58 protein-coding genes and 2 tRNA genes (1 of these 60 running past the window's edge) are annotated in these 55,511 nt (G+C 71.7%); 39 read left to right on the top strand and 21 right to left on the bottom strand.

Translation table 11 applies throughout. From position 1 onward, the window contains the following. Positions 1–351, bottom strand: a 351-nt coding sequence (locus AB0F10_RS12770; RefSeq protein ID WP_360623147.1) for an HAD family hydrolase, incomplete at its 3' end; no start/stop codon positions are given. A gap of 130 nt (positions 352–481) precedes the next feature. On the opposite strand from AB0F10_RS12770, the gene AB0F10_RS12775 reads away from it, so the two are divergent. Both AB0F10_RS12775 and AB0F10_RS12780 read left to right on the top strand, forming a co-directional pair. Then, positions 482–1,411 carry a DMT family transporter gene (locus AB0F10_RS12775; protein ID WP_360623149.1) on the top strand — a complete coding sequence of 310 codons (930 nt, stop codon included), beginning with the start codon at positions 482–484 and terminating at the stop codon, positions 1,409–1,411. 54 nt (positions 1,412–1,465) lie between these two features. Further along, positions 1,466–2,077 (top strand): hypothetical protein, encoded by a 612-nt coding sequence (locus AB0F10_RS12780; protein ID WP_360623151.1) that lies wholly within the window; start codon positions 1,466–1,468, stop codon positions 2,075–2,077. Here the strand turns inward: AB0F10_RS12780 and AB0F10_RS12785 are convergent. Next, complete coding sequence (locus AB0F10_RS12785; RefSeq protein WP_360623153.1) at positions 2,074–2,565, bottom strand: DUF4190 domain-containing protein; 492 nt, start codon at positions 2,563–2,565, stop codon at positions 2,074–2,076. The genes AB0F10_RS12780 and AB0F10_RS12785 overlap by 4 nt on opposite strands. 177 nt (positions 2,566–2,742) lie before the next feature. Between AB0F10_RS12785 and AB0F10_RS12790 the strand changes: the two genes are divergently transcribed. Beyond that, complete coding sequence (locus tag AB0F10_RS12790; protein WP_360623155.1) at positions 2,743–3,690, top strand: SDR family NAD(P)-dependent oxidoreductase; 948 nt, start codon at positions 2,743–2,745, stop codon at positions 3,688–3,690. 48 nt (positions 3,691–3,738) lie between these two features. Here AB0F10_RS12790 and AB0F10_RS12795 read toward each other — a convergent pair whose 3' ends face one another. The 4 genes from AB0F10_RS12795 to trxA form a co-directional block, all read right to left on the bottom strand. Then, positions 3,739–4,236, bottom strand: a complete 498-nt coding sequence (locus tag AB0F10_RS12795; RefSeq protein WP_360623157.1) for a DUF4190 domain-containing protein — start codon at positions 4,234–4,236, stop codon at positions 3,739–3,741. Between the two features lie 111 nt (positions 4,237–4,347). After that, positions 4,348–4,755 carry a CoA-binding protein gene (locus AB0F10_RS12800; RefSeq protein WP_360623159.1) on the bottom strand — a complete coding sequence of 136 codons (408 nt, stop codon included), beginning with the start codon at positions 4,753–4,755 and terminating at the stop codon, positions 4,348–4,350. 216 nt (positions 4,756–4,971) lie between these two features. Then, positions 4,972–6,957, bottom strand: a complete 1,986-nt coding sequence (locus AB0F10_RS12805) for an intein-containing Rv2578c family radical SAM protein (protein ID WP_360623161.1) — start codon at positions 6,955–6,957, stop codon at positions 4,972–4,974. A 116-nt stretch (positions 6,958–7,073) separates the two neighbouring features. After that, complete coding sequence (gene trxA, locus AB0F10_RS12810; RefSeq protein ID WP_360623163.1) at positions 7,074–7,430, bottom strand: thioredoxin; 357 nt, start codon at positions 7,428–7,430, stop codon at positions 7,074–7,076. A gap of 466 nt (positions 7,431–7,896) precedes the next feature. Between trxA and AB0F10_RS12815 the strand changes: the two genes are divergently transcribed. The 7 genes from AB0F10_RS12815 to AB0F10_RS12845 all read left to right on the top strand — a co-directional run bounded on the left by AB0F10_RS12815 (position 7,897) and on the right by AB0F10_RS12845 (position 13,024). After that, entirely contained in the window at positions 7,897–8,538 is a 642-nt protein-coding gene (locus AB0F10_RS12815; protein WP_360623165.1) for an RNA methyltransferase, read from the top strand. A gap of 120 nt (positions 8,539–8,658) precedes the next feature. After that, positions 8,659–9,327 carry a DUF6758 family protein gene (locus AB0F10_RS12820; RefSeq protein WP_360623167.1) on the top strand — a complete coding sequence of 223 codons (669 nt, stop codon included), beginning with the start codon at positions 8,659–8,661 and terminating at the stop codon, positions 9,325–9,327. Between the two features lie 130 nt (positions 9,328–9,457). Continuing rightward, positions 9,458–9,616: a hypothetical protein gene (locus tag AB0F10_RS12825; protein ID WP_023562582.1), complete on the top strand. Its 159-nt coding sequence runs from the start codon at positions 9,458–9,460 to the stop codon at positions 9,614–9,616. A gap of 9 nt (positions 9,617–9,625) precedes the next feature. After that, a complete protein-coding gene (locus tag AB0F10_RS12830) occupies positions 9,626–10,537 on the top strand; it encodes a PH domain-containing protein (RefSeq protein ID WP_360623169.1) in 912 nt (303 codons plus the stop codon). Positions 10,538–10,580: 43 nt separating this feature from the next. After that, positions 10,581–11,432, top strand: coding sequence for a PHP domain-containing protein (locus AB0F10_RS12835; protein ID WP_360623171.1), 852 nt, complete (start codon positions 10,581–10,583; stop codon positions 11,430–11,432). Positions 11,433–11,483: 51 nt separating this feature from the next. Continuing rightward, positions 11,484–12,101, top strand: coding sequence for a MarC family protein (locus tag AB0F10_RS12840; RefSeq protein WP_360623173.1), 618 nt, complete (start codon positions 11,484–11,486; stop codon positions 12,099–12,101). Between the two features lie 89 nt (positions 12,102–12,190). Continuing rightward, on the top strand, positions 12,191–13,024 hold the full coding sequence (locus AB0F10_RS12845; RefSeq protein ID WP_360623266.1) for a PD-(D/E)XK nuclease family protein: 834 nt from the start codon (positions 12,191–12,193) through the stop codon (positions 13,022–13,024). Here the strand turns inward: AB0F10_RS12845 and AB0F10_RS12850 are convergent. Beyond that, the gene (locus tag AB0F10_RS12850) at positions 13,016–13,858 is read right to left on the bottom strand and encodes an oxygenase MpaB family protein (protein WP_360623268.1); all 843 of its coding nucleotides are present in this window, start codon (positions 13,856–13,858) and stop codon (positions 13,016–13,018) included. The genes AB0F10_RS12845 and AB0F10_RS12850 overlap by 9 nt on opposite strands. A gap of 139 nt (positions 13,859–13,997) precedes the next feature. Next, positions 13,998–14,432, bottom strand: a complete 435-nt coding sequence (locus AB0F10_RS12855; RefSeq protein WP_360623175.1) for a Fur family transcriptional regulator — start codon at positions 14,430–14,432, stop codon at positions 13,998–14,000. Positions 14,433–14,636: 204 nt separating this feature from the next. On the opposite strand from AB0F10_RS12855, the gene AB0F10_RS12860 reads away from it, so the two are divergent. Continuing rightward, a complete protein-coding gene (locus tag AB0F10_RS12860) occupies positions 14,637–15,104 on the top strand; it encodes a DUF2231 domain-containing protein (protein WP_360623177.1) in 468 nt (155 codons plus the stop codon). A 379-nt stretch (positions 15,105–15,483) separates the two neighbouring features. Here AB0F10_RS12860 and AB0F10_RS12865 read toward each other — a convergent pair whose 3' ends face one another. Continuing rightward, positions 15,484–15,816 (bottom strand): translation initiation factor 2, encoded by a 333-nt coding sequence (locus tag AB0F10_RS12865; RefSeq protein WP_360623179.1) that lies wholly within the window; start codon positions 15,814–15,816, stop codon positions 15,484–15,486. 57 nt (positions 15,817–15,873) lie between these two features. On the opposite strand from AB0F10_RS12865, the gene AB0F10_RS12870 reads away from it, so the two are divergent. After that, positions 15,874–16,056 carry a hypothetical protein gene (locus AB0F10_RS12870; protein ID WP_360623181.1) on the top strand — a complete coding sequence of 61 codons (183 nt, stop codon included), beginning with the start codon at positions 15,874–15,876 and terminating at the stop codon, positions 16,054–16,056. Between the two features lie 184 nt (positions 16,057–16,240). Here AB0F10_RS12870 and AB0F10_RS12875 read toward each other — a convergent pair whose 3' ends face one another. The 3 genes from AB0F10_RS12875 to AB0F10_RS12885 form a co-directional block, all read right to left on the bottom strand. Further along, on the bottom strand, positions 16,241–16,855 hold the full coding sequence (locus AB0F10_RS12875; protein ID WP_360623183.1) for a hypothetical protein: 615 nt from the start codon (positions 16,853–16,855) through the stop codon (positions 16,241–16,243). Positions 16,856–16,981: 126 nt separating this feature from the next. After that, a complete protein-coding gene (locus tag AB0F10_RS12880; protein ID WP_360623185.1) occupies positions 16,982–17,347 on the bottom strand; it encodes an FmdB family zinc ribbon protein in 366 nt (121 codons plus the stop codon). A gap of 68 nt (positions 17,348–17,415) precedes the next feature. Continuing rightward, positions 17,416–18,021 (bottom strand): 5-formyltetrahydrofolate cyclo-ligase, encoded by a 606-nt coding sequence (locus AB0F10_RS12885; protein WP_360623187.1) that lies wholly within the window; start codon positions 18,019–18,021, stop codon positions 17,416–17,418. Positions 18,022–18,102: 81 nt separating this feature from the next. Here AB0F10_RS12885 and AB0F10_RS12890 point away from each other — a divergent pair, with 81 nt between their 5' ends. The 11 genes from AB0F10_RS12890 to AB0F10_RS12940 all read left to right on the top strand — a co-directional run bounded on the left by AB0F10_RS12890 (position 18,103) and on the right by AB0F10_RS12940 (position 28,463). After that, positions 18,103–20,223, top strand: coding sequence for a diguanylate cyclase (locus AB0F10_RS12890; RefSeq protein WP_360623189.1), 2,121 nt, complete (start codon positions 18,103–18,105; stop codon positions 20,221–20,223). 51 nt (positions 20,224–20,274) lie between these two features. After that, the gene (locus tag AB0F10_RS12895) at positions 20,275–21,192 is read left to right on the top strand and encodes a UTP--glucose-1-phosphate uridylyltransferase (protein WP_360623191.1); all 918 of its coding nucleotides are present in this window, start codon (positions 20,275–20,277) and stop codon (positions 21,190–21,192) included. Beyond that, on the top strand, positions 21,189–22,499 hold the full coding sequence (glp, locus tag AB0F10_RS12900) for a gephyrin-like molybdotransferase Glp (protein WP_360623193.1): 1,311 nt from the start codon (positions 21,189–21,191) through the stop codon (positions 22,497–22,499). The genes AB0F10_RS12895 and glp overlap by 4 nt, the downstream gene beginning before the upstream one ends. Then, positions 22,499–23,140: a GNAT family protein gene (locus tag AB0F10_RS12905; protein ID WP_360623195.1), complete on the top strand. Its 642-nt coding sequence runs from the start codon at positions 22,499–22,501 to the stop codon at positions 23,138–23,140. Before glp ends, AB0F10_RS12905 begins: the two co-directional genes overlap by 1 nt. Positions 23,141–23,320: 180 nt before the next feature. Then, complete coding sequence (locus tag AB0F10_RS12910; protein ID WP_360623197.1) at positions 23,321–24,103, top strand: hypothetical protein; 783 nt, start codon at positions 23,321–23,323, stop codon at positions 24,101–24,103. A gap of 72 nt (positions 24,104–24,175) precedes the next feature. Beyond that, a tRNA-Ala gene (locus tag AB0F10_RS12915) sits at positions 24,176–24,249 on the top strand. 746 nt (positions 24,250–24,995) lie between these two features. Beyond that, complete coding sequence (locus AB0F10_RS12920) at positions 24,996–25,370, top strand: hypothetical protein (protein ID WP_360623199.1); 375 nt, start codon at positions 24,996–24,998, stop codon at positions 25,368–25,370. A 74-nt stretch (positions 25,371–25,444) separates the two neighbouring features. After that, positions 25,445–25,834, top strand: coding sequence for a VOC family protein (locus AB0F10_RS12925; protein WP_360623201.1), 390 nt, complete (start codon positions 25,445–25,447; stop codon positions 25,832–25,834). Between the two features lie 79 nt (positions 25,835–25,913). Then, complete coding sequence (locus AB0F10_RS12930; RefSeq protein WP_360623203.1) at positions 25,914–26,675, top strand: metallophosphoesterase; 762 nt, start codon at positions 25,914–25,916, stop codon at positions 26,673–26,675. A 76-nt stretch (positions 26,676–26,751) separates the two neighbouring features. Beyond that, positions 26,752–27,117, top strand: a complete 366-nt coding sequence (locus AB0F10_RS12935) for a VOC family protein (protein ID WP_360623205.1) — start codon at positions 26,752–26,754, stop codon at positions 27,115–27,117. 122 nt (positions 27,118–27,239) lie between these two features. Beyond that, positions 27,240–28,463, top strand: coding sequence for a GAF domain-containing sensor histidine kinase (locus tag AB0F10_RS12940; protein ID WP_360623207.1), 1,224 nt, complete (start codon positions 27,240–27,242; stop codon positions 28,461–28,463). 47 nt (positions 28,464–28,510) lie between these two features. On the opposite strand, the gene AB0F10_RS12945 is transcribed toward AB0F10_RS12940, so the two are convergent. The 4 genes from AB0F10_RS12945 to AB0F10_RS12960 form a co-directional block, all read right to left on the bottom strand. Then, complete coding sequence (locus AB0F10_RS12945; protein WP_360623209.1) at positions 28,511–31,213, bottom strand: glycosyltransferase; 2,703 nt, start codon at positions 31,211–31,213, stop codon at positions 28,511–28,513. Beyond that, positions 31,210–32,007, bottom strand: a complete 798-nt coding sequence (locus AB0F10_RS12950) for a hypothetical protein (protein ID WP_360623211.1) — start codon at positions 32,005–32,007, stop codon at positions 31,210–31,212. Before AB0F10_RS12950 ends, AB0F10_RS12945 begins: the two co-directional genes overlap by 4 nt. Then, positions 32,004–32,426 (bottom strand): hypothetical protein, encoded by a 423-nt coding sequence (locus AB0F10_RS12955; protein ID WP_360623213.1) that lies wholly within the window; start codon positions 32,424–32,426, stop codon positions 32,004–32,006. The genes AB0F10_RS12950 and AB0F10_RS12955 overlap by 4 nt, the downstream gene beginning before the upstream one ends. 144 nt (positions 32,427–32,570) lie before the next feature. Then, positions 32,571–34,160, bottom strand: coding sequence for a glycosyltransferase family 39 protein (locus tag AB0F10_RS12960; RefSeq protein WP_360623215.1), 1,590 nt, complete (start codon positions 34,158–34,160; stop codon positions 32,571–32,573). 73 nt (positions 34,161–34,233) lie between these two features. On the opposite strand from AB0F10_RS12960, the gene rsmI reads away from it, so the two are divergent. Further along, entirely contained in the window at positions 34,234–35,082 is an 849-nt protein-coding gene (gene rsmI, locus AB0F10_RS12965) for a 16S rRNA (cytidine(1402)-2'-O)-methyltransferase (RefSeq protein ID WP_360623217.1), read from the top strand. Here rsmI and AB0F10_RS12970 read toward each other — a convergent pair. After that, complete coding sequence (locus AB0F10_RS12970; protein ID WP_360623219.1) at positions 35,076–36,410, bottom strand: hypothetical protein; 1,335 nt, start codon at positions 36,408–36,410, stop codon at positions 35,076–35,078. The two genes, rsmI and AB0F10_RS12970, sit on opposite strands and share 7 nt — an antisense overlap. A gap of 121 nt (positions 36,411–36,531) precedes the next feature. Between AB0F10_RS12970 and metG the strand changes: the two genes are divergently transcribed. Further along, complete coding sequence (metG, locus tag AB0F10_RS12975; RefSeq protein ID WP_360623221.1) at positions 36,532–38,328, top strand: methionine--tRNA ligase; 1,797 nt, start codon at positions 36,532–36,534, stop codon at positions 38,326–38,328. A 43-nt stretch (positions 38,329–38,371) separates the two neighbouring features. Here the strand turns inward: metG and AB0F10_RS12980 are convergent, their stop codons facing one another. After that, positions 38,372–39,406, bottom strand: coding sequence for a hypothetical protein (locus AB0F10_RS12980; protein WP_360623223.1), 1,035 nt, complete (start codon positions 39,404–39,406; stop codon positions 38,372–38,374). Positions 39,407–39,507: 101 nt separating this feature from the next. Between AB0F10_RS12980 and AB0F10_RS12985 the strand changes: the two genes are divergently transcribed. Next, positions 39,508–40,401, top strand: a complete 894-nt coding sequence (locus AB0F10_RS12985) for a TatD family hydrolase (RefSeq protein ID WP_360623225.1) — start codon at positions 39,508–39,510, stop codon at positions 40,399–40,401. A 6-nt stretch (positions 40,402–40,407) separates the two neighbouring features. Here AB0F10_RS12985 and AB0F10_RS12990 read toward each other — a convergent pair whose 3' ends face one another. Further along, positions 40,408–40,830, bottom strand: a complete 423-nt coding sequence (locus AB0F10_RS12990; RefSeq protein ID WP_360623227.1) for a hypothetical protein — start codon at positions 40,828–40,830, stop codon at positions 40,408–40,410. A gap of 82 nt (positions 40,831–40,912) precedes the next feature. On the opposite strand from AB0F10_RS12990, the gene rsmA reads away from it, so the two are divergent. The 5 genes from rsmA (at position 40,913) to AB0F10_RS13015 (ending at position 45,721) form a co-directional block, all read left to right on the top strand. Next, entirely contained in the window at positions 40,913–41,905 is a 993-nt protein-coding gene (rsmA, locus tag AB0F10_RS12995) for a 16S rRNA (adenine(1518)-N(6)/adenine(1519)-N(6))-dimethyltransferase RsmA (RefSeq protein WP_360623229.1), read from the top strand. 49 nt (positions 41,906–41,954) lie between these two features. Beyond that, entirely contained in the window at positions 41,955–42,902 is a 948-nt protein-coding gene (locus AB0F10_RS13000; protein ID WP_360623231.1) for a 4-(cytidine 5'-diphospho)-2-C-methyl-D-erythritol kinase, read from the top strand. A 7-nt stretch (positions 42,903–42,909) separates the two neighbouring features. After that, positions 42,910–44,718, top strand: coding sequence for an ABC-F family ATP-binding cassette domain-containing protein (locus tag AB0F10_RS13005; RefSeq protein ID WP_360623233.1), 1,809 nt, complete (start codon positions 42,910–42,912; stop codon positions 44,716–44,718). Between the two features lie 77 nt (positions 44,719–44,795). Continuing rightward, positions 44,796–45,263, top strand: a complete 468-nt coding sequence (locus AB0F10_RS13010; protein ID WP_360623235.1) for a DUF4383 domain-containing protein — start codon at positions 44,796–44,798, stop codon at positions 45,261–45,263. Next, positions 45,263–45,721, top strand: coding sequence for a DUF4383 domain-containing protein (locus AB0F10_RS13015; protein ID WP_360623237.1), 459 nt, complete (start codon positions 45,263–45,265; stop codon positions 45,719–45,721). The genes AB0F10_RS13010 and AB0F10_RS13015 overlap by 1 nt, the downstream gene beginning before the upstream one ends. A gap of 24 nt (positions 45,722–45,745) precedes the next feature. Here the strand turns inward: AB0F10_RS13015 and AB0F10_RS13020 are convergent, their stop codons facing one another. Beyond that, entirely contained in the window at positions 45,746–46,345 is a 600-nt protein-coding gene (locus AB0F10_RS13020) for a TetR/AcrR family transcriptional regulator (protein WP_360623239.1), read from the bottom strand. A 196-nt stretch (positions 46,346–46,541) separates the two neighbouring features. Continuing rightward, positions 46,542–47,504: an acyl-CoA desaturase gene (locus AB0F10_RS13025; protein ID WP_360623241.1), complete on the bottom strand. Its 963-nt coding sequence runs from the start codon at positions 47,502–47,504 to the stop codon at positions 46,542–46,544. Positions 47,505–47,905: 401 nt separating this feature from the next. Here AB0F10_RS13025 and AB0F10_RS13030 point away from each other — a divergent pair. The 8 genes from AB0F10_RS13030 to cysD all read left to right on the top strand — a co-directional run. Beyond that, a tRNA-Gln gene (locus AB0F10_RS13030) sits at positions 47,906–47,976 on the top strand. Positions 47,977–48,047: 71 nt separating this feature from the next. After that, positions 48,048–49,508 carry a bifunctional UDP-N-acetylglucosamine diphosphorylase/glucosamine-1-phosphate N-acetyltransferase GlmU gene (glmU, locus tag AB0F10_RS13035; RefSeq protein ID WP_360623243.1) on the top strand — a complete coding sequence of 487 codons (1,461 nt, stop codon included), beginning with the start codon at positions 48,048–48,050 and terminating at the stop codon, positions 49,506–49,508. Between the two features lie 186 nt (positions 49,509–49,694). Continuing rightward, positions 49,695–50,675 carry a ribose-phosphate diphosphokinase gene (locus AB0F10_RS13040; RefSeq protein ID WP_360623245.1) on the top strand — a complete coding sequence of 327 codons (981 nt, stop codon included), beginning with the start codon at positions 49,695–49,697 and terminating at the stop codon, positions 50,673–50,675. Positions 50,676–50,988: 313 nt separating this feature from the next. After that, positions 50,989–51,621 (top strand): 50S ribosomal protein L25/general stress protein Ctc, encoded by a 633-nt coding sequence (locus tag AB0F10_RS13045; protein WP_360623247.1) that lies wholly within the window; start codon positions 50,989–50,991, stop codon positions 51,619–51,621. Between the two features lie 93 nt (positions 51,622–51,714). Beyond that, positions 51,715–52,305, top strand: a complete 591-nt coding sequence (pth, locus tag AB0F10_RS13050) for an aminoacyl-tRNA hydrolase (protein WP_360623248.1) — start codon at positions 51,715–51,717, stop codon at positions 52,303–52,305. A 132-nt stretch (positions 52,306–52,437) separates the two neighbouring features. Further along, positions 52,438–54,225 carry a sugar transferase gene (locus AB0F10_RS13055; protein WP_360623250.1) on the top strand — a complete coding sequence of 596 codons (1,788 nt, stop codon included), beginning with the start codon at positions 52,438–52,440 and terminating at the stop codon, positions 54,223–54,225. A gap of 20 nt (positions 54,226–54,245) precedes the next feature. Beyond that, positions 54,246–55,139 (top strand): 3'(2'),5'-bisphosphate nucleotidase CysQ, encoded by an 894-nt coding sequence (locus AB0F10_RS13060; RefSeq protein ID WP_360623252.1) that lies wholly within the window; start codon positions 54,246–54,248, stop codon positions 55,137–55,139. 47 nt (positions 55,140–55,186) lie between these two features. Then, on the top strand, positions 55,187–55,511 hold the beginning of the coding sequence (gene cysD, locus AB0F10_RS13065; RefSeq protein WP_360623254.1) for a sulfate adenylyltransferase subunit CysD. The gene runs 587 nt beyond the window's last position; only the first 325 of its 912 coding nucleotides appear in the window; its start codon is at positions 55,187–55,189; the stop codon falls past the right edge of the window.

Consider the following 55,511-nt stretch of genomic DNA (forward strand, 5'->3'; position numbering starts at 1 on the left):
GCTGATCAGCGCGGTACGCAGGCCACGGCGCTTGATCGCCCGCAGGACGCTCTCCGCGTCGGAGCGCAGCGTGGTGTCGGCCTTCAGGGCGTCGACGCGGGCGGGCACCGCGGCCTGCAGTTGCGCGGTCTGCGGGCTGCCGCCGGCCTGCTCGGTGACCCACCGTAGGGTGGCCTCGGCGGAGCCGAGGTGACCACGTGCCCGCACCTGGAAGGTGCGGTTCAGGACGCTGAGCACCGCGTCCGGGTCGCAGCCGAGTGCTCTGGCGATGTCGGCGTGCTGTGGCCCCCTCCGGATGGAGCGGGTCAGCGTTCCGAAAAAGTCGAACACGACCGCTTGGTACGCGGACATCGAAGACCACTCTCCAGAGGGATTGATGAAAATGCATCGGCGGCGAGCGTAACGACTGCCTCACTTTCCGTTCAACAAAACGTGACGACCTGTTATGCGAAACAGCAAGAAGCGACGGCGGGGGATGAATATGCGTTCAACGCCCGCACCGCTCACCGCGGCGGCGCTGACGGTGGCGGTGCTCGCGGTGTCGTCGTCGGCGCCGCTGATCGCGTTCGCGGCCGCGCCGGCCCTGGCCGTGGCGTTCTGGCGTAACGGGCTGGCCTTCGCGGCGCTCACGCCGATCACCGCCGGCCCTCGCCGATCCGAGCTCGTGACGCTGCGCAGCCGCACCGGCCTGTTCGCGGTGTTGGCGGGGGTGGCGCTGGCGCTGCACTTCGCCACCTGGATGCCGAGCGTGCAACTGGGATCGGTGGCGACGGCGACCGCGCTGGTGGCGACCCAGCCGGTCTGGCAGGGGCTGATCGCGGCCGCTCAGGGCCGCCGGCCGTCGACCGCCGGCTGGGTGGGAATCGGGCTGGCGGTGGCCGGGGCGGCGTGGGCCACCGGCATCGACGTGGGGGTGTCACCGCAGGCCGTGCTGGCCGACCTGCTGGCGCTGGTGGGTGCGATGGCGGCGGCGGTGTACACCGCCTTCGGGGAGCGGGCGCGAACCCGGCTGAGCACGACGACCTACACCTGGACCTGCTACGGGACCTGCGCGGCGCTGCTGCTGGTGGTCTGCCTGGTGGGCGGGGTGCAACTGCACGGGTACGACGAGCAGACCTGGGCGGCGATCCTGGCGCTGGTGATCGGCGCGCAGTTGCTGGGGCACTCGATGTTCAACTACGCGCTGCACCGGACCTCGGCCACGACGGTGAGCGTGCTCATCCTGCTGGAGGTGCCGGGCGCGGCCCTGCTGGCCTGGGCCTGGCTGGGTCAGGTGCCCCGGGCCGCGGCGCTGCCGGGGCTGGGACTGCTGCTCGCCGGGGTGGCCGTGGTGGTGCTCGGCGACGCCCGGGGCCGGCGGCGCTCGGCGATGGCGTCGCTCGCCGACGGCGCGGATCCCGCGGCCTGCTGATGTCGTTGAAACCCTGGCGGACCGTCACCGCGCACGGTAGAGAGGGTGGATGAGATGCGCCGTGATCGATACCTGGTCCGACTGCTGCTGCTCGGGGCGGTGCTGGTGACGAGCGCCTGCGGCGAGCCCGAGGCTCCGGAGCCCGGCCTGGTCGGCGGCTGGACCACGGCGGGATGCGAGTTCTCGCGCGCCCCCGAGACCGTGAACGTCGGCGGCCGGGCCCTGCCGTCGACGCCCGCGCCGCTCGCGGCGGCCATCGCGCGCATCGACGCCGGCGGCCGGGCCGACCACGCCGCCAGCTATGCCGGGCTGGAGGTCGACCAGCAGCGGGTGCGGGCGACCGTCTACCGGGTGCCGTCGGCCGCGTTCGACGACTTCATCCGGTTCAGCGCGCAGGACACCTGCATCGTGGTCCGCGACGCCGGGCACGGCCTGGCCGAGCTGACCGCGCTGCATGACCGGATCGTGGCGGACCTCGCGGCCTGGGAGGCCGAGGGCGTGCCCATCTCCACCGTCGTGGCCCGCCACGACGGCTCAGCGGTGGAGATCGGCACCCCCGACGTGGACCTGGCCCGCATCGAACTACCGCGCCGTTACGGGACCGCCGCCCCGCTGGCCTTCGTCGAGCAGGGCCGGGTGGTCCCGATGGCGGCGCCGGGTGGCTAGGACTGGTAGTCGCTCGCCAGGGCGATGGCCAGCAGGGTGACGCCGATCAGGCTGAGGCCGGCCATCACCCACCCGACGATGATCCCGGCCAGGGCCAGGCCGTCGCCGCCGGCGCCGGAGGCGCGGATCCGGCGCCTGGCCACATGGCCGAGGATCGCGCCGAGCAGGCCGAGCAGCCCGCCGACGCCCCACATGCACAGGCCGGGCACGGCGACGCAGGAGACGACCATCGACGCGATGGCCAGGCCTTCGGTCGGCGGCGGCCCCAGGTACGGCCCGCCCTGGTAGGAGTACGGACTGCCGGGGTTGCCGTAGTCGTAGCCGGTCGGCGGGCCGTAGCCCGGCGGCTGCGCCGGCGTGCCGTATGCCGGCTGACCGTAGGCGTAGGGCTGCTGCTCATAGCCCGGGGGCGGCTGGTAGGCCTGCACCGGCGGGTCCGGCGGCGGCGGGTAGGAACCGTCCGGCCCGGGCGTCGGTGGGTAGGTCATGGCGGCCTCCTCCGGCGCGTCGTCTCGGGCGCAAGGATAGATGCACCTGTCACGGTCCTGCTGTCCCGCGTACGCGGGGTGCCCGGTTATGCGCGGGCCGCGGTCGCCGAGCGCCATTGGCGTGCGCCACGGCCGGGGATGTTTGCCCCGGCACGCGGGAGCGGGCAGGATCGCCGCATGGTCTTCGACGCCCGTTCCGCCACCGGCAGCCGGTCACGGCGGGATGCCACCCGCCCCGCCGCCGGCCGCCGGCCCCGGCCTGCCGCGCCCAGTTCCGAGTCCGAGCAGGGCCTGGCTCCGGATCAGATCGCCGAGGCCGGGCTCGTAACCGACGAGCCCGAGGCCGAGACCGAGGAGGGCCCCGTGACGCTACGGCTGGACGGAAAGGTTGCCCTGGTGACGGGCGCGGGCAGCCCGGACGGCATCGGGTACGCGACCGCACGCCGGCTGCGTGACCTGGGCGCCCGGGTGGCGATCGTGTCGACGACGCGGCGCATCCACGACCGGGCGTCGGAGCTGGGTGTGACCGGCTTTGTGGCCGATCTCACTGACGAGGCCGAGGTCGGCGCGCTCGCCGACGCGATCGTGGACCAGCTCGGGGACGTGCAGGTGCTGGTCAACAACGCGGGTCTGGCCAGCCGCACGAGCCCCGAGGTGCTCCGCCCGGTCGCGCAGCTCACCTATGACGAGTGGCGCGCGGAGATCGACCGCAACCTGAGCACGGCGTTCCTGTGCAGCCGCGCCTTCGTGGGTGGCATGTCCGAGCAGGGCTGGGGCCGCATCGTCAACCTCGCGGCGACGGCCGGCCCGATCAACGCCCTGCCGACCGAGGCCGCGTACGCCGCGGCGAAGTCGGGCGTGGTCGGCCTGACCCGGGCGCTGGCGATGGAACTCGTCGCCGACGGCATCAACGTCAACTGCGTGGCGCCGGGCACGATCTACACGGCCGCCTCGACGGTAACGGAGATCAAGCAGGGCCTGGGAACGCCGATCGGCCGGCCCGGCACCCCCGACGAGGTGGCGGCGGCGATCGCCTTCCTGTGCTCGCCCGCGGCGTCCTACATCACCGGCCAGATGCTGGTGGTCGACGGCGGCAACAGCGTCCGCGAGGCCGAGTTCCGCTGAGCCGGCCAGCCCGATGGACGCGAACGTCCATCGGGCTCCCGATGCCGGTCAGTACGTCGTGTTGCCGCTCGACGCGATCGAGGCGATGACGATGATCGCGCAGAACAACGCGTAGCTGATGGTGATGATGTAGCCAAGCCAGAGGCCGGCGGTTGCCAGACCCGAGCCGGACTCGCCGGTCTGGCGTATCTGCTTCCTGGCGACGTGGCCCATGACGATCGCGGCGGGCGCGAACACGAAGGCGAACACCAGGCTCAGGATGGCCATCGTGTTGGTGGGCGCCGCACCCATGTAGGGCTGCTGCGCATAGGGCTGGCCGTAGCCGGGCTGACCGTACGGCGGCGGCTGGCCGTAGGGCTGGCCGCTGGCGGGAGCGCCGTAGGCCGGCGGCTGGCCGAAGGGCTGTCCGCTCGTGGGAGCGCCGCTGGCCGGGGCCGCATACGGGTCCTGCGAGTACGGCGAAGTGGGGTCATAGCCCGGCTGCTGCCCGAAGGGCTGCTGAGGCTGATACGGGTCTGGCGTGCCCCCGGCGGGCGGATAAGTCATTTCAGGTCCTCCTCGTTCACCCCGGCACGGTACTAGCCGACGGGAAGGATCGGGGCCCCGATGCGCGTGTCTGGTCGTCTCGGCCACATGTGTCGGCCGTTCGACCGCCGATCAGGCGAGCCTGCTGAGGCTTCCGATCGCCCGCTCGACGGCGAGGCAGCGATCCTCGACGTAGTCGATCCCGGCCTCGGTGGCTATCCGGCGAGCCTCGGCGGACACGATGCCGGTCTGCAGCCACACGGCGGGCGCACCGATGTCGACCGCCTGCCGGACGATCTCCACCGCGTCGTCGGCGGGCCGGAAGATGTCGACGAGATCCACGGCCTCGGGCAGATCGGCCAGGGTGGGCACGGCCTTGATCCCGAAGACCTCGTCAACGAACGGGTTGACCGGGATGATCTTCCATCCGTGCCGGAGCATCTGCAGCGGCACGCTGTGCGCCGGCTTGGCCGGGTCCCGCGAGGCTCCGACGACGGCGATGACGTTCGCCTCGGCCAGGATCTGCTGTGCGCTCCTCATGCCGTCGACTCTATCCACGCCGCGACCGCCCGGTCGATGTCGTCGTCGTGGCCCCGGGCCTCGTCAGCGCCGCAATCCCGCCGTGTGCCGCGCCGACCTGCCGGCGCTGATCGGGCACCTCGGCCCGCGGCTCCCGGCGGATCTGTCCCGGTCGGCCGGGTGAGCGGGACAGGCGACCGCCGCCGGGCCGATCCAGGGGCGGTCGGCCCGGCGTCTCTAGAGCAGGGTCAGCTGCCGGGGCTCGGCCCCGCGGCCCGCGGTGCGCTCCGGCGCGCCGCCGGTGGTGCCGGTGCCCGGGTGGTCAGCCGCCGGGGCACCGTCGACACCCATCGCGCGTGCCTCGCCGCCCGGCGGCCGGTGGAGCCGGTGACGCCGGGCCGCCATCCGGACCCGCGCGCCGATCTCGTTCTGGAACGTCTGCGGCAGGTAGGAGCCGCCCCGATACAGCTCCCGGTATTGGGCCGCAAGCTCGGGGTGCTCCCGGGTCAGCCAGGCCGCATACCACTCCCGGGCGCCGGGGCGCAGGTGCAGAGCCAGGGGCGTCACGCTCGTCGCGCCCGCCGCCGCGATGGCCGCCACGGTCTCCTCGATGGACTCGTCGGTGTCGGTCAGGCCCGGGAGGATCGGAGCCATCAGGACGCCGATGGAGAAGCCGGCGTCCGTCAGCCGGCTGATCGCGTCCAGCCGCCGTCGCGGGCTCGGCGTGCCCGGCTCCACCGCACGCCACATCCGCTCGTCGACGAAGCCGATCGACATCGACAGGCTCACCCGCGTCACCGACGCCGCCTGCCTCAGCAGGTCGACGTCCCGCAGGAGCAGCGTGCCCTTGGTCAGGATCGAGAACGGATTGGCGAAGTCGCGCAGCGCCGTCAGGATCTGCGGCATGAGCCGGTAACGGCCCTCCGCGCGCTGGTAGGCGTCGACGTTGGTGCCGATCGCGATCGAGTCACCCCGCCACCTCGGCGCGGCGAGCTCCCGGCGGATGAGCTCGCCCGCGTTGACCTTGACGATCACCTTGGAGTCGAAGTCGTGGCCGGCGTCCAGGTCCAGATAGGTGTGGGTGTTGCGGGCGAAGCAGTTGTGGCTCACCACGCCGTCGGCGACGAAGTCGCCCGTCCCGGTCGCGATGTCGTAGAGCGGGAGGGTCAGGCCGAGGTCCTCGATGTCGGCGACGGTCAGCTGTGCCTCGCCGCGGACGCCGACGCCCGAGGCGTCCAGGGGCGCGTCGCCGACCCCGGTCAGGTGGCGGAAGCGGAGCGCCGCCCACAGGTCGCGGGCGATCTCGACCGAGTGGACCCCGCCCAGCTGGGCGTGCGGTGGCCGGCGGCTCGGCAGGCCCAGATGGGTCAGCGCGTCCGTGATGCGGTCGAGGAAGCCGGGGTCGCGGCTGGTGAAGACGATGGCCAGGCGGTCGGCGTGGCCGGTCGAGCCGAACGCGCCGGCCAGGAAGCCGCGGTGCCAGCCGCCGGTCGGCGCCTCCGGCCAGCGGAGCGCCACGTGCATCGGGATGTCCTCGAGGTAGCCGTCCGCGCGGATCCAGGCGTCGCCCTCGCGGGATCCGGCGGGGGCACCCGCGTCGCCGCGGACCAAACCGCACAGATAGCCCGTGCGGTAGTCGGGTGACTCCTTCGGGGCGTCGGCGAAGCGGCCCACGCCGGACATCCGGTCGCCGACCGCGAGGGCCGGCAGCCCGGGCTCGGCGGGGCTGACGTGCCGCCAGCCGCGGTCGGTGAGGAAGCGGTGCTCGCCGCTCGCCACCAGCCGGGTGCCGTCCGCCAGGGTGACCCGGTAGGCGGGCCTCGACGTGGTCCAGTGGTCGAGCACCGTGGTCGGCACGTAGCGCCGGTGCGGCCCGGCACCCATCGTGCCGAGCACCGCGTCGCCGGTCCGCAGCTGCGAGAGCGGGCGGGTCGAGCCGTCGGCCAGCAGGATCGGGGTGTCGCCGCTCAGGCAGTAGGAACAGGCGTGCGAGCAGCCCCGATAGGGGTTGATCGTCCACTGGAACGGCAGCCGGGACGCGCCGGGCACCCGGTTGATCAGGGACTTGGCGCGGATCTCGTAGAACGTCATGCCCGCGAAGCCCGGCGTTTCGAACGTGCGGACGGTCGCTCCGGGCAGCGCCAGCGGCAGGGGTGGGGCCGCCGGCGCTGCGTTCGGGAGCGAGTCGTCGTCGGTGGCGCCCGACAGGTGTGACCATCGCATGCCGAAGATTCGAACACACGTTCGATCGACTGTCCACCCAGTACCGGAAGACGCACCAAAAGAGAGCGCCGCGGACCTTGATCGGTCCGCGGCGCCGGCGATCCGGGTGTCGGTGGCTACTTCGCGGCGAGCTTCTCGCGCACGTCGTCCATGTCCAGCTTCTCGACCTGGTCGATCAGGGACTCGAGCGCCGACTCGGGGAGGGCGCCGGGCTGCGAGAAGACGATGACGCCGTCGCGCACCGCCATGATCGTCGGGATCGAGCTGATCTGGAACTTGGCGGCCAGCTCCTGCTGGGCCTCGGTGTCGACCTTGCCGAAGGTGATCTCGGTGTGCTTCTCCGAGGACCGCTCGTAGGTGGGCGCGAAGCGGACACAGGGGCCGCACCAGCTGGCCCAGAAGTCGACCAGGACGATGCCGCCCTTGCCGGTCACCTCGTCGAAGTTCTCTGTGGTCAGCGCAACTGTCGCCATGATCTCTCCGTCCAGGGAAGAAGGCCACGGAAAAAGAGGCCTACGTGCGGTGCAAACCCATCGTCCGTCTGGATGATTCCCGGGTCCGGGCCGGGTGACACGTGGCCTGCGGCACCTTTTCCGTTCCGGGGAGTTGACCTTTGGGCAACCCATCGTAACGCAAAGTAGGGAGAGCGCTCTCAATCGTTAAGCGGCGTGTGGCGTCCAATTTGCAACAGGTGTGGCCCGCCTGGGCGGTCTCGCGCTTCCCTGGTTTGGCCCGATAGCGACATGTCGGCATCGAAGGTAATTGGCAACAAAGTTAAATGTGACCTGGGTCACTCTTGAAATCTCTTCACATCGATACGGAGGGTAAGGCAAACTTACCCGCAACAGAGCGTGGGCGGCGGGCGCCGGGGAGGGCCCCGCCGCTCATTGCGTCTCCCCCCAGGTGTGGCTCCGGTACCCCTGGTTAGCCTCCTGGACCATGGTGCTCGAAAACCCTGTCGCGATGGACGAGTCCGAGGTCGGTGTCGGTCCCTGGCCGGGCGAGTGGCCCGAGGGCGAGCACTACGACCCCGAGCTGCTGGCGCGGGGAGACCGGCGCAACGTCGTCGACCGCTACCGCTACTGGCGGCACGAGGCGGTGGTCGCCGATCTCGATCAGCGCCGGCACGGCTTCCACGTCGCCATCGAGAACTGGCAGCACGACTTCAACATCGGCACCGTGGTCCGCAACGCCAACGCGTTCCTGGCCGCCGAGGTGCACATCGTCGGGCGCAGGCGCTGGAACCGGCGCGGCGCGATGGTCACCGACCGGTACCAGCACGTGCGCTACCACCCGACGATCGAGGAGTTCACCGCCTGGGCGCAGGCCGCGGGCCTCTCGATCGTCGGCATCGACAACCTCCCGGGGTCGCGGCCCATGGAGACGGCGACCCTGCCGCGCGACTGTGTCCTGATATTCGGGCAGGAGGGGCCCGGGCTGTCCGAGGCCGCGCGTGCGGCGTGCGGCGCGGTCTTCTCGATCTCCCAGTACGGATCTACGCGGTCGATCAACGCCGGGGTGGCCAGCGGCATAGCCATGCATGCCTGGGTACGCGCCCACGCGGGCCCGCCGCCCGACTGAGCCGCGCGCCTCGCTGGTGATCATTTCGCCTGGTGAGCGGGCTGCGCGAAGCGCCCGGGTTCTGCCGATTCGCTTGACGCCGCCCCTGCGGACCCGCACCGTTAGAGGGTGGGCGTCACGGTGAGTTGTCCCCGTTGTGCTGCGCAGGTCCGGCCGCCGGATCTGATGCACAGCGACTGGCGCTGCGACAACTGTGGCGAGATCTCCCCGTTTCACGTCGCCGAGCACATCGGCCCCGACATCATCGAGAGCGTGCTGCGGCGGTCCGCGCCCACCGTCGAACACATGCCGCTCTGGTGCCCATGGCCGCTGCCGCCGGGCTGGATGGTCACCGGGGTCGGCTGGGCCGGCGACGACCGCGACGGCGTGCGGGCGACCGCGCTGTCGTGCAGCGGCCCGGAGCCGCTCGGTGGCGGCCCGGCCGACCTGGTGCTGATCGCGGAGCGTCCCGGCGTCGGGCTGGGCACCCGCTTCGCGGGCATCGTCGGCATCGATCCCGGTTACCTCGTCGCCGAGGCGATCGGCGGCCCGGACCCGGGTGGACACTCCGGCCCGCACGCCAAGATCCGGGTCGGCGGGCACCCCACTCCACTGTGGTGTGTCAAGTCCCCGGAAGATCGAAGCGCCTATGTGAGTGAGGCGAAAGGAATGTGGCTCTATGCGGTAGCGTGGCCCGCAAGCGCGGGCTACTTCCTCGCCGAGCATGTCGTCCTGCACGACCTGTCCGACGGGTTGCCGTCCGAGCTCGTGTACGGAGCGCCGTCACCCTACCTGCACGGCCGGGCCTGATGTGATTGGTCCGATCTGCGGGGATCAGTGTCGGCTTTACGGCCACATTGTTCACACTGAGCCACGAAACTGATACCGTGAGTATTGCCGCGGCGATGACCGTCACCCGCAACGGAGGAGAAGGCCCGCCATGATCAAGAAGGTTCTCACCTGGCTTGGCATCGCATTCTTGATCTTCTTCATTGCGTTCAACCCCAACTCGGCCGCTGCCGTGTTCGAGTCGCTGGGTAGCACGATCGGCGACATTGCCCGCGGTTTCGGAACGTTCTTCACCAACCTCGTCGCTTAACATCACCTGATGGGTCCTGGCGAGCCGCGGCAACCTGATGATGAGGGTGCGCGCCGCCCTCGGGACGACGACGAGAACTTCGGCTACGACGATCCGGTGTTCCGTGCCGAAGATCCTGAGTATGCGCAGGGTACGGCCACGCCCGGCCCCGGCTACTCAGCCGAGGCGAGCTACTCGCCCGACGCCGGTTATTCGCCCGACGCGGGCTACTCGCCCAGCGCGGGCTACGCCGGTTACGGCACCGACCCGCGCGACGACGACGAATATCGCGATCCGGGCGAGTATGAGGCTCCCGTCTTCACCGAAGAGGAGCTCAAGGGCCTCGGCGGCGACGGATCGGGTGTCCCCGGTGGACCGCGCCGGGTGCTGCCGCTGGAGGACGAGCCGACCACTCTGGTCTCGCGCTACCTCTTCCCGACCGAGCGCTACCGCGGCGAGTGGAAACGTCACTGGGTCAGCCTGTCGACCCCGCTGCTGATCGGCATCGGCGCGACTCTGCTGCTCGGCTACCTCGCGGGCTTCCTCACCCGGCAGAACGTAGACGGCCTGGTCACCGTGGCCGTGCTGGTCTGGCTGGGCGTCATGGGCTGGGTCGCCTGGCGGATCGGCGACTGGTATTTCGACCGCTTCATCCTGACCAACAAGCGGGTCATGGTCGTCAACGGCATCGTCACCCGAAAGGTGGCCATGATGCCCCTGCTGCGGGTCACCGACATGAAATACGAGCAGTCCGCGCTCGGGCGCATGCTGAGCTACGGCACGTTCGTGCTGGAGTCGGCCGGTCAGGACCAGGCGCTGCGCGAGGTCAAGTACCTGCCGAACCCGAACGAGCTGTATCTGCGCGTCGTCGAGGAGATGTATGAACCGCAGGCCGTCGAGGCCCGGCTGGGCAAGGACGGTGACGCGGGCGACGACGCCTGACGTCCGCGGCGTGCCGGGTGCGTTCACCCGGTAGCGTTTTCGAGTGACCAGAATCGACCTGCACTGCCATTCGACCGCGAGTGACGGCACACTGACCCCGGCCGAGCTGGTCCGTGCGGGCTTCGAGGCGGGCCTCGACGTGATGGCCATCACCGACCACGACACCACCGGCGGGTGGGCGCAGGCCGCGGCGGCGCGGCCGCCGGGCCTGACTCTGGTACGCGGCGCCGAGCTCTCCTGCCGCTGGTACGGAGTGGAGCCGACGATCCCGCTGCACATGCTCGCGTACCTGTTCGATCCGGAGGAGCCGAGCCTCGCCGCCGACCTGGCCCGGCTGCGCACCGACCGGGAGCAGCGCGCGGAGCGGATCGTCGAGCTGCTGCGCGCCGACGGCGTCCGCATCTCCTGGCCGGAGGTGCGTGACTACGCGGCCGGCGGCTCGGTGGGGCGGCCGCACATCGCGCAGGCGCTGATCCGGGCCGGGCTCGTCCGCACCACCGACGAGGCGTTCGCCTCGCGCTGGCTGGGCTTCCGTTACTTCGTACCGAAGGCGGATCTTGATGTTTTCGAGGCCGTCCAGGCCATCCGGGCCGCCGGCGGGGTCGCGGTCTTCGCCCATCCGAACGCGACCGTCCGGGGCAGCATCGTCCCCGACAAGCTGATCGTGGAGCTGGCGGCGGCGGGCCTCTTCGGACTCGAGGCCGACCACGAGGACCACAGCGTCGAGCAGCGGGCGCACGTCCGCGGGCTCGCCGACGAGCTGGGCCTGGTCGCCACCGGCTCCTCCGACTTCCACGGCAGCCACAAGACGGTCCAGCTGGGTGCGTTCGGCACCGCGCCCGACGCGTACGCGAGGATCGCCGCCGCCGCGACCGGAGTCCCCGTGCTGGGGTGACGATCGACGCAGTCGATCACGGCGCACCCCGATGCGCCCTAAGTTGATCGCGTGAACCTCAAGCTGTTCGGCGAGGCCTTCGTGACCCTTCTGGTGATCGTCGATCCGCCCGGCATGGTGCCCGTCTTCCTGGCGCTGACCGGGACGCTGCCCGCCAAGGAGCGGACCCGCGCGGGCACCCAGGCGGTGCTGCTGGCGCTCGGCGTCATCGTGGTCTTCGCGGTGGCGGGCCAGACGCTGCTCGACTACCTGCACGTCCAGCTGCCCGCGTTGCAGGGCGCCGGCGGCCTGCTGCTGGTCCTGGTCGCGCTGCAACTGCTGACCGGAAAGACCGACGAGCCGTCGGAGCAGACCGGGACGACAAACGTGGCGCTGGTGCCGCTGGGCACGCCGCTGCTGGCGGGGCCGGGCGCGATCGTGGCGACGATGCTCTTCGTGCAGCGCGCCGACGGGATGGGCGACTACACGGTCATCGGCCTCGCCATCTTCGCGGTCATGTTCACGGTCTGGCTGGTGCTGCGCTTCTCCGGCGGCATCGTCAAGCTGCTGCGCCCGAGCGGCATCGAGGTGCTGACCCGCATCGCCGGCCTGCTGCTGGCCGCCATCGCGGTGCAGCTGATCGCCGACTCGGTGGCGGCCTTCGTGGAGCTTTACACCACGGCGCCCTGATTCTTGTCGGAGGGTGCTGGCAGGATTACGGCGTGCCCAGGACTTCCCCCCGATCGGCCGCGGTGCCCGAGCAGTTGGGTTTCGCCGGCATGCCCGAGCGCCTCTTCGTCTGCACGCCGAGCAAGCTCGGCGCCTATGCCGACTGCCCGCGCCGATACCGCTACACCTACGTGGATCGGCCGTCCCCGCAGAAGGGCCCGCCGTGGGCGCACAACTCGCTCGGCGCGAGCGTGCACACGGCCCTGAAAAACTGGTATTCGGTGCCGGTCGAGCGCCGGGTTCCGGAGTCCCTGCCCACGCTGCTCAAGGCGACCTGGGTGCGCGAGGGCTACCGCGACGTCGATCAGGAGCGGGTGACCTACCGCAAGGCCCTCGGCTGGCTCGAGACCTACGTGGCCGGCCTCGACCCGGAGGACGAGCCGCTGGGCGTCGAGCGGACGGTGGCGACCAAGACGGCGCTGCTGGCCTTCAACGGCCGGGCCGACCGCATCGACTCGCGGGCCGGGGAGCAGGGCCCCGAGGCGGTCATCGTCGACTACAAGACCGGCCGCTCCGGCCTCGACGCGGACGACGCCCGCGGCTCGCAGGCGCTGGCCCTCTACGCCTACGCGGCCCAGCGGGTGTTCCGCCGCCCGTGCCACCGGGTCGAGCTGCACCACCTGCCGACCGGCACGGTCGCCGCGCACGAGCACACCGAGGAGTCGCTGGCCCGGCAGGTGGCCCGGGCTGAGGACACCGCGCGGGACATCATCGCGGCGGAGAAGGCGGTGGCGGGCGGCGGAGATCCCGACGCGGAGTTCCCCACGAACCCCGGCACGCTCTGCGGCTGGTGCGACTTCCGGCGCACCTGCCCGGCCGGGCAGCAGGTGCAGGGCAAGGACCCGTGGACCGCCGTCGAGCACCTCGAGCGCGCGTCAGGCTAGGCCGGCCCGTTCCAGTGCGGCGCGGCGCAGGGGTGCGACGCGGTATCGCTGCGGCACCGTGGCCAGGATCGCGCCCATGAGCAGGCGCAGCCCCCGGACCGAGAGGTCCGCCGACATGTCCGTGGCCGGCCAGCCCAGGCCGCCGTACATCCGGCGGGCCCAGGCGGGCAGCATGGCGACGGCGGTGCCGGCGATGCCGAAATAGGCCCAGCGGGTCGGGCCCAGGGTGAGGCCCAGCCGCAACGCCCGGCCGCCCCAGGCGCTCGGCACCGGCGGCACGGTCAGGAACAGGGCCGTCTCGGCGGCCTCCCGGCTGATGCCCAGCTCGGGGCGCATCCGTTCGTAGTAGGCCGCGATCTCGGCCGCCGTACCCGGGACGGTCGAGGGGTCCAGGCCGACGAGTTCCGCCGAGCGCAACTGCTCCGTGTAGTAGCCGTCGACCTCGTCGTCGGTCAGCCGCAGACCCGCGCGACGAGCCGTCGACAGGAACGACTCCACCTCGGCGACGTGCACCCAGCGCAGCAGGTCGGGCTCGTCGACGCGGAACCTCTCACCCGTACGCGGGTCCGTCGCCGACATCCGGGAGTGCAGCCGCCGGACTCGGCTCGCGGCCGCCTCGACCTCGGCGGTGGTGCCGTAGAGGACGGTGCCGACGTACTCGGAGGTTCTGTTCAGGCGGCCCCAGGGGTCGGCGCGGTAGTCCGAGTTCTGGGCGACCGCGGCCACCGCGCGGGGGTGCAGCGCCTGCAGGTAGAGGGACCGGAGGCCGCCCATGGTCACGATGGGCTCGCTGTGCACCTTCCAGGTGACCGAGTCCGGGCCGAAGAGGCCCAGGTCCCTCGGGCCTCCTGCAACGCGGTCCGGTTGGCCGAGCCCGGCGGGTGTCGACGGTCCGGACGCCTCCGGATCCACGCCGGATGGAGAATCGCTCACCGGTTCAGCGTGCCACGGCGGGCCGCAAAGTTGAACAGGTTCAGGCAGCGCGATCGGCGTTGCGTTCGCGTTGACAGGACGGGCACAGGCCCCAGAACGTCACTTCCGCCTCGTCCACCTCGAAGCCGTGGTCGACGCCCGGGTCCAGGCACGGGCGCTCGCCGACGGCGCAGTCGACGTCCTCGATCGCCCCGCAGCCGCGGCAGACGATGTGATGATGGTTGTCGCCGGCCCGGGCCTCGAAGCGCGCCGGGCTGCCGGCGGGCTCGATCCGCCGGGCCAGGCCGGCCCGGGAGAGCGCGCCGAGCACGTCGTAGACGGCCTGGGTGGACACCGAGTCGAGCCGTTCCCGGACCTGCCGGGTGATCTCCTCGACCTCCAGGTGGCCGCCCTGGGTCAGCACCTCGAGCACGGCCACCCTCGGCCGCGTCACGCGCAGGCCGTTAGCGCGCAGCACCTGCTCACCCGTCGACACCACACCATGACAGCACGCCGATCCGAGCGGCTCAACCTCGGTTCGGACCGCTGCGGCCTGCGCGAAGGCAGGTTCTCGGCAACATGGCCGCGTCCGGTGAACCGGAATGGTCAACTGCGCGTAGGCGGAGGCAGGGGGGATGTTTGCGGCGTCAGATATCTCTAGGCTGGCGGACCCGGTCCCGAACGAATCAAGGAGGTGGCCGTGTTCGATCTGATCAACGGCATGCCCGTACACGCTCTTGTGGTCCACGCGGCGGTGGTATTTGTGCCGCTCCTGGCCCTTGCGGCGATCGTCTACGCGGTCGTGCCGCGGTGGCGATCGAAGATCGGCTGGGCCGCCCTGCTGCTCGCGATCGTCGCGCCGACGGCGGCGTTGGTGGCCAAGCTGTCCGGCGAGAAGCTCTACGACCGCCGGGTGGCGGCCGGCATGAGCGGCCCGCCGCTGGAGGCGCTCGACGAGCACATGGGCTTCGGCACGCGGACCCTCTACTTCTCGCTCGGCCTCGGAGTTGTGACCCTCGTCATGGTGCTGATGGCGGGCCGCCGGCTACCCCGTGCGGCCGAGCTCGGACTGGCAGTGATCGTGGTGGCGCTCGCGGTGGTCTCCGGCTATTACGTGTTCAAGACCGGAGACTCCGGAGCTCAGTCAGTCTGGGGAACGACCTCCTGATGGTCCGCCGTCTCGGCCGCCGTGTGGGGTGGCGGCCGGGGCGGTAGCACCGCGCGCCGACAGGGCGATCAGTGCCTTTGGCGGAAGGCGACGCCCGGCGGCGGCGGGTCTCCGCGTTCGAGAGGCCGCGGCCCGCGAGCGTCAGCACCTCGCGTTCCCGGCCGTCAGCGCGGCGAGGTCACGGCATATCGCTTCGGCGGCCTCCGAACCCCGGCCCCGGCCTGCCGACAGCGGACGTGTCGGCGGCGCGGGGCATCCTGGCCGGGCGCCGCCCGCCTCGGGTCCGCCGGTACCTGGCGCAGGCCGCTTCATCATCACCGCGGGCGGCGTGATGCGACCTTGACGCAGGTCAGCTGCTCGGCATCCGACGGTGAGCCGGTCAGAAGATCACGCGACCGCAGAGCAGGCACATCAGGATCAGGGCGATCGCGCCCGCGACCAGGCCGACGCCGTAGGTCATGGTGCGCGCCGTGCCCTCGGACTCGTCGAGGACGTCCATGTTCTGGCCCGGCATGGATCGTGGCTGCGGGGGCTTCTGCACCATCGGCGGGCGCCACTGCGGCGACGGCGGGGGCGTGCGCGGCGGCCCCTGGTAGGTGGGCGTGCGATCGGGCTCGGGCACCGGGCGTCCGGCCCCGAAGGGCTCCGGCTCGGCACCGGGGCGCTGCCAATATGGGTCGTCGTCGGAACCGGTCGGGGCGCTCACGTTCATCGACGCTACATCTATCCGGTGCCGACAGTGCATCGCGACGCGGCCTACCCTCATAGCGTGGACATCCTGGACGAGCCCGAACGCGATGCCGACGCCGAGCGCACCGTGGACCTCGAGTCCGACGAGCTGCCGCTGCTGCCCGAACAGACCCGCGACGACACCGAGCGGGGCTGGGGCAACGGCGGCGACGACTCGAACGACGATCGCCTCCTTGAGGACCGGCCGCCGCACTGGGGCTGACCCGCCCGCCCCAAGCCCTCGCGGCGCCCGCGCCACGCCTGGTCCGCGTGGCGGGATTGCTGATCCGCGAGGACTGGCCCGCGCGGCGAGGCCCGCCGGTGCGCGGTGAGGTCCCGCCGGTCTGCGCGGCGAGACTTGCCGGTCTGCGTGGCGAGGCCCGCCGGTCTGCGGGGTGGGCGATGTGTCAGCCGTCGGGGCGGATCTGGACTGCGTAGCCGTGGTCGGCGCCGGTTACCGTGCGGCGGGCCTCGGCTGGGGTCAGGGCCAGCAGCAGCCCGCCTGTCGCCGGGTCGTCGATTCCCGACACGTCGAGGACCAGGGCGGCCTTGGCCACGGCCGGCGGGCTGCGGTCGTCGCCGGTCAGCCGGAACACGTCGACGTGGTCGCCCGGCCGCAGCAGCCGCAGTGCGGCCGGTTCCGCGAGACGGATCGGCACGCCCACCGTCCCCGCCGGCACGGCCGGACGGTTTCGGGTCATCGGAGCCCCGGCCGGGACCTGATCGGCTCGGGACGGCGGCTCGGTGGCGCCGTTCGGCTTCTGATCGTCGGTGCCTGCCGGTTTCGGCGATGTCGGCCTGCTGTCCGTGCGGGAGCCCGCCGGGCAGTCCATGCCGGCGCGGTCCGGCGGCCGCGCCGACCGGGCCGGCCCGGCGGCCCGGGGCGTGGCGCAGTTTTGTGTTCCTGACCACATCGCCGCCGCCGCGGTCGCCAGGAGCACCGCGACCACCACCGGCCTCAGCAGCGCCGCCCGGCCCGGGCGGCGCCAGCGGACCGGGTCCAGCCGTGGTTCCCCGCGCATCGTGGCCTCCTGACCGCCCCCGGGTGTGTCACCGGGGCAGAACGGTAGGCGGAAACGGCACATCCCGGCGGCCGTCCTGTGGACAACCCCGGGATGTGGACGAGCTCGGCAGCGAGCGCGGAACTGCTAAGAGGAGGACTTCGCCGCCGACGAGCCCGAGCTGGACGAGCTCGATCCGGAGGAGGACGAGGACGAGGACGCCGGCGTCGAGGACGACGATGAGCTGGACGTGGACGCCGGGGTGGTGGAGGACGACGAGTCCGACTTGCTCTCCGAGGAGGTCGACGCCGCCGGCTTCTCGGCGCTCACGTTTCCGGAGCGGGAGTCGTTGCGGTAGAAGCCCGAGCCCTTGAAGACGACGCCCACGGAGTTGAAGACCTTGCGGAGCCGGCCGCTGCAGTGCGGGCAGTCGGTCAGCGCCGGGTCGGAGAAGGACTGCACGGCCTCGAGCGGGGTACCGCACTCGGTGCAGGCGTATTGGTACGTGGGCACTGGTCCTCCGTGATACTCGCTGGCTTGGCACTCGTGGTCTAGGAGTGCCAATGCTCCGTCATCGGAGTTTATTTCGTCCAGTCCACCGTCTCGCTGAGGCCCTCGGCCGGTGTGATCACGGCGTGCACCCGGCGGTCGTGCGGCTGGGCCGGCACCGAGGCCAGGAATTCGCCGTCGTGCAGCAGGGCGACGGAGTACGCGTTCGCGGCCCGGGCCAGCGCCCGGTCGTAGGAGCCGCCGCCGCGGCCCATGCGCAGGCCCGAGCGGTCGACCGCCAGGGCGGGCACCACCAGCAGCGACGCCCGGGCCACCGCGTCCGGGCCGAGGCGGGGCCCGATCGGCTCGCGCAGGCCCCGTGGGCCCGGTCGCAGGGAGTCCGGCCCCTCGTAGCGGACCCAGTCGAGGTCGTTGTCCGGGAGCAGCACCGGCAGGATCAGCCGTCCCGCCAGCATCTCCGGCAGGTCGGCGCCGCCGGGTTCGGGACCTACCGGGACATAGCCGGCGACGATCGTGGGGGACTGTGCGCGTACGAGATTCTGCAGGGCGGCTTGGACCGCGGCCGCGGCCGACGCGCGGGTTTCCGGGGGGAGTGATCTACGTGCTGCGAGGAGTTGATCGCGCAGCGCAATCTTCGCAGTTCTTGATTTTTCCGCTTCACTGGCGAAATCCGGCATGCAACACCCCCTTTTGAAAACCGGCAAACGGTGCACACTATGTCAGCATCGCTCCAAAGAAGGCCACTTCCAGGAGGACATGTGACTCTGCGTGGCCGACTCACTACCGCTTTTCTGGCGGTCGTGCTCGGTCCGGTTCTGCTCGGGTCCTTCTTTGTCGGGATGACCGTCGCCACGGTGAGCCGGGATCGGACGGTCGAGCGACTCGATCATGCCGCGACGACGGTGCGCACCGCCATCGGTGCCGTGTGCCGGCAGCTGCAGGCCGCCGCCGACGCGGTCGCCGTGCTGCCCGAGGTCAGCCGGCGGCAGGCCGCCGACCAGATGGTCATCCGCGGCCTCGCCACCGAGATCCGGATCGGCGCCGGCGAGCCCGCCGGCCAGCGGGACTGCGCCGCGCCGGTCGCCGCGGGCACGGTCGTCGCGATCGTCGCCCGGGCGCGCCAGGGCGAGGTCGTCGTCTCCGCCGCCGAGCGGCTCGACGCGGGGTTCGTCAACCGGCTTGCCGCGTCCAGCGGCGCCGCCGTCACGCTGCTCACCGGCGACGGGCCGGGCGCGGGGCCGGCGCTGAGCTCCGAGCCGGACCGGGCGAGCAGGCGGATCGCCGCGGCGCTGCCCGACGGCCGGACCGGGCGCGGGCACCGGTCGGTGCGCGGGATCCCGGCCGAGCCCGGCCAGCCGCTGCCGCTCGCGGTCTCGGTGGCGAACTCCGACCCGAAGACGCTCTACGCCTCCCTGATCGTCGGGGTCGCCCTCGTCGCGATCCTCGCGATCGTCGTCGCCCGGCAACTGGCCCGCTCCACCACCCGGCCTCTCGAGGAGCTGGCCTGGGCGGTCGGCAAGGTGGCCGACGGCGAGCTGGGCACCCGGGTGCCGGCCGGGCGGGACGACGAGCTCGGCCGGCTGGCCGGCACGTTCAACCGGATGACCCGCGAGCTGCAGGCCTACGTGCAGGCGCTCACCGCCAGCCGCGACCAGCTCCGCGGCCACCTCGCGATCCTCGGCGAGACCCTCTCCAGCACGCACGACCTGCACCGGATCCTTCAGGTCATCCTGCAGACCGCGCTCTCCGCGACCGGCGCGCGGGCCGGGATCGTGCTGCTGCTCGACCCGGTCGACGGCCGGCTGGTTGCGCGCTGCGGCGAGGGGCTGACCGGGCGCTGGGACGTGCCCGAGGCCGAGCTGCCCGCGCTGCGCCTGACGCCCGGCGCCGGCGTCCTCGGCGCGGTCGCGGCCAGCGGCGAACCCCGGCGTGGCGTCCGCGGACTCGGCGCGAGCGTCCTCGACGAGCCGGCCTGCCGGACCTACGTGGCCGTGCCGATCTGCGCACCCGCGACGGTCGGCGACCCGCTGGTGCCGGGCGACGCCCTGGCCGGCGGGCAGCCGGCCACGCTCGGGGTGCTGGCGCTCTACGACCGGCTCGGCGGCGACGAGTTCGACGACGCGGACCTGCTCACCCTGCGGACCTTCGCCGGGCAGGCGGGGGTGGCCGTGCACAACGTGCGGGTGCACGAGGAGGCGCAGCGGCTCTCCCTGACCGACCCGCTCACCGGACTCTGGAACTACCGCTACCTGCGCGAGTCGTTGCGCCGCGAGGTCGAGCGGGCCAGCCGGTTCGGCCGGATGCTGACCGTGCTCGTGCTCGACCTGGACCACTTCAAGGACGTCAACGACACGTACGGGCATGCGGCCGGCGACACCGTGCTCGGCGAGTTCGCCCGCCGGATCCGGATCGGGTTGCGCGAGGTCGACGTCGCCTTCCGGCAGGGCGGGGAGGAGTTCGTGGTGCTGCTGCCCGAGACCGACGCGTACGGCGGGGTGATAGTCGCCGAGCGGCTCGGCGCCGCCGTGCGCGAGATCCCGGTGCCGATCGATCCACGCAGGCAGGACTCGGTGACCGGGCAGCCCCTCGACCGGGTCGCGATCAGCGTCTCGATCGGCATCGCCGTCTACCCCGAGCACGGCACCACGGCGCAGCAGGTCCTCGATGCCGCCGACGACGCCCTGTACGCGGCGAAGAACGCCGGACGAGACACGTACCGCCTGGCCGAGACCGTGCCGCTGCCAGCGGTGGCGGTGACCGACGCCGAGGTTTCGCCGGCCGTGCCGGAAGGGCAATTTGATCACGTCACTGGTCCAGACGTCGCGGCGCCGGGCGCGTCCGGCGGGCCACAACCGCCGCGACAGGGTCGCGGCCGATAGTCTCGCGGCATGTCCGGGCACGAATGGAGCGAAGGTACGGTGACTTCTCAGATGACGACGAAGGCCCATGCGAGCGGCCGTCGAGCGGTGAAGGCCGTCATTCCGGCAGCAGGGCTCGCCACCCGCTTCCTGCCGGCGACCAAAGCCGTACCCAAGGAACTTCTGCCCGTTGTGGACCGCCCCGTGCTGCAGTACATCGTGGAGGAGGCCGCCGCCGCGGGCATCACGGACGTCCTGCTCGTGACCGGGCGCGGCAAAACCTCGATGGTGGACCACTTCGACCGCCGCCCGGACGTCGAGGCCCGGCTCGAGGAGAAGGGCGACCTCGAGCGGCTGGCCGCCGTCCGGCGCACCAGCGAGCTCGCCGACATCTACACCTGCCGACAGGGCGAGCCGCTCGGGCTCGGGCACGCCGTCGGCGTCGCCGCCTCGCACATCGGCGACAACGCGTTCGCCGTGCTGCTCGGCGACGAGTTCGTCGAGGAGGACAAGCCGCTGCTGCCGGCGATGCTCGACCTGCAGGCCCAGACCGGCGGCATCGTGCTGGCCTTCATGGAGGTCAAGCCCGAGGAGACCTCCCGGTACGGCATCGCCTCGGTCGCGCCCTCGGCCATCGGCGGCGACGACGTCGTCGAGGTGACCGGGCTGGTGGAGAAGCCGTCGCCCGAGGAGTCGCCCAGCAACCTGGCCGTCCTCGGCCGCTACATCCTGCCCGCCAAGATCTTCGACGCGATCCAGGACACCAAGCCGGGCAGCGGCGGGGAGATCCAGCTGACCGACGCGATGGCCGCGCTGCTGGCGGACGGCACGCCGGTGCACGGGATCATCTACCGCGGCCACCGCTACGACACCGGCATGCCGCTGGGCTACCTGCAGGCCGTCGTGCAGCTCGCCGCGAAGCGGGAAGACCTGGGCGCGGAGTTCCGTGCGTGGCTCGGCGAGTTCGTCGCCGGCGGTGCCAAGGGATGACCGCTACGGCCGATGCCGAGGCGGCCGCCAACGAGCTGATGCCTCTCGCCGAATACCTGGGCAGTGTGTTGCGCAGGTTGCGGGCGCTGCCTCCGCTCGACCTCGACCTCACCCAGGCGCACGGCAACGTCCTCGCCGGCGACGTGCTCGCCCCGCACCCGTACCCGGCCTTCGACCAGTCGGCCATCGACGGTTACGCGGCGCGCTGGGAGGACCTTGCCGCCGCCGGGCGGATCGGCTCACACCCGTCGTTCGGCAGATTCGAGGGCGGCCCCCGGCCGGTACGCCTCAACGTCGTCGGCGACCTCGGCGCGGCAAGCTGGCGGCCGGTGCGGCTGACCCCCGGCACCTGCTTCTCCGTGGCGGCCGGCGCGCCGCTGCCGATCGGGGCCGACGTCGTCGTGCCGGTGCACTGGACCGACCAGGGCATGGCGGCGGTGGAGATCCTGCACGCGCCCAAGCGCGGCTCCGGCGTCCGGCGCGCGGGCGACGAGTTGCCCGTCGGCCGGGTGCTGGCGCCCGCCGGCTCCTACGTGACCCCGGCGATGGTGGCCGTCTTCGCCGCCTCGGGCATCGGGCACGTCGTCGTGCGGCCCAGCCCGCGGGTCGTCGTGGTGGCGACCGGCGACGAACTCGTCGACGTCGGCCGCCCCAGCCAGCCCGGGCAGGTCGTCGACGCCAACTCGCACGCGCTCACCGCCGCGGCCGTCGAGGCGGGCGCGCTCGCGTACCGGATCGGGATCTGCGACGACGACCCCGAGGGCCTGCGCGGGCTGCTCGAGGACCAGACGCTGCGGGCTGACCTGATCATCACCACCGGCGGTACCGGCACCGGGCCGGGCGACATGCTGCGCCGGGTCCTGTCCCGCCGCGACCACGGCCGGGGCACCGTCGGCTTCACCGACGTGGCGCTCTGCCCGGGCGCGACACTCGGCTTCGGCACGGTCGGCGGCGAGGAGGTTCCCGTCGTCTGCCTGCCCGGAGAGCCCGGCGCGGCCCTGATCGGCTTCGAGGTGCTCGCCCGTCCCGTCATCCAGCTGCTGGCCGGCTCCGAGCCGGTGTTCCGGCCCAGCGTCAAGGCGCACCTGCTGGAGACCGTCTCCTCGCCCGGCGGGCTGCGCGAGTTCCGCCCCGCGCACGTCGCGGAGCGGCGCGGTGGCGGCTATACCGTGCAGCCACTCGCCGGAGGGCCGTACACTCTGTCCGGCCTCGCCGAAGCCAACGGTCTGCTGGTGCTCGGCGAGCGGGTCACCTCGGCGGCTGCCGGGTCGACCGTCGACGTGTTGCTGCTCGACCGGAGGCGATGATGCTGGGGTCCATGCCCGGATGGCCCGCCGTCCTGGCGGACGGATCCGTGCTGCTCAGGCCGTACCGTCGCGGTGACGCGCAGGAATGGTCCGCGGTGCGGATCGCCAACGAGGCCTGGCTCAGCCCCTGGGAGTCGTCGCCGCCCGGACCCTGGTCCGAGATGAACTCCACGCGCGCCTACCTCTACGTCTACCGCGACATGAAACGCGCCGCCCGGCGCGGCGACAGCATGCCCTTCGCGGTCTGCCTCCGCGAGGACGACGGCAGCGAGCGCCTCGTCGGCCACATCAATCTCGGCAGCATCGTGCGGCGGGCGTTCAGCTCCGCGTACGTGGGCTACTGGGTCGACTCACGAGTGGCCGGGCGCGGGGTGATCCCGACGGCGCTGGCGCTCGCCGTCGACCACGCCTTCGGCGCCGGCGGGCTGCACCGGGTGGAGATCAACATCCGGCCGGAGAACGGGCCCAGCCGGCGGGTCGTCGAGAAGCTGGGCTTCCGCGAAGAGGCCTACCACCCGCGCTACATGCACATCGACGGCGCCTGGCGCGACCACCTGGGATTCGCGATGACCAGCGAAGAAGTAGCGGCCGAGGGTGGGCTGGTCGCCAGGTGGCGGCGGCTGCGCGCCAACGCCGGCTGACCCCGCACCAGCCCGCGAAACGCCCGGCGGTCGATGTGCCGAAATGATCATCAGGACGGTACCGCCCCGGCGCGGCGCGGCGATTTCCGCAGCTCCCGCCCGTAACCTCGGGGAGATTGGGACTTTTGTGCGCCCGGGTCGCCGCCCGGACGCCCTTCGAGGCTGACGGGAGGGGTGAGGGTGCCGACCTCGGTGCTCCTCGCCGTCCTCGCCGCGGCCGGGTTGCTCGCCCTCGCACCCGCGCTCGTGCGCCGGTACGACGCCACCGAGCGCCTGGCGGCGGAGCGGGCGTCGTCGACGGCTCGGGTGCTGCAGCGCCGCCGTCGGCTCCGCACTGTGCCCGGACGCCGACCGGTAAACCCCGGACGCCGGTATGTGGTTACGTCGCGGACCCTAACGGGTGATCCTGCGCCGGTCTCCGTCACCCCCACCCCGCCGCCGCCCTCCCGGCGGTTGCGGCTGGTCCCGGCGCGCCGGCCGGCGCGCCGTCCACCCGTACGCCGCAGGCAGACGCCCGCCGTCGTCCGGCGGCGCCGGGTGTTCGCCGCGCTGCTGCTGCTCAACGTCATCGAGTTGATCGGCGTGCTCGCGGTCGGGCCCGGCTTCTGGATCGGCTTCGCGGTCACCGGCACGCTGCTCGGGGTCTACCTCGTACACCTGCGCAACCGGGCCATCGCGGACAAGCACCGCCGGCGCGTCGAAGCCCGGGAAGCGGCCTGGCTCGCCGCCCGGCAGGCCGAGGTGCGCCGGGAACAGGCCCGCCGGGCGGCGGCCCGCCGGGAGGCACAGCGCCGGCTCGCGGCACAGAAGGAAGCCGTACGGCGCTCGGCGATGGGCCTCAACCGCGACCCCTCGGACCTGCCGGCGGCCGTCAACGGCGGCTCGGTGTCCTACCGGCGGGGCGGCGGGCTGCGCGGACGGGCCTACGAGGCGGGCGGGCGGGGGTCCTCATACCCGGCTTGATGATCTTTGGGAGGGTGATTCGCGGGGCAGCGGGAAGACCTGTTAGCCTTGCTGCGGTCCTACGGGACCGGAGGGGCTGTGGCGCAGTCTGGTAGCGCACCTCGTTCGCATCGAGGGGGTCTGGGGTTCAAATCCCCACAGCTCCACGAGTACCTGAGTGCCTCCTGTCCGCGGAATGCGCGGACCGGGGGCACTCGTCATTTCTCCTCCGGGGGCCGAGCCCCCGGAAACCCCGCGCTGTATCGGTTGCGGTGGTTGTCTTTCTCGCGGTGGCCCTTTGGTTGCGGTGGTGGGCTCGCTTCGCTTCGCTTGCTTGCCACTTCGCATGGCTTGGCCGCTTCGCTTCGCTTGGCCGCTTCGCTTCGCTTGGCCGCTTCGCTTCGCTTGGCCGCTTCGCTTCGCTTGCTTGCCACTTCGCATGGCTTGGCCGCTTCGCTTCGCTTGCTTGCTGGTTTGCTTGGCTTTGCTTCGGTTCGCTTGCTTGGCTTGCTTTGGGTCGGGCGCTGGTCTGGGGTTTGAGGGTGGGTGGACTGGGTCGGGGGAGCGGTTGGCGTTTGCTTGACGTGGATTTCGTCTCGGCATCGCTTGAGGGGTGGTGGTGCGGTTGGTGGCGGATCTGGACGTGTATCTCAGCGGGCCGTTTGTGCGCCGCTGAATGGGGGCGGGTTGGTTGACGCCTGATTCGAGATCGTTTGACCCTTGGACGGCGATGGCTGGGTCGGAGGGGCGGCGAGCGTTGCCGCGGTCGCGGGCTGGGAGGCGAATTCGCGGGGTCGTGGCTGCCTCTGGGTACGCGGATTTGCGTACGGGAGGGGTCGTTCCGTGGTGGACGACCGGGAGGTGGCGGCGCCGGATCCTGGCACGGTACGCAAACGTCGTCAGGGAGGCGCACATGGAACGCAGGCAGAGGCTGCGGGTGGCCACGGTCGCCGGGCTGTTGGTCGGGGCGGCCGGGATCGGCATGCTCTGGGCCGGGGGCGTCGAGTTTCCGGTGGCGATACCGCCGGGCATCGTCATCCTGCTGGTGGGCGCCGCGTTCGTGGCGCTGGCACCGTGGCGGTGGGCTCCGGCCATCGGGATTCTGCTGGGTGCGTTCATCACCGTCGGATTTCTGGTCAGCCCCAACGGTATCGACAACCTCACCGGGCAGTCGGGCGCCGTCGTGGCGGTCGGGCAGGCCGTCCAGCTGGTCGGGGTGATCGGGGCGATGGTCGCCGGCGTTCTCGCCCTTCGCGCCGGATACGCGCCGGCCCGGCTACCCGGGTGACGGTCCGGGCCGATCCTTGTTGGACGCGCGGCCGCAGCGGTGCGGGGGAGCGGGAATGTTGGCAGACTGGGCTGGTGCTGGGACGAAACTCAAGTCACTTCTGGGGCGTGGTGCTCGACGCCCCCGAACCACTCGAGCTGGCGCGCTTCTACGCCGCGCTGATGCGGTGGGAGATCGTCAAGGACGAGCCGGACTTCGTGGGCGTCGCGCCCGGCGGCAATCACGTCGAATATCTGGCGTTCCAGAGGTCGGCGGATTACGAGCGTCCTACCTGGCCGAACGAGGCCGGGCACCAGCAGATGATGATGCACCTGGACATCGAGGTGCCGGATCTGCCGCGGGCGGTCGCGGCGGCGGTCGCGGCGGGCGCGACCGAGGCGAGCTTTCAACCCCAGGACACCGTCCGGGTCATGCTCGACCCGGTCGGTCACCCCTTCTGCCTGTACGTCGACAGCAGCGTGTGACGCGTACGTCCTGTAATTGACGCTGTAGGGGTTACGACCTTTCGGTTGTGCTGGGCGGACAGCGCTGGATCATGGCGGCATGACGTCGTTCATCGCGCAGCTCAGCGACTCGCACATCACCACCGGGCCGCTGGGTGGGGGCCCCGCCGCCGGGCTGCAACTCGCCCTGTCCCGGGTCATGGCCCTCGATCCGTTGCCCGACTGCGTCGTCATCACCGGCGACCTCACCGATCACGGCCGGCCCGACGAGTACGCGGCGCTGCTGGAGATCATCGGGAGCTTTCCGCTGCCCCTGCACCTGACCACCGGCAACCATGACTGCCGGGACGCCCTGCTCGCCGCCGTCGGCGGCGAGGCGCACTACGCGGTCGAGTATCCGGAGTTCACGCTCGTGGCGCTGGATTCGCTGATTCCCGGTTCGCCGGCGGGGCGGCTCGGCTCGGCACAGCTCTCCTGGCTCGACGACGTGCTGCGGCGCAGGCCGGAGGTGCCGGCGCTGATCGGCGTGCACCATCCGCCGATTCCGGTCGGCATCCGCTTTCTCGACGGCATGCGGCTGCTCGACGGCGACGCTCTGCGCGAGGTCGTCTCCGGCCACCCCCACGTCGTGCGGGTCATGGCCGGCCACGTGCACCGCTCCATCACCGCGGGTTTCGCCGGCAGCGTGCTCACCGTCGCGCCCAGTCTCTGGCGGCAGGCGGGCCTGCTGTTCGGCTCGGACGAGCCGCCGGGCTACATCGCCGAGCCCACCGGCTTCCTGCTGCACATGATTGACGGTGATGCATGCGTCACGCACAGTGTCCAGGTCAGTCACACCGCCGCCCTGCTCGGCGCATACTGACCGCCGCTGGGCGCACGAGATCAAGAAATGTCGTACGCCGGAGATACGGTCGACTTGGCTGCGAGAGGGGCTGACCATGATCGACCATGTCGTCCTCGGGGTGCACCACCTCGATGAGAGCAAGCACTTCTATGAGAATGCCCTGCGTCCGCTGGGGGTCAAGGTCGTGGTCGACAAGCAGAAGCTGGTCGGTTTCGGCGGCGACAGCGGCACGCCGTTCTTCTGGCTGGCGCTGCGGGAGCCCTCGCATCGAGTGCATGTCGCCTTCACCGCTCCCGACCGGGCCGCCGTCGACGCCTTCCACGCCGCCGCGCTGCGCTCCGGGGGAGTGGACAACGGGCCGCCCGGCCTGCGCCCGGACTATCACGCAAACTATTACGGAGCGTTCGCCTTCGACGCCGACGGCAACAACGTCGAGGCGGTCTGCCACAGCCCGGCCTGAGGCGGAGCCGACCGAGCCGCCCGGCCCGAGGCCGAGCCGGTCCGGCGGAGCGGAAACTAGCGAAATGCGAGCCTCGCTACTTTTGGGTGGTATTCCTGGAGTGTCTCCAGGAGGTGACAGTCATGCCAGCGCCCCTGCCCAGCAACGAAGCCGACCGGCTCGCCGCGCTCTATGAACTGCACGTGCTCGACACTCCCGCCGAGAAGGATTTCGACGACATCGCCAAGCTCGCCGCGACCGTCTGCGGCGTGCCCATGGCGCTGGTCAGCCTGATCGACGTCGACCGCCAGTGGTTCAAGGCCAAGATCGGCACCGAGCTGACCGAGACCCCGCGCGACCTGTCGTTCGGCGCCCACGCCATCCTCGGCAACGAGCTGCTGGTCGTGCCGGACACCCGCGAGGACGCCCGGTTCGCCGCCCACCCGACGGTCGACCGCGGCGACGGCGTCCGGTTCTACGCGGGGGCACCGCTGATCACCAGCGACGGGTTCGCGGTCGGCGCGCTCTGCGTGTTCGACTCGGTGCCGCGCCGGCTCGACACCGAGCAGTTGCAGGCGCTGCGCGCGCTGGCCCGGCAGGTCACCTCGCAGCTGGAGATGCGCCGCTACGCCACCGCGCTGGCCAACACCACCGCGCGGCTGCAGGAGCTGGAGCGGCGCAAGGACGAGCTCTCCGGGCTGGTCGGCGGCGAGCTGCGCGCGCCGCTGCGGCTGATGCGCTCATACCTGGCCGACCTCGGCAACACCGGCTACCAGGACGCGGATGCCGCCGAGCTCGTCGGCAGGGCCACCGCGGCGCACGTGCGCGGGCTCAGCGACCTGCTCGACCACCTGGCGTCGATGGCCGACGCCGGGCACGGCATGGACAGCCTGCACATGCGGCAGATCGATCTGACCCGGCTGACCCAGCGGGCGGTGGAGGCGGTCCGGCCGATCGCGGCGACGAAACAGATCTGGATCCTCAACCAGGCCGGCGGCCCGTCGCTGCCGATCATCGCGGATCCCGTACGCCTGGAGCAGGTTCTCATGCACCTGCTCTTCGCGGCGGTCAAGTACACACCGCCGGGCGGCCGGGTGCGGGTCGGCACGGAGATGGAGTCCGGCCCGGCGGTACGGCTCGACGACATGGACATCCCGGGCGGGATGCGCCCGGAGCTGTTCCCGCACCTGTATTACGGGGCGCTGTCCGACCCGGGTCTCGTGCCGGGGCCGGACCGCGGCCTGGCGGTCGCGAAGCGGATCCTCGACGCCCACCACGCGACGGTGGCGCTCTCGGACCGCCCGGGCGACGGCACCTCGCTGCACGTGGTCTTCCCGTTCGCCGAACGCGAACTCGTCGGCGTCTGAGGGCCCCACACCCGCCCGGCTGCAGTTCGGGCGGGTGCGGGGCCCCGTTACGCCCCGCGGGTGAACACGGGGCCGGGACCGCCGGCCGGGGGCGAGCCGGTCGACGGGTGTGCCTCGGGGTCGTACTGGTGATCGCTGTCGTACCGCGGAATGTTCTGGGTCGGTACCGGGGGCCGGGCCGTCGCCCGCCCCGCCGCGGGGTGGTCCGGGTCGGCCGCCTGGTCCAGCACCGGCGGCCAGGTGTCGACCGCCGGCGCCACGTTCTGTCCGTCCGGCCAGGTGTGGACCGGGGGCGCCACGTCCCGTCCCCGCGGCCACATGTCGCCCGCGGGTGCGACGTCCTGCCCGGGTGGCCACATGTCGCCCGCCGGTGCGACGTCCCGCCCGGGTGGCCACGTGTCGGCCGCGGGTTCGGCGTGCGCCCAGGTGGAGTCCGCGGGCTCGGAGTCTGGCCACGTCCCGTCCGCGGGTTCGGCGTGCGCCCAGGTGGAGGCCTCGGGTTCGGCGTGCGGCCACGTTTCGGCCGCGGGCGCCACGTCCTGGCCCTGGGGCACGGCTGACGAGGCGTCCCGCGCGCCGGTGAGCCCGGCGCGGTGCAGCTTGTGCCAGCGCAACCGGCCGCCGGTCATGGCGGTCAGGGCGGACTGGATCAACACCAGGTACATCAGCTGCCGGTACGCGAACTGCTGCAGCGGCAGCCGCCACAGCGGGCGCATCGACTCGTTGTCGAAGCGGAACGCCACCGCCGCGGTGAAGAGCTGCAGGGCCAGCATCAGGCCCCACGCGGTCACCGTCGCGCTGAGCTCCCAGAACACCAGCCCGTACACGAGCATGATGTCGACGACGGGGGCGAGCAGCGGCAGCGCCACCCCGAACAGTGCCAGGAACGGCAGGCCGACGCGGCCGAACCGGCCCGAGTCGCCGGAGTCGGTGAGCGCCTTGCGGTGCTTCCACATCGCCTGCATGGTCCCGTAGCTCCACCGGTAGCGCTGGCGGTAAAGCTGCTCGAGGGTCGTCGGGGCCTCGGTCCACGCCTTGGCCCGCTCCTCGTAGACGACCCGCCAACCGGCCCGGCACAGCGCCATGGTCACGTCGGTGTCCTCGGCGAGGGTCTCGTCGCTGACCCCGCCCACCTCGGCCAGCGCCGACCGGCGGAACGCGCCGATCGCGCCGGGCACGGTCGGCATGCAGTTGAGCACCTCGTAGAGGCGGCGGTCGAGGTTGAACCCGATCACGTACTCGATGTGCTGCCAGGCGGCGACCAGCGTCTGCCGGTTGCCGACCTTGACGTTGCCGGCCACGGCGCCCACCGCCGGGCTGGCGAACGGCTGCACCAGCATCCGGATCGAGTCGGGCTCGAAGATGGTGTCGCCGTCGACGGTGACGATGAGGTCGTGCCGGGCCAGCGCGATCCCGGTGTTGAGGGCGTTCGACTTGCCGCCGTTCGGCACCCGGACCACCCGCACGTTGGGCAGGCCGAGGCGCTCCACGATCGCCGCGGTGCCGTCGGTGCTGCCGTCGTCGACGACCATGACCTCGATCGCCGGGTAGTCGCCGCCGGCCAGCGACCGGACCGCGGCCTCGATGCCCTCCTTCTCGTTGTAGGCGGGCACGATCACGGAGACGGGTTCGGTGACCGGCGGGCCCCAGGACCAGTCGGGCCTGCGGCGTTGCCGGGCGTGCCGGGTGGCGAGCAGCAGCAACAACGCCGTACGCCCGATGGTCAGCAGCCCGACCACCAGGAAGAGGCCGGCCAGCCCCCAGACCAGGCCGTCCGCCAGCCGTACCGTCCAGATCAGCCCGGCGCCGCGCAACCGGTTGGCCGGGTCGGCGACGGGGTTCACCGGCAGCAGCGGCAGGGCGACGCTCTGGTCCTTCTCCTGCTCGGCGATGGAGAGGTTCAGGCCCTCGGTGACCGTGGTGAAGCGGTATCCGCGCGCCTTCATCGCGGGGATGAAGACCTTGAGCGCCGCCAGGGTCTGTGCCCGGTCGCCGCCGGCGTCGTGGAACAGGATGACCGCGGAGGCGTCGCCGGCCGGGCTGGCCTGCTTGACGATCTGCGCGACGCCGGGGCGCTGCCAGTCCTCGCTGTCGATGTCGTTGACCACGACCAGGTAGCCGTCCTTGCCGGCCTCCTTGACGATCTTCCAGTTGGTCTCGTCGATGGCCTGCGGCTTCGACGAGTACGGGAAGCGGACCAGGTTGGTGCGCACGTTCGCGGCCCGGGCGATGGCGAACTGGGTCTGCGACAGCTCGAAGTCGCGCCGCCACGGCGCGAGGCGCTGCATGTTGGGGTGGGTGAACGTGTGCAGCCCGAGTTCGTTGCCCTCGGTGGCGATCCGCTTGGCCAGTTCCGGGTGGCGGGCGACCTCGGAGCCGACGACGAAGAACGTGGCGCGCGCGTCGTTCTCCCTGAGGATGTCCAGCACCTTCGGCGTCCACTGCGGGTCGGGGCCGTCGTCGAAGGTGAGCGCGATGGTGCGTGCGGGCAGCCGGCTGGAGCTTTCCTGGCCGCCGGTGGTGTTGATGATCGGGCCGCCGTTGAGGATCGCCGCGGGCACGCCGGCCTGGTCGCCGACCTCGGATTCGAGGTGGTCGCTGGTGAACTCGGAGTTGATGTACGCCTGCACCACCAGCACGCCGACGAAGAGGCTGATCAACAGGAGGCCGAGCAGGACGCGCGGCGGCGGCAGCAGGCGGCGCCGGGAGCGGCTGCGGTTGCGGTTGCGACGCGACGGCGGGCGGGTCACGGGGTGGCCTTGCCGCTGGGGTCGGGCACCGGATCGGGCTGCGGCCGAGGCTGCGGCTTCGAGGTGGTGGCCGGCGCGGGGTCGGCGTCGGCGGGATCGTCGGCCGGGGGCTTCGGCGGCTCCGGGACGCTCACGGGGGTGTCGGCCGAACCCCCGCCTCCGCCCGAGCTTCCGCCTCCGCCCGAGCCGCCGTCGTTGGCCGGGGGCGGCGGCGGTGCCGGCGGGGGCGGTGCCGGGTTGGTGGTGGTCTCGGTCGGGCCGGGATCGACCGGCGGCGAGGTCGTCCCCGATTCGGCGGGCTTGGGGGTGGTCGGCTTGGGGGTCGGCTTCTTGGTCGTCGGCTTGGGCGACGGGCTGCCGGACGGCTTGGGCGACGCGGACGACGACAGTGGGGTGACGGCACTGGCTTCGGTCGTCCGGGAGCTTCCCGCGCCGCGGCGCGGGAAGACCTCGAGGATGGGCTGCGCGTTGGGCCTGGTGGTGGCCGGCACCGGGGTCGGGCTGGGCCGGGCCAGGACAATGTCCTTCTCGTCGCTGCTGTCGTCCGCCAGGCCGGGAATGGGCAGGGGCAGCACGACGCTGGAACTGACCGGCCCGCCGGCCAGGCTGACGCTGATGAGTCCCCCATAGACCATGCAGAGGGCCCCGAAGCCGTATGCGACCCGCCGCAGCAGGCGCCGGCGGCGTCCGGTCGAGTCCACGAACACCGGCGAGGGTGGCGCGACGTCGATCACCTGTGTGTCAGGAATGTCGACGTCGGCGAATGGCGGGTTATTGGGCTCCTGCATTGTCACGCGGCGAGCTTAAGAACATCTACAGAGATCTTGATCGGGGTCACCGGATCTGATGACATACGAAGGTGTGGGCGGAAATGGCCGAAACGGTGGCCACTTGCGTTTGACCTGATGGGAAAGTCGTGTGCGAGTATTTCGCGGACACCCGCTGACCTGCGCACAACATCATGGATCTTAAAGGTTACGCCGTTTTGATCGGCCATTTGCTGTCGAATTGCCGACTCGCCCGGAAGGGCTATGCGAATGGTATTCACGATGTGATAAGTGGCATTAAAACCAATATAGCTTATTGTCCGCTTTGTCGCACGTGGACGCTCGGCGTGCCTGTTCATGGCCTGGTCTTCAGTTGGCAACAAGATTCCCGATATCTGAGTATCCCCAGCCCGTTGTGTCTGCCATCGGCGGTCGTTAAACTTCATCTTGCGCGCTCCTATCGCCCGCTTCCCCCGTGGCAGGCGATCGGGGCGCGCACCTATTCGATAAAGAAACGCCCGCCGCGCGAAGCGGCGGGCGTTTCTATCGTTTCAATGCCCGCCGGCGACGAGTTGCGCCGACGGGCCCGGTCAGATCCAGCGGCTGCCCAGCCACATGCGCGTCGACCAGTCCTCATAGGGGATCAGCTGCCCGACGAAGATCGGATGGAAGTAGGCGAAGCAGAGCGCCACGAGCAGCACGTAGACGCCGACAGCGACCGTGCCGATCAGTTGTCTGTCGGTGCGTGCGGGGCCCGTGACCAGCCCGGTCGACGGCGTCATGATCGCCCCGAGGGCGTAGGTGACGGCCAGGATCAGGAACGGCAGCGCCGGCATCACGTAGAACGCGAACATCGTCCGGCCCTCGGACACCGCGAAGTAGAACCACGGCAGCAGACCCGCCGTCACGCCCGTACCGATGGCGAACGCGCGCCAGTCCCGCCGGGCGATGCCGAACCAGACCAGCGCGCCCAGCGCGGGCAGGAACGACCACCAGAGGATCGGCGTGCCCAGCAGCAGGATCTCCGCGGCGCAGCTGGGCGCCCCGCAGCTGCCGTTGCCGTTCCAGTAGAAGGCGACCGGGCGGCCCAGCAGCAGCCACTGCCAGGGCCACGACTGGTACACGTGCTTGTCGTCGAGGCCGTTGTGGAACTTGAACGCCTCCTGGTGGTAATGCATGAGGTTCAGCAGCGCACCCAGGATCGGCGGCTCGCTGAGACCGTTCGCCTGACGGTAGTGGCGGAAGTAGCCGGTGTTCGTGACGAGCCAGCCGGTCCAGGTCGCGATGTAGAAGATGCACGACAGAGCGAGGGTGAGCACCAGGTAGCCCAGATCGCCGAGGATGCCCTTGAGGATCGGATGGCGCCGGCCCGCCGAGCGCCGGGCCTGCACCCGCCACACCACGACCAGCACGGCGAAGAACGGTGCGAAGAACGCGGCGCTCCATTTCACCCCGCAGGCGAGCCCGAACAGCACGCCCGCCGTGACCAGCCACCAGGGGAAGATCCAGGGGAGCCGGGGATCGGCGGCCGGGTCGTGGCCGCCCTCCAGCGCCCGCAGCCAGCGCCTGCGGTAGTGGTCGCGGTCCAGCACCATGGCCGCGAACGTCGCCAGGACGAACAGGCCCAGGAAGATGTCGAGCAGCGACGTGCGGGACAGCACCAGCTGGAAGCCGTCGAGCGCCATCAGCAGGCCCGCGATCCCGGCCAGCACGATCGAGTGGAACATCCGGTACGCGACCCGGATCAGGATCAGGATCATCAGCGTGCCGGCGATCGCACCCGAGATCCGCCAGCCGAGCTCGTTGTTGCCGAACACCGCCTCGCCGAGCGCGATCAGCCACTTCCCGAGCGGCGGATGCACCACGTACGCCGGCCCGTTGGTCTTCTCGTCCCACTCGACGCCGTGCTGGAGCATGTCCCAGGCGTCGGTCGGGTAGTAGACCTCGTCGAAGATGTAGCCCTTCGGGCTGTCGAGGTGCCACAGCCGCAGGATCGCCGCGACGGCCACGATCAGCGCCGTGATCAGCCACGAGTAGGGGTTCCACCAGCGGTCCAGCGTCGCCAGCCGGCGGCGGACGGCATCGGGCACGCCGCGTCGGCCGTCGGCCGCCGCGTCGTGGAGCCGGTCGTCCGCGGGGGCGGGTTCGGTGGTGTCAGTCTCAGCCGTCGCCGAAGTCACCCCGCGATCGTAGGCTGCGACGGAAGAGCACGGCGCCCGGTGCCCGCGCGTCCTCGTGTGATGGACTTCTTCGGTGGCGGAGACGGGTACGGGTCGGGTGGTACTGGTCGGCGCGCCGCTGGGCAACGTGGGTGACGCCTCCAGCCGGCTGCGGGAGGTGCTGGCGACAGCGGACGTGGTCGCGGCCGAGGACACCCGGCGCCTGCTGCGCCTCGCCCGGGACCTCGACGTCACCGTCGCCGGCCGCATCGTGTCGTACTTCGAGGGCAACGAGGAGCGCCGGACCCCCGACCTGGTCGAGGCGCTGCGCGGCGGCGCGGTCGTCGCCGTCGTCACCGACGGCGGCATGCCGAGCGTCTCGGATCCGGGATACCGCCTGGTCCGAGCCGCGCTGGACGCGGGCTTCCCGGTCACGGCCGCGCCGGGCCCCAGCGCCGTGACCACCGCGCTGGCGCTGTCCGGCCTGCCGAGCGACCGGTTCTGCTTCGAGGGCTTCCTGCCCCGCACCGGCTCGGGCCGCCGCTCCCGGCTGCGCGAACTCGCCGCCGAACCGCGCACGCTCGTCTTCTTCGAGGCGCCGCACCGGATCACCGCGGCGCTGACCGACCTCGCCGCGACCTTCGGCGCCGGCCGGGACGCGGCGGTCTGCCGCGAGCTGACCAAGACCTACGAGGAGATCCGCCGCGGCCCGCTGGGTGAGCTCGCCGAGTGGTCGGCCGAGGCGGGGCCGCGCGGAGAGATCACGGTGGTCGTCGCCGGTGCGCCGGCTGGGCCGGCCGAGCGGCCGGCCGACGAGGAACTGCGCGCCGCGGTCGCGGAGCGCGAGGCCGGCGGCGCCTCGCGGCGTGACGCCATTCAGGCCGTGGCCGACGCGTACGGGTTGCGCAAGCGCGAGGTCTACGCACTGGTGCACGCTCAGTAGGCGACGGCGAGGAACCCGGCGAGCAGCGCGAGCGGGCCCGCCAGGCTGAGCAGCAGCGCGCCGTGCCGGGCCCGGGCGGTGTCCAGCCGGCGCGCCCCGGTCAGCCCGGCGATGCCCAGCCCGCAGAGCAGCACCAGCACGAAGCTGAGCGCCCAGCGCAGGTGCACGAGGGTGCCGGTGCCGCCGGCGTACGCCTGGCGGCTCCCGCTGTCGACCATCCGGGCCGGGGTGACCGAGCCGGTGGCGCGCCCGGCGGGCGCGACGCCCAGCAGGGTCAGGTCGTCCACCCGGTAGGCGCCGTCCGCGGCGGCGAACTGGCCCGTGCAGCGTTGGGTGACGCCCGAGCCGGTGCACCGCAGGACGGTGGCGGTGCCCCGGTCGCCGTGCCCCACCGCGAGCCAGAACGGCTCGGCGCTCACCCAGGCGAAGAAGGCCGCGATCAGGCCGAGCGCGAGCAGGCCGAGCAGGCCCGTCGCCGGGCGGCGCGGGTGGCGGACCCCGCGGCGGGGCGCCCGGACGGCGTTCCCGGGCCGCTCGGGGCTCGCCTGCGGCAGATCCGGCTCCGGGTTCTCCCCGCCGGCCTGCCAGAACGGCGAGGTCTCGAGCAGGGCGGTGGCGCGCTCCTGGCGTACCCGGTCCTGCAGCGCGCGATCCGCCCGGGCCGCGTCGCGGGCCCGGCCGGTCTGGGAGAGCCCGGAGGGTTGCTGTCCGGGCACGGCGCCGCGGTCCAGGGCCACGGTCGGCCGGTTGTGGTCCGGTTCGGGCAGGATCATCACGTCCGGCGCGATATCGGGCCGCGGCCGCTCCAGCGGGATGGCGTCGAGCAGGCCGAGAAGCTTCGGCTCGTGCTCGGGCTCGCCCCTGGACGTGTACCCGGTGCCGTCGCCCTCGGTGTTGAAGCGCTCGGCGTCCAGGTCGTCGTGGCGCTGCTCGACGCCCTTGGCGGCGGTGCCGGGCGTCTCGTCGGGCTCCGGCTCGGCGGGCGGCGTCAGGACGGCCGTCAGGACCGCCGGCGGCGCGTCGCTCGGCGCCTCGGCGGGCGGCGCCACGACGGCCGTCAGGACCGCCGGCGGCGCGTCGCTCGGCGCCTCGGCGGCTTCGTCGGACACCGTCGCGGCCGTGTCCTGCTCGGCGGCCGGGTGTGTCTCGGCGGGCTCGTCGCCCTCGGCCGGCGCCGCGCGGGGGCGGGGATGCCGCGGCAGCCCGGCCGGCGGGGCCTCTTCGCCGACCTCGTCGACGTGCCACCAGGTGGCCTCGGGATCGGCGTACGACCAGGGGTCGCCCTCGTTGTGAGGCGTTTCCCCAGGTTGTGGCGCGTCACCCGTCATGGCTCCCATTGGACTACGGGTTCCGGCGGTGATCAGGGAGATACTCGGGCGTGTCGGGACAAAAAGGTCAGGCGGCCGGGCGTTCGCCAGGCCGGGGTGGCGGTCACTACTCTTGGGCACCATGAGTCACGTTCTCGCCGCGGTCGCCTGGCCTTACGCCAACGGCCCGCGCCACATCGGTCATGTCTCCGGCTTCGGGGTGCCCTCCGACGTTTTCAGCCGGTACATGCGGATGTCCGGCCACGATGTGCTCATGGTCTCGGGCACCGACGAGCATGGCACGCCGATCCAGGTGCAGGCTGACGCGGACGGCGTCACGCCCCGCCAGCTCGCCGACCGTTACAACCGGGTGATCGTCGAGGACCTGCAGGGCCTCGGGCTCTCCTACGACCTGTTCACCCGGACCACCACCCGCAACCACTACGCGGTCGTCCAGGAGCTGTTCACCGGCCTCAACGAGAACGGCTACATCGTCGCCAAGACGACGCTGGGCGCGATCTCCCCGTCGACCGGCCGCACGCTGCCGGACCGCTACATCGAGGGCACCTGCCCCATCTGCGGCTACGAGAGCGCCCGCGGCGACCAGTGCGACAACTGCGGCAACCAGCTCGACCCCGAGCAGCTGCTCAACCCGCGCTCGCGGATCAACGGCGAGACCCCGAAGTTCGTCGAGACCGAGCACTTCTTCCTCGACCTGCCGGCCTTCGCCCAGTCGCTGGGCAAGTGGCTGGACGCCCGCGACGGCTGGCGTCCCAACGTGCTGAAGTTCTCCCGCAACCTGCTCGACGACCTGCAGCCGCGGGCCATCACCCGCGACCTCGAGTGGGGCATCCCGATCCCGCTGGACGGCTGGCGGGACCGCGCCGACAAGCGCATCTACGTGTGGTTCGACGCGGTCATCGGCTACCTGTCGGCGTCGATCGAGTGGGCCCGCCGCTCCGGCGACCCGGAGGCGTGGCGGCGGTGGTGGTCGGCCGACGCGCAGGGCAAGGACGCGCTCGGCTACTACTTCATGGGCAAGGACAACATCGTCTTCCACTCGGTGATCTGGCCGTCGCTGCTGCTCGGCTACTCCGGGGCGGGCGACAAGGCGGGCAACCCCGGCTCGCTGGGCGCCCTGAACCTGCCCACCGAGGTCGTCTCGAGCGAGTACCTGACGATGGAGGGCCGCAAGTTCTCCTCCTCGCGCAAGGTGGTCATCTACGTCCGGGACTTCCTGGAGCGCTACGACGCCGACGCGCTGCGGTACTTCATCGCCGCGGCCGGCCCGGAGTCCAACGACACCGACTTCACCTGGGCGGAGTTCGTCCGGCGCAACAACGACGAGCTCGTCGCCGGCTGGGGCAACCTGGTCAACCGGTCGATCTCGATGGCGGCCAAGAACTTCGGCGAGATCCCCGCGGCGCTGGACCTGACGCCCGACGACCTCGCCCTGCTGGAGACGGCGCGGGCCGGCTTCGCGACCGTGGGCGAGCTGATCGGCAAGCACCGGCAGAAGGCGGCGATCGGCGAGGCCATGCGGGTCGTCGCCGAGGCGAACAAGTACCTCTCCGACCAGGCGCCGTGGAAGCTCAAGACCGAGCAGGAGAAGCCGCGGATGGGCACCGTCCTGCACGTGGCGCTGCAGGTCGTCAGCGACGCGAACACCCTGCTCACCCCGTTCCTGCCGCACTCGGCGCAGAAGGTGCACGAGCTGCTCGGCGGCACCGGCGTGCACGCGCCGATGCCGTCCATCGTGGAGGTCGAGGACCTCGACGGCGGCCCGGGCTATCCGGTGCTGACCGGCGATTACACCGTCGGCGCGCGCTGGGAGTCGGTGCCGCTGGTCGCGGGCACGCCGCTGGCGGCCCCGAAGCCGGTGTTCCGCAAGCTCGACCCGTCGGTCGTCGAGGAGGAGCTGGAGCGCCTCGCCTCCTAGGCGCGGGATTCGCGAGCCTGCGCCGCCTCCGGGCGGCGCCGGCCTAGAGCACGTACGGGAGCTCGGCGATGTGGTGATCGCTCAGCTCGCGTACGGGTGCCCAGACCTCGTACACGCCGCGCTCGTAGCAGCGGGCGCCGACGGCGGAGACCGTGTCGGCGTCCGGGTGCACGAGGCGCAGGCGCGCCCAGTCGTCGTCGCGCTGCAGCACCCAGCAGGTGGCGGTGCGCCACTGTGCCTTCTCGGCCCGGCGGCTCAGCGTCGACACCGGATAGCGCGCGGCGCGGGTCAGCGCCCGTACCCGGAATTCCCCCGGCGGGTCGGCCACCGCCTGGTACTCGTTCTCGTTGATCCGGCCGACCAGCCGCGCCGAGCCGGCGTCCGTGCACGGCACGTACTCGCGGCCGGGGCTCACGCCGGGAATCCCGTCCAGCAGGTGCCGCCAGCGCGGCCCGGCCAGCCGCAGCCAGCCGTGCTGCTCGGGCTGGTAGGAGTAGAGCACCACCTCGTCGCCGGTGCCCGGGTGGGCGAGCAGTTGCGCGTTGGCGGGCAGCGGCAGGTCGGCGAAGCCCGCCGTGACGAACTCGGGGATCAGGTCGTCGGCGCTCGGGGTGAAGCCGGTGCCGAGCACCATCGGGCCGATCCGCGAGTGCGCCGGCAGCGCCGGCAGTCCGCTGTGGACCTCGCCCATCGGGATCTCGTAGTCGCTCGGGTCGACCGCGCGCCAGCGCAGCGCGTAGACCACGTCGGTGTCGCCGGAGCCGTCCGTGCGCAGCAGCCCCAGCTCGGCCGGGGTGTGCAGGTGGGCGATGTCGCAGGCGCGGTAACAGAAGCCGTACGGCTGCCAGCCGGCCAGATGACCGGCGAACTGGGCGGCGGAGAGGATCTTCGTCATCCGGGTGCCGCGGCGCACGGCTGCGGTGTTCCGGATGCCCTGCAGCACGGCGTCGTCGAGGTGCCCGGCGGACTGGGCCATGGCCTGGACGCGGTCCCAGGTCAGCTCGCGGCGCAGCGGTGCCATCAGGGCTGGTTCGAGAGGATCGGTGCCGACGGCGGCGTCCTCACCGGTCACGGTCACCAGGTGAAGCTAGGCCCCGAGAGTGGATTCCGGGTGAACGCCGGGTGACCCGCAGTGCATGAAAAAAACTCTCACGGACCGATATGTGATCCTGAAGGGCGATGAACAGCACTCCACCTTCCGAATCGCGCAAGGCGCGGGCCGCTCGGCGTGCGGGGGAGTTCCCGCCCGCCCCCGAGCCGCTGGCCGTACCCGTCTTCGACAGCCACACCCATCTCGACATCACCGTGCACGAGGCCGGGGTGCCCGACGGCGCCGGCGGCGACCCCGTCGAGGCGCTGATCGGCGCGGCGGCGAAGTCCGGCGTGGACCGGCTGCTGCAGGTCGGCGTCGACGTGGCGTCCTCGCGCTGGGGCGCCGCGTTGGCCGCCCGCCACCCGTCGGTGCTCGCCGCGGTCGCCCTGCACCCGAACGAGGCGCCACGACTGTCCGACCTGGACGCCGCGCTGCGCGAGATCGAGGCGCTCGCCGCCGAGCCCCGCGTCCGCGGCGTCGGCGAGACCGGGCTGGACACCTTCCGCACCGGCGAAGACGGCCGGGCGGCACAGGAGCTCAGCTTCCGCGCACACATCGCGATCGCCAAGCGGTACGCGAAGCCGCTGATCATCCACGACCGCGAGGCGCACGCCGAGGTGCTGCGGGTGCTCGACGAGGAGGGCGCGCCCGATGTCGTGGTGCTGCACTGCTTCTCGGGCGACGCGGACTTCGCCGCCGAGTGCGTCCGCCGGGGTTATCTGCTCAGCTTCGCCGGTACGGTCACCTTCGCCAGCGCCACCGGCCTGCGGGAGGCGGCCGCGCTGACGCCGCCGGAGCAGATGCTGGTGGAGACGGACGCCCCGTACCTGACGCCGGTGCCGTACCGGGGGCGCCCCAACGCGTCGTACCTGATCCCGCTGACGATGCGGGCGCTCGCCGAGACCACCGGCACCGACCTGGACGCGCTCTGCGCGGCCGTCTCGGCGAACGGGGAGCGGGCCTTCGGCCCCTGGCGGTAGGCCGTCTCAGCCGGGCAGCGGGTAGGCGGCGCAGTCGAGCTGCTCGCCCAGGCCGCCGAGCAGCTTCGCGAACGTCGTGGGCGCCGCCGCCAGCGGCCCCCGGGAGACGAACCGGACCGCCCAGCGGTGCCCGGGCGCGACGTTGAAGATGCGGTAGATCACCAGCGACCCGCGCTCGTCCGCCTCGACGCTGGTGACGCCGCGATACCACCACTCGCCCTGATGGGCGATCGAACGCGCGACCCGGTCCAGGGTCACCGTCATCGTGCTGCCCTCCAGGGTGACGGTGAACTCGTCACCCCGGGCCGGCGTTGCGGAGCCGGTGGCTGCCAGCGGCGACCGCCCGCCCGGCCGCGCGTCGAGTAGCACCTCGGCGACCTTGTCCGGTGTCGCCTCCACCACGCCCCGCAGCTCGAGCAGCTCCGTCATTGTCTTGTTCTACCGTGCCGGAGCAAGCCGCCGCTGCCCCGTAGCCCACCGTCACCCCCGGGCAGCCGTAGGCTCTGACCTCATGGCTGATGCACTGAGCAATTTTCAACCTGGCCTCGGGCCAGAGGCATCCGGGCCGTCGACCCCCGCCGGGCAGTGCCGCCCGGGCCACGTTGAAAAAGGCTCACTCCTCGGCCCGGCGGAGATCCGGGAGCTTGCCGCGCGCCTCGGCATCGCACCGACGAAGAAGCTCGGCCAGAACTTCGTGCACGACCCGAACACGGTGCGCCGGATCGTCGCCGCGGCCGGTCTGACCGGCGACGACGTGGTGCTGGAGGTCGGGCCCGGGCTGGGTTCGCTCACCCTGGGCCTGCTCGGGGTGGCGGCGCACGTGCACGCCGTCGAGCTGGATCCAGCGCTCGCCGCCGCGCTGCCGGCGACCGTCGAGCAGCGCGCCGACGTCACGAAGCTGACCGTGCACCATGCCGACGCCCTGCGGATCAAGGGCTCGGTGCTGAGCCCGGCGCCGACGATGCTGGTGGCGAACCTGCCGTACAACGTCGCCGTGCCGGTCGTGCTGCACCTGCTGGCCGAGTTGCCGACGCTGCGCGGTGGCCTGGTGATGGTGCAGAAGGAGGTCGCCGACCGGCTGGTGGCCGGACCCGGCTCGAAGGTCTACGGCGTCCCCTCGGTCAAGCTCGCCTGGTACGCGGCCGCGCGCGCCGCGGGGCGGGTGCCGCCGGCGGTGTTCTGGCCGGTGCCGAACGTGGATTCCGGCCTGGTGGCCTTCGCGGGCCGCGAGGCGCCCGCCGAGGTCGACCGCCGGGTCGTCTTCCAGGTGGTGGACGCCGCTTTCGCGCAGCGCCGCAAGACGCTGCGGGCCGCGCTGGCCGGCTGGGCGGGCGGCGCCGACCTGGCTGAGAAGGTGCTGGTGACGGCGGGGGTGAGCCCGCAGGCCCGCGGGGAGTCGCTCTCGGTGGCGCAGTTCGCCGCGATCGCGGCCGCCGCGATCGCCACCGGGCACGGCGGTAAGCTCAGCGCGTCCGGCAGGCGGCACGAGGAGGTGGACTCATGACGGCGCAACCGATGGCCCACGTGTCGACCCCTGACCCGGACGTCACTCCGTGACGGAGGCGTGGGGTCCGGACGACGACAAGCCTCGCCGGTTCGCCGGTCCCGTCAGGGTCCGGGTGCCCTCGAAGATCAATCTGCATCTCGGGGTCGGCCCGCTGCGCGCCGACGGCTTTCACGAGCTCAACACCGTCTATCACGCGATCAGCCTCTTCGATGAGCTGACCGCGCGGCCCGGCGACACCCTCGCGCTGACCATGGAGGGCGAGGGCGCCGGCGAGCTCGCCCTCGACGACAGCAACCTGATCATGCGGGCCGCCCGGGCGCTGGCCGCCAAGGGCCGGGTCCCCGCGCACGCCCGCCTGCACCTGCGCAAGTCGATCCCGCTCGCGGGCGGCCTGGCGGGCGGCAGCGCCGACGCGGCCGCCACCCTGCTCGCCTGCGACCTGCTCTGGGGCACCGGCTTCTCCCGGGACGAGCTCGCCGCGATCGGCGCCGAGCTGGGTTCGGACGTGCCGTTCCTGCTGCACGGCGGCACCGCGCTGGGCACCGGGCACGGCGAGTCGGTCAGCCCGATCCTGGCCCGGCCCACCACCTGGCACTGGGTGGTCGCCATCGCCGACGGGGGCCTGTCCACCCCCGAGGTCTACCGGGAGCTGGACCGGCTGCGGGACAGCCCGTGGCCGCCGCCGGCCCAGCAGAGCGCGGACGCGCTGATGACCGCCCTGCGCCAGCGCGATCCGGCGGTGCTCGGCGCGGCGCTCGCCAACGACCTGCAGCCGGCCGCGCTGTCGCTGCGCCCGGTGCTGGCCGACGTGCTCAAGGCCGGCGCCGAGGCGGGCGCCGTCGCCGGCATCGTCTCCGGTTCCGGACCCACCTGTGTCTTCCTCGCCGCCGACGGCGTGCACGCCGAGCGGGTCGCGGCCGGGCTGACCGCCGCCGGGGTGTGCCGCTCGGCGGTAACCGCACGCGGGCCCATGCCGGGCGCCCGGGTAACCTAGGGACATCGTGGCCAACATCATCAACCTGGACCGGGTGAACAAGGGCTACGGAGCCGCCGGTCAGCTGCTCACCGACGTGTCCCTCGGGCTGGACGACGACGCGCGTCTCGGCATCGTCGGCCTCAACGGGGCGGGCAAGTCCACCCTTCTGCGCCTGCTCGCCAAGATCGAGGAACCCGACTCGGGCCGGGTCACGCACCGCCGTGACCTGCGCGTCGCCGCGCTTCCGCAGACGCTGACGCTCGCGCCCGACGCGACCGTGCGCGATGTTGTGCTGGGCACCGCCTGGCTGCGCGAGGGCATGGGCGCCGAGCACGAATGGGCCGGCGACGCCGGAGTGCGGACCATCCTCGACGGCCTCGGCATGGGCCACCTCGGCCTCGAGACGCCCGTCGGCCCGATGTCCGGCGGTGAGCGCCGCCGGGTCGCGCTGGCCGCGCTGCTGGTCCGCGAGTCCGACCTGCTGATCCTCGACGAGCCCACCAACCACCTCGACGTGGCCGGCGTCGACTGGCTGGCCCGCCATCTGCTGGGCCGCCGCGGCGCGCTCGTCGTCGTCACCCACGACCGCTGGTTCCTCGACGCCGTCTGCACCGCGACCTGGGAGGTCGTGGACGAGCAGGTGCACGCGTACGAGGGTGGCTATGCGGCCTGGACCCTCGCCCGGGCCGAGCGGCTGCGGGTCGCCGCGTCGGTGGAGGCCCGCCGGCAGAACCTGCTCCGCAAGGAGATCGCCTGGCTGCGCCGGGGCCCGCCGGCCCGGACGTCGAAGCCGCAGTTCCGCATCGACGCCGCCAACGCGCTGATCGCCGACGTGCCGCCGGTGCGTGACAAGGTCAGCCTGCAGCGGCTGGCCACCACCCGGCTGGGCAAGCAGGTCTACGACCTCGAGGACGTCACGCTGGTTGCCGGGCCGAAGCCGATCTTCAACGACCTGACCTGGCAGGTCGGTCCGGGTGATCGGATCGCCATCCTGGGCGCCAACGGCGCCGGCAAGACCACGCTGCTGCGGCTGCTCGCCGGGATCACCCGGCCGGACGGCGGGCGGCTGGTGACCGGCTCGACCGTGCGCCCCGCGTTCCTGTCCCAGGAGCTCACCGAGCTGCCCGGGCACCTACGGCTGCTCGAGGCGGTCGAGGAGGTCGCGAAGCGGGTCAAGCTCGGCGACCGCGAGCTCTCGGCCGGCCAGCTGGCGGAGGTGTTCGGCTTCACCGACAAGCGCATCTGGACGCCGGTCAGCGACCTGTCCGGCGGCGAGCGCCGGCGGCTGCAGCTGCTGCGCCTGCTCGCCACCGAGCCGAACGTGCTGCTGCTCGACGAGCCGACCAACGACCTCGACACCGACACGCTCGCGTCGCTCGAGGACCTGCTCGACTCCTGGCCCGGCACGATGATCGTGGCCAGCCACGACCGCTACCTGGTCGAGCGGGTGACCGACACGGCGTTCGGGATGTTCGGCGACGGCCGGCTGGTGCACCTGCCCGGCGGCATCACCGAATACCTGTCCCGGGCCGGGAACCCGGCGGCCCCGCCGCAGACGGCGGCGGCGACGGGCCGGGCTGCGGCCCCTGCCGCGGCCGGGGCCGGCATGTCGGCGGCCGAGCAGCGCACGGCCCGCAAGGATCTCAGCCGGCTCGAGCGGCAGGTCGCCAAGCTGGACGAGCGGATCCTCAAAATCAACGAGCAACTCGCCACCCACGGCAGCGACTACGACAAGGTCATGGAGCTGGACGCCCAGCTCAAGGCCGTGCAGGAGGAACGGGGCCAGGTCGAGGAGGCCTGGCTGGAGCTGGCCGAGCGGGTGCCCGAGGCCTGATCCGGGGGTGCTCCTGCGCGGGTTCCGGCGATGCGCGAGAATCTTGACGACACGAACCGACGTTGGGAACGGACACCATGGCGCACAATCCGGTCAACCACCCGTTGCGGCCGATCTATCGCGCCCTGAGCGCGCTGTCCGGCGCCTACCTCGTGCTGTTCGGGATCTTCGGCGTGATCCAGACGGCCGACGACGGCCTGTTCGGCAACGGTGACGACCGGGTGCTGGGCCAGCACACCAACCTGTTCTGGTCGATCGCCTCGCTGCTGCTCGGCGCGCTCGTGCTGATCGCCTACGCCATCGGCCGCAACGTCGACACCCACGTCGACAAGTACGTGGGCTGGGGCCTGCTGGTGATCGGCAGCTACGGACTGGCCGTGATCCGCACGGACGCCAACTTCCTGAACTTCAGCATCTCCACGGTGGTCGTCACCTACCTGGTCGGGCTGGTGCTCATCATGGCCGGGCTCTACAGCAAGGTCGCACCGGCGGCCGAGGCCGGCGCGCCGCGACAGGAGCGCGAACGCCAGGCACAATCTGCCTGATGTCGCACTATCCGCTCAACCATCATCTGCGCCAGCCTTATCGCTGGCTCACCGCGGTCGCGGGGCTGTATCTCACGCTCTTCGGCGTCATGGGCATCGTGGTCACCTGGGGTGACCCGTTCTTCAACCGCGGCTCCGACTGGGTGCTGGGGCTGCGCACCAACCCGGCGACCGCCTGGCTGTCCACGGTGGCCGGCCTGATCGTCCTGGTCTCGGCCCTGATCGGCGGCAACCTGCACCACCGGGTCAACCTGGTGATGGGCTGGGGCATCATGGCCGCCGCCATGACGATGATGGCGACGATCCAGACCGACGCGAACGTCATGAACGCCTCGATGTCCAACGTCGTCGTGCTGACCGTGCTCGGCCTCCTCATCCTCGTCGGCGGCCTCTACGGCAAGGTCGGCTCGGACGAGGACAGCCGCCGCGAGCACGAGGCGGCCCTGAACCGGGGCTGACCGCCGGCCGCGCGCCCGCCTTCGCTAACGGGGGCGGGTCAGCAGCGTGGGCTTCGGCTCCAGGTGGGACAGGCCGTTCCAGGCCAGATTGACCAGGTGGGCCGCGACCATCTCCTTCTTCGGCTTGCGGGCCTCGCGCCACCACTGGCCGACCAGCGCCACCATGCCCACCAGCGCCTGCGAATAGAGCTCCGCGAACTTCGGGTCGAGCCCACGGGACTTGAACTCCGCGCCGAGGATGTGCTCGACCTGGTGCGCCACGTCGTTCATCACGCTGGAGAAGTTGCCCGCCGGCGAGAGCACAGGGGACTCGCGCACCAGCACCTGGAATCCGTGCGGCTCCTGCTCGATGTAGTCCAGCAGGGCCAGCGCCGCCTGCTCCAGCAGCTCACGCGGGTGCCCGGCGGTCAGCGCCGCCGCGATGCGATCCAGCAGCGAGCGCACCTCGCGGTCCACCACGACGGCGTGCAGCCCCTCCTTGCCGCCGAAGTGCTCGTAGACCACCGGCTTGGAGACCTTGGCGCGGGCCGCGACCTCCTCGACGGAGGTGGCGTCGAAGCCGCGCTCGGCGAAGAGCTGCCGGCCGATCGAGATGAGCTGCTCCCGCCGCTGCGCGGCCGACATGCGTACCCGGGAAGTGGCGGGGGTGGCAGCGCCCCGGCTCGACCGCACGGCCGGTCGTGCACGCCGGCCGCGGGGCTGATCGCCTGTTTCGCTCTGGTCTGTCACCCGGCCATCCTGCCAGCCGGAGTCCGTTCCTACCGTCCCCGGCCGATCGCCACCGCCTTTGATCACGCTGTGCCTTCCGTGGTGCGGCCGGTCAGGCCGGGGAATCCGCCTTTGCCAGCTTGGCGGCGACGCGTTCCGGCTTCGGCCAGCGGACCGAGTCCGCCGCGCCGGTCTTCTCGAAGAGCCAGATGAGCCGGGCCGAGATGTCGATCTGGCCGCGCAGCACGCCGTGCCGGGCGCAGGTCGGGTCGGCGTGGTGCAGGTTGTGCCAGGACTCGCCGAAGGAGACGATCGCCAGCGGCCAGAAGTTGGCGGCCTTGTCGCCGTCGCGCACCTCGAACGGGCGCTCGCCGTACACGTGGCAGACCGAGTTGATCGACCAGGTGATGTGGTGCAGCAGGCCGATGCGCACGATGCCGGCCCAGAAGAACGCGGTGAGCGCGCCCTGCCAGGACATGGTGATCAGGCCGCCGAGCAGCGCCGGGCCCAACGTGGAGACGGCCACCCAGAGCGGGAAGAGCGCGTCGACGCGGCGGATGTCGGGGTCGGCCAGCAGGTCGGGGGCGAAGCGCTCGCGGTTGGACAGTTCGCGCTTGAACAGCCAGCCCAGGTGCGCGTACCAGAGGCCCTTGGTGAGCGCCCAGTAGCCGGTGCCGAAGCGCCACGGCGAGTGCGGGTCACCCTCCAGGTCGGAGAAGGCGTGGTGGCGGCGGTGGTCGGCGACCCACTGGACGATGCCGCCCTCGATCGCCAGCGAGCCGGCGATCGCCAGGGCGACCCGCAGCCAGCGCTTGGCCTTGAAGCTGCCGTGGGTGAAGTAGCGGTGGAAGCCGACGGTGATGCCCAGGCCGGACACGAGGTACCAGACGGTGCCGATCGCGACGTCGGTCCAGGACAGCCAGCCACCCCAGGCGACCGGTACGGCCGCGAACACCGCGAGGAACGGGACGATCACGAAGCCGTAGAGGGCGATCAGGATGCCCCGGCTCTGCGGGCCTTCGGTCAGCGGTTTGGGGCCGGCCGCGGTCGTCTGCCCGGTGAGTACGGAAGTCATGGCACCTCGCAAGGGTGGATACACGGGGGAGAAAAAATCAATAACCTACGCCTACGTCACCGTAACCTACGCCACCGTAAGTTCGCTACGGAGAGTGTCGGAAGTTCGGCCTGACCCGCGTTCTGACCTCGTGCGGTGCGCCCCCGCACCATCGGCGGCGCCGGCGTCAACCTGAAGCGCCCGGTCGCCGTCCGGTCGCCGTCCGGTCGCCGCCGGGGCGGGATTTCCGGCGCGCGACCGGCAAGACGCACAATCCGTCCACCGTTCCCCGCGATGTCGGAGACGCTTGTCCGGGGGCGGTCGAAGTTCTTGAGGGGTGGGATTGCGGTCGAGAACGATTCGATCGAAGAGGTTACGATGTAGCCCGCGAACATAGCCCCGCGGTTATGTCCGCTTTGCCCTCCCGAGTCGTCTAAGGGCAGGACGTCACCCTTTGGTGGTGATTATAGGGGTTCGAATCCTCTCTCGGGAGCTTGTCTGTCCGCGGCTGAGCCGTCGCCGCCGTTCTGCACCAACAGCGATCATGCATAGCCACTGCGATCAATGGAGTCCCGCGTGAGCCAGGCCCAGAGCCGTACCGTTGTCGTTCTCGCCGCCGGTGAGGGCAAGCGGATGAAGTCCGCGACGCCCAAGATGCTGCACCCGCTGCTCGGCCGCACGCTGCTCGGCCACGTCCTGCACGCCGCCGGTGCCGCGGCCGCCTCCCGCACCATCGTGGTCGTCGGCCACAAGGCCGACCAGGTCCGCGCGCACCTCACCGAGATCGCCCCGGGCGCCACCCCGGTGCTGCAGGCCGAGCAGAACGGCACCGGGCACGCGGTCAGGATCGCCCTCGACGCCATTCCGGAGGCCGTCGGCACCGTCGTGGTGCTCAACGCCGATGTGCCGCTGCTGCGCCCCGAGACGGTCGAGGCGCTGGTCGCCGCGCACGAGTCCACCAGCAGGGGCGCCACCGTGCTCGCCGCCGAGGTGCCGGATCCGGCCGGGCTGGGCCGGATCGTGCGCGACGCCGACGGCAACCTCGAGCGCATCGTCGAGGAGCGGGACGCCTCCGCCGAGGAGCGGGCGGTCCGCGAGATCAACGCCGGCATCTACGCCTTCGACGCCGCGCTGCTGCGCGAGGCGCTGGGCAAGCTCTCGTCGGACAACGACCAGGGCGAGGAGTACCTGACCGACGTGTTCGGCCTGCTCGCCGCGGTCGGGCACCCGGTGGGCGTCTACGTGGCCGCCGACGCGCAGGAGACGCTCGGATGCAACGACCGGGCCGAGCTGGCCCGGCTGCGCGCGCTGCTGCGGGACCGGGTCAACACCGCCTGGATGCGGGCCGGCGTCTCGATCCTCGACCCGGCGAGCACCTGGATCGATGTGACCGTGACGCTCGAGCCGGACGCCGTCGTCGATCAGAATTCGCAGCTGCAGGGTTCGACGTCCGTCGCGACGGCAGCGGTGATCGGGCCGGACACCACGCTGATCGACACCGTGGTGGAGGCCGGCGCGACGCTGCTGCGGACGCACTCGATCGGCGCGCAGGTCGGCCCGGACGCCACGGTCGGCCCCTACTCCTTCCTGCGGCCGGGCACCCGGCTGGGTCGCAAGGCGAAGATCGGCGGCTTCGTCGAGGCGAAGAACGCCGAGCTGGGCGCCGGCGCGAAGGTGCCGCACCTGACGTATGTGGGCGACGCGACGATCGGGCCGAAGGCGAACATCGGGGCGGGCACGATCTTCGCGAACTACGACGGGGTCAACAAGCACCACACCGTCGTCGGCGAGGCCGCCTTCGTCGGCAGCGACACCGTGCTGATCGCGCCGGTCGAGATCGGCCCGGGTGCGTACGTGGCCGCGGGCAGCGCCATCCAGAAGGACGTGCCCTCGGGCGACCTGGGTGTCACCCGGGCGCCGCAGCGCAACATCGAGGGATGGACGGTGCGCCAGCGTCCGGGCACCGTCTCGGCGGAGGCCGCCGAGCGGTTCGAGCAGCAGCGCAGCGAGGACGCCGGAGCGTAGGGCCGGGCCGCCCGGACCGAGCCCGGACCGCGCCGCGAGGTGGCGACAAAGTCGAGCGGGACCCACCCGGGTCGGCGCAAGCTGGGGTGAGGCATCCCACGCGCCGGATCCGGCACGTGGCGCCGGGAAAGCGGCGGGTAATACTTCAGGTGACAACCCCTCGATTGCACGGGAGCTGACGAGCCGATGGGCAGCATCGTCGCGGAGAACCGTAAGAGTTTGATGCTTTTCTCCGGCCAGGGCTTCCCGGAGCTGGCGGAGGAGATCGGACAGGTGCTCGGCGTCGCGCCGACCCCGTCCGATTCGTATGAGTTCGCCAATGGCGAGATCTTCGTCAGATTCAAGGACTCGGTGCGGGGCTCGGACGCGTTCGTCGTCCAGTCGGTCACCGAGGGCGTGAACCGATGGGTCATGGAGACCCTGATCATGGTCGACGCGCTGAAGCGCGGGTCGGCGAAGCGCATCACGGTGGTACTGCCGTTCTATCCGTATTCGCGGCAGGACAAGAAGCACCGCGGCCGGGAGCCGATCTCGGCCCGGCTGGTGGCGGACCTGTTGAAGACCGCGGGTGCCGACCGGATCCTCACGGTGGATCTGCACACCGCGCAGATCCAGGGCTTCTTCGACGGCCCGGTGGATCACCTGTTCGCGATGGACATCCTGGCCGAGCACGTGATGCAGAAGTTCGAGGGCCGGCCGATGACGGTCGTGGCGCCGGACTCGGGCCGGGTGCGGGTGGCGGAGCGGTGGACGGACCGGCTGGGCGGCTGCCCGCTGGCATTCATCCACAAGACGCGCGACCCGCTGAAGCCCAATCAGGTGGTGGCGAACCGGGTGGTCGGCGAGGTCGAGGGCCGGGTCTGCCTGATTGTCGACGACATGATCGACACTGGTGGCACCATTACCAAGGCGGCGGACATCCTGTTCGACTCGGGTGCCGCCGACGTGGTGGTCGCCTCCACGCACGCGTTGCTGTCGGATCCGGCGACCGAGCGACTCAAGAACAGCCGGATCAGTGAGCTTGTGGTGACGAACACCTTGCCGCTGCCGCCGGAGAAACAACTGGACAAGATCACTGTGTTGTCGATCGCTCCGCTGCTGGCGCGGGCGATCCGTGAGGTTTTCGACGACGGTTCGGTGACCACGCTGTTCGGTGGCCTGAGCTGATCCTCGGCCCGGCTCCGAGGCGCTCGCAAGGGCGCTGAGCTGGGCATGCAAGTTGCATCTTCCGAGTGAAATTTTCGCGGAGAAGGTGTTCCGACCGGACCCGCCGGTTTACCTGTGAACGCGGCAGGTAAGCTGGTGCGGTTGCCACGGCGAGGGTGCCACGCGGTCTGCTGCAATTTGCGGAGTTCGCTTGAGGCACCGTGATCGACGCGGTGCTCCGGGCCTGTGCCCGCGCGCCCCTTCGCCGAGCGCCGATTGCCCGCAGCACGCTGACTTTCACGCCGCCCGTTCCAACGTTTTCAGGAGTTTCCCCGTGTCCGAGGTAAAGATCAGCGCCGAGCCCCGTACCGAGTTCGGCAAGGGTGGTGCCCGCCGCACGCGCCGGGCCGGCCTCGTGCCCGCCGTGCTGTACGGCCACGGCGAAGCCCCCGTCCACATCGCGCTTCCCGCCCGTGAGTTCGCCGCGGCGATCCGCCACGGCGGCCTCAACCAGGTCTTCACGATCGACGTCGTCGGTGGCACGGGCGCGACCCTCGCCCTGCCGAAGGCGATCCAGCGCGACCCGATCAAGGACACGTACGAGCACGTGGACCTGATCATCGTCAAGCGCGGCGAGAAGGTCCAGGTCGACGTCCCGGTGACGCTGGTCGGCGACGCCGCCCGCAACACCCTGGTCGTCAACGAGTCCAACACGCTGGCCGTGGTCGCCGAGGCGATGCACCTGCCGAGCGGCTTCGAGGTCTCGATCGAGGGCCTGGAGGCCGGCGCGCAGGTCACCGCCGGCGACGTGACGCTGCCGAAGGGCACCGAGCTGGCCGTCGAGCCCGACTTCGTGCTCGCGATCGTCTCCGCGGCGCAGACCGCCGAGCAGCTCGAGGGCGACACCGGCGAGGCCGCCGAGGCCGCGGCCGCCGAGACCGAGGCCCCCGCGGAACCCGCTTCCTGACCCGAAGAACCGCGATCTGCAGGGAAAGTGCCGACCGGCACTTTCCCTCTTTTCGTAGGTAGTGGTCCGAGGGCTGACTGAGGAGGCTCGGCAATGACCGACGACGCACCGTGGCTGGTGGTCGGCCTGGGCAACCCCGGGCGGGAGTACGCGGGCAACCGCCACAACGTGGGCTTCATGGTGGCCGACCTGCTGGCCTCGCGGATCGGCGGCAAGCTGGGCCGGCACAAGCGCGCGGTGGCGGAGGTGGCCGAGGGCCGGCTGGGTTTCGGCGGCCCGAAGCTGATCCTGGCCAAGCCGCTGACCTTCATGAACCTGGCGGGCGCCCCGGTGGCGGCGCTGAGCCAGTTCTTCAAGGTGCCGGTGGAGCACGTGATCGCCGTGCATGACGAGCTCGACGTGCCCTACGGGCAGGTGCGCGCGAAGCGCGGGGGCGGCGAGGGCGGCCACAACGGGCTGCGCTCGATGTCGAGATCCCTGGGCAGCAAGGAGTACGCGCGGGTCCGCGTCGGCATCGGCCGGCCGCCGGGGCGGCAGGACCCGGCGGACTACGTGCTCTCGGACTTCTCCGGCGCGGAGCGCAAGGAGCTGGACTTCCTGGTCGACCGGGCCGCCGACGTGGTGGAGGCGGTCGTGCTCGAGGGCGTGGAGTGGGCGCAGAACAAATACCACGGAAGCTTATGAAATGCTGACAAACGGATAGATCCTTTCATCCGTCTTGTCCGCCTTTTGATCCCGTGACGCCACCCGGTTTGGCGCGTTGGTCACGTAGTGCACCGAAACGGTGCAAACACGTGCAGCGCGGGGGAGGTTCGGGTGCGACAGGACCTGTCCGAGGACCACGAGGCGGCGCTGGGCGAGCCGACGGTACTGCTGCCGACGGTGCAGGTACGCGAGGCCCAGCCGGCGGAGCAACTCCCGGACAGCTACGGTCCGGCCAACCATCCGCCCGCCAACCAGGGCCCGCACGCGCACCGGCCGTTGCCGAACCGGTCCCGCAACGTCAGGACCGTGCTGCCGACCCGGCTCGGCGGCGACGTCATCGACAACGCCCCGCCGCTGGCCGGCGCGGGCGGGCTCGTCCCGGCCGAGCAGGCCCGGAACCGGGCCGTCGAGCGGCACTGGTCGCCCGAGCCCAACCGGTCGTCCGCCGCCCGCCCGGCCACCCGGCCCTTCGTCCGGGTACGCGGCCGGCACGCGGCGATGTCCCGGCGGCAGTGCTGGGAGCGGCGGTACGTGCGCACCCTGGTGGTGTCCGACCTGCTGGCGGGGATCGCCGCGGGCGGGGTGACGTTCGGGCTGCGCTTCGGCGACGAGGTGACCACCTACAACCGCTCGTACCTGCTGCTGTCGGCGTTTCTGCCGGTGGTGCTGCTCGCGGTGCTGGTGGTGAGCCGGGCGTACGAGCGCCGGTTCCTGTTCGTCGGCACCGACGAGTACCAGCGGGTGCTCCGCGGCGGGGTGGGGCTGATCGCGGGGGTGGCCGTCTTCTCGTACGCGCTCGATCTTGACCTTGCGCGCTCCTACGTCCTGGTGGCGCTGCCGACGGCGATCGGCGCGGCCGTGGTGCTGCGGTTCGCCCTGCGCAAGCGGCTGCACCTGTCCCGGGCGCGGGGCGAGAGCCTGCGCCGGGTGCTGGTGGTCGGGCACGAGTTGTCGGTCATCGCGACCGCCCGCCAGCTGCGCCGGGAGAAGTATCACGGCCTGGAGGTGGTGGGCGCGTGCCTGCCGGCGGGCCACGACGGCGTGATCGACCTGCCGGTCTTCGGCACCTTCGAGGACGTCGCGAGCGCGGTCGACCTCGCCGACGCGGACACCGTGGTCGTGCTGAGCTGCCCGGAACTGGACGGCATCGCGCTGCGCCGGCTGGCGTGGCGACTCGAGCGCGACGAGGTCGACCTGGTCGTCGCCAGCGCGCTCGTCGACGTGGCCGGCGCGCGCACCACGATCCGGCCGTTCGACGGCCTGCCGATGCTGCACGTCGAGCACCCGCGGCTGCACGGCGGGGCGCGCATCGTGAAGGACCTCGTCGATCGCTTCGGTGCCCTGGCCTTGCTGATCCTATTCGGCCCGCTGCTGTTGGGCGTCGCACTCTGCGTCCGGTTGACATCACGCGGGCCGGTACTCTTTCGACAGGTGCGGGTCGGGCGTGACGGGTCCGAGTTCCGCATTTTCAAGTTCCGCAGCATGTACGTCGATGCCGAGGCCCGGCTGGCCGAGCTCCGGCATCTCAACGAGCACGACGGTGTGCTCTTCAAAATTCGTGACGATCCGCGCGTGACCCCGGTGGGCCGGTGGCTGCGCAGGCTCTCGCTCGACGAACTCCCCCAGCTGCTCAACGTCGTCTCCGGACGGATGTCGCTGGTCGGCCCGCGGCCGCCGCTGCCCTCGGAGGTGGCCGCCTACGCCGACGACGTGCGCCGCAGGCTTGCGGTCAAGCCGGGCATGACGGGCCTTTGGCAGGTTTCCGGGCGATCGGACCTGCCCTGGGAGGAGGCGGTCAGGCTGGACCTGCGCTATGTGGAGAACTGGTCGCTCAGTTTGGACCTGGTGATCCTTTTGCGGACCATGACGGCGGTCATCCGCTCCTCCGGAGCGTACTGACGACTATGAGAGGCGAGACGATGGGCGAGCAGACGAGGACGTCGGCGCGCGTTACCGGTCAGCGGGACCCCGTCGCCGACGGCGGGACGCCGCCGGTCATCGACGCGGCGTTCGCGCGCTGGCTGGCGGACCGCGCCGGCCAGGTGCTGCTCGGCGTCCGCGAGGAGATGGGGTACGCGGACGGCGCGGCCCTCAAGGCCGCCGGTGACAAGGCCGCGCACGAACTGCTGCGGACCGAGCTCGCCCGCTGGCGCCCCGCCGACGCCGTGCTGTCGGAGGAGGACGACCACTCCCGCATCGCGTGGCAGAGCGGCGAGCACGCCGTGCGTCCCGACCGGCTCGACGCCTCCCGGGTCTGGATCGTCGACCCGCTCGACGGCACCCGGGAGTTCTCCGAGGAGGGCCGCACCGACTGGGCCGTGCACGTGGCGCTCTGGACCGCCGACTGCTCGCGCCCGAGCTGCCTGTCCGCGGGCGCCGTCGCGATGCCGGCCCGGCACCGGACGCTCGCCACCGATCTGCCGCCCGCGTACCCGCCGCTGCCGCTGGAGGCCGCGACCGGCGGGCCGATCCGGATCGCCGCCAGCCGCACCCGGCCGCCGGCCTTCGTCACCGCGCTCGCCGAGGACATCGGCGCCGAGCTGGTGCCGATGGGTTCGGCCGGGGTGAAGATCGCCGCGGTGATCAACGGCGACGCCGACGCATACATCCACGCGGGCGGGCAATACGAATGGGACAGCGCCGCCCCGGTGGCTGTGGCGTCGGCCACGGGCCTGCATGCTTCCCGAATCGACGGGACTGCGCTGAAATACAACCAGGCCGATCCGAAGTTGCCGGATCTGGTGGTCTGCCGTAAGGACCTCGCTCCCCGTTTGCTTGCAGCGTTGCAGCGTCATCTCCCGTCCGTAACCTGACCCCCGCGCAAACAGCTCGGCCGACACCCGAAAGGTCTGGGGAACCGATGAGCCAGACAAAGCCCTATCGCGTCTCGCATCTCGACGCTCTCGAAGCCGAGAGCGTCTTCGTCATGCGAGAGGTCATGGCGGAGTTCGAGCGGCCCGTGCTGCTCTTCTCCGGTGGCAAGGACTCGATCGTCATGCTGCGCCTCGCGGAGAAGGCGTTCGCGCCGGCGCGCATACCGTTCCCGGTGATGCACATCGATACCGGCCACAACTTCCCCGAGGTTCTGGAATACCGCGACACCCGGGTCACCGAGCTCGGCCTGAACCTGGTCGTCGCCAGCGTGCAGGAGGCCATCGACTCCGGCCTGGTCCGCGAGCTGCCCG

The organism is Actinoplanes sp. NPDC026623 (assembly GCF_040638275.1).
Lineage (GTDB): Bacteria > Actinomycetota > Actinomycetes > Mycobacteriales > Micromonosporaceae > Actinoplanes.

Bases quoted from the DNA above. Each gene is read 5' to 3' on its own strand.
- AB0F10_RS12920 (WP_360623199.1), top strand. From the start codon at position 24,996: ATGGAACGCAGGCAGAGGCTGCGGGTGGCCACGGTCGCCGGGCTGTTG.
- AB0F10_RS13015 (WP_360623237.1), top strand. From the start codon at position 45,263: ATGTCGCACTATCCGCTCAACCATCATCTGCGCCAGCCTTATCGCTGG.
- AB0F10_RS12875 (WP_360623183.1), bottom strand. From the start codon at position 16,855: ATGCGCGGGGAACCACGGCTGGACCCGGTCCGCTGGCGCCGCCCGGGC.
- trxA (WP_360623163.1), bottom strand. From the start codon at position 7,430: ATGGCGACAGTTGCGCTGACCACAGAGAACTTCGACGAGGTGACCGGC.
- AB0F10_RS12935 (WP_360623205.1), top strand. From the start codon at position 26,752: ATGATCGACCATGTCGTCCTCGGGGTGCACCACCTCGATGAGAGCAAG.
- metG (WP_360623221.1), top strand. From the start codon at position 36,532: ATGAGTCACGTTCTCGCCGCGGTCGCCTGGCCTTACGCCAACGGCCCG.
- pth (WP_360623248.1), top strand. From the start codon at position 51,715: ATGACCGACGACGCACCGTGGCTGGTGGTCGGCCTGGGCAACCCCGGG.
- AB0F10_RS12845 (WP_360623266.1), top strand. From the start codon at position 12,191: ATGCCCGAGCGCCTCTTCGTCTGCACGCCGAGCAAGCTCGGCGCCTAT.
- AB0F10_RS12905 (WP_360623195.1), top strand. From the start codon at position 22,499: ATGCTGGGGTCCATGCCCGGATGGCCCGCCGTCCTGGCGGACGGATCC.
- AB0F10_RS13025 (WP_360623241.1), bottom strand. From the start codon at position 47,504: ATGACTTCCGTACTCACCGGGCAGACGACCGCGGCCGGCCCCAAACCG.
- AB0F10_RS12775 (WP_360623149.1), top strand. From the start codon at position 482: ATGCGTTCAACGCCCGCACCGCTCACCGCGGCGGCGCTGACGGTGGCG.
- AB0F10_RS12930 (WP_360623203.1), top strand. From the start codon at position 25,914: ATGACGTCGTTCATCGCGCAGCTCAGCGACTCGCACATCACCACCGGG.
- AB0F10_RS13040 (WP_360623245.1), top strand. From the start codon at position 49,695: ATGGGCAGCATCGTCGCGGAGAACCGTAAGAGTTTGATGCTTTTCTCC.
- AB0F10_RS12895 (WP_360623191.1), top strand. From the start codon at position 20,275: ATGACGACGAAGGCCCATGCGAGCGGCCGTCGAGCGGTGAAGGCCGTC.
- glmU (WP_360623243.1), top strand. From the start codon at position 48,048: ATGGAGTCCCGCGTGAGCCAGGCCCAGAGCCGTACCGTTGTCGTTCTC.
- AB0F10_RS12970 (WP_360623219.1), bottom strand. From the start codon at position 36,410: ATGACGGGTGACGCGCCACAACCTGGGGAAACGCCTCACAACGAGGGC.
- AB0F10_RS13060 (WP_360623252.1), top strand. From the start codon at position 54,246: ATGGGCGAGCAGACGAGGACGTCGGCGCGCGTTACCGGTCAGCGGGAC.
- AB0F10_RS12780 (WP_360623151.1), top strand. From the start codon at position 1,466: ATGCGCCGTGATCGATACCTGGTCCGACTGCTGCTGCTCGGGGCGGTG.
- AB0F10_RS12805 (WP_360623161.1), bottom strand. From the start codon at position 6,957: ATGCGATGGTCACACCTGTCGGGCGCCACCGACGACGACTCGCTCCCG.
- AB0F10_RS13020 (WP_360623239.1), bottom strand. From the start codon at position 46,345: ATGTCGGCCGCGCAGCGGCGGGAGCAGCTCATCTCGATCGGCCGGCAG.
- AB0F10_RS12830 (WP_360623169.1), top strand. From the start codon at position 9,626: ATGGGTCCTGGCGAGCCGCGGCAACCTGATGATGAGGGTGCGCGCCGC.
- AB0F10_RS12955 (WP_360623213.1), bottom strand. From the start codon at position 32,426: ATGAAGTTTAACGACCGCCGATGGCAGACACAACGGGCTGGGGATACT.
- AB0F10_RS12795 (WP_360623157.1), bottom strand. From the start codon at position 4,236: ATGACTTATCCGCCCGCCGGGGGCACGCCAGACCCGTATCAGCCTCAG.
- AB0F10_RS12865 (WP_360623179.1), bottom strand. From the start codon at position 15,816: ATGAACGTGAGCGCCCCGACCGGTTCCGACGACGACCCATATTGGCAG.
- AB0F10_RS12940 (WP_360623207.1), top strand. From the start codon at position 27,240: ATGCCAGCGCCCCTGCCCAGCAACGAAGCCGACCGGCTCGCCGCGCTC.
- AB0F10_RS12985 (WP_360623225.1), top strand. From the start codon at position 39,508: ATGAACAGCACTCCACCTTCCGAATCGCGCAAGGCGCGGGCCGCTCGG.
- AB0F10_RS12785 (WP_360623153.1), bottom strand. From the start codon at position 2,565: ATGACCTACCCACCGACGCCCGGGCCGGACGGTTCCTACCCGCCGCCG.
- AB0F10_RS12790 (WP_360623155.1), top strand. From the start codon at position 2,743: ATGGTCTTCGACGCCCGTTCCGCCACCGGCAGCCGGTCACGGCGGGAT.
- AB0F10_RS12990 (WP_360623227.1), bottom strand. From the start codon at position 40,830: ATGACGGAGCTGCTCGAGCTGCGGGGCGTGGTGGAGGCGACACCGGAC.
- AB0F10_RS12885 (WP_360623187.1), bottom strand. From the start codon at position 18,021: ATGCCGGATTTCGCCAGTGAAGCGGAAAAATCAAGAACTGCGAAGATT.
- AB0F10_RS12800 (WP_360623159.1), bottom strand. From the start codon at position 4,755: ATGAGGAGCGCACAGCAGATCCTGGCCGAGGCGAACGTCATCGCCGTC.
- AB0F10_RS13010 (WP_360623235.1), top strand. From the start codon at position 44,796: ATGGCGCACAATCCGGTCAACCACCCGTTGCGGCCGATCTATCGCGCC.
- AB0F10_RS12815 (WP_360623165.1), top strand. From the start codon at position 7,897: ATGGTGCTCGAAAACCCTGTCGCGATGGACGAGTCCGAGGTCGGTGTC.
- AB0F10_RS12825 (WP_023562582.1), top strand. From the start codon at position 9,458: ATGATCAAGAAGGTTCTCACCTGGCTTGGCATCGCATTCTTGATCTTC.
- glp (WP_360623193.1), top strand. From the start codon at position 21,189: ATGACCGCTACGGCCGATGCCGAGGCGGCCGCCAACGAGCTGATGCCT.
- rsmA (WP_360623229.1), top strand. From the start codon at position 40,913: ATGGCTGATGCACTGAGCAATTTTCAACCTGGCCTCGGGCCAGAGGCA.